At 64.7% G+C, this 55,733-nt stretch carries 53 protein-coding genes and 4 pseudogenes (1 of these 57 running past the window's edge); 27 read left to right on the plus strand and 30 right to left on the minus strand.

Translation table 11 applies throughout. The features are described 5' to 3' along the window. Positions 1–659 precede the first annotated feature (659 nt). From Q5701_RS15100 to denD, 4 genes are read right to left on the minus strand one after another with little or no spacing between them, the layout of a single operon-like run. Entirely contained in the window at positions 660–1,427 is a 768-nt protein-coding gene (locus Q5701_RS15100) for an SDR family oxidoreductase (protein WP_306751817.1), read from the minus strand. Between the two features lie 46 nt (positions 1,428–1,473). Next, on the minus strand, positions 1,474–3,258 hold the full coding sequence (locus tag Q5701_RS15105; protein WP_306751818.1) for an IlvD/Edd family dehydratase: 1,785 nt from the start codon (positions 3,256–3,258) through the stop codon (positions 1,474–1,476). Next, a complete protein-coding gene (locus Q5701_RS15110) occupies positions 3,245–4,147 on the minus strand; it encodes an NAD(P)-dependent oxidoreductase (protein ID WP_306751820.1) in 903 nt (300 codons plus the stop codon). Before Q5701_RS15110 ends, Q5701_RS15105 begins: the two co-directional genes overlap by 14 nt. Then, a complete protein-coding gene (gene denD, locus Q5701_RS15115; RefSeq protein WP_306751821.1) occupies positions 4,144–5,127 on the minus strand; it encodes a D-erythronate dehydrogenase in 984 nt (327 codons plus the stop codon). Before denD ends, Q5701_RS15110 begins: the two co-directional genes overlap by 4 nt. Before the next feature lie 98 nt (positions 5,128–5,225). On the opposite strand from denD, the gene Q5701_RS15120 reads away from it, so the two are divergent. The 7 genes from Q5701_RS15120 (at position 5,226) to Q5701_RS15150 (ending at position 12,609) form a co-directional block, all read left to right on the plus strand. Continuing rightward, positions 5,226–6,692 carry an FAD-binding oxidoreductase gene (locus tag Q5701_RS15120; RefSeq protein ID WP_306751822.1) on the plus strand — a complete coding sequence of 489 codons (1,467 nt, stop codon included), beginning with the start codon at positions 5,226–5,228 and terminating at the stop codon, positions 6,690–6,692. A 34-nt stretch (positions 6,693–6,726) separates the two neighbouring features. Next, positions 6,727–7,443, plus strand: coding sequence for a FadR/GntR family transcriptional regulator (locus Q5701_RS15125; protein ID WP_306751823.1), 717 nt, complete (start codon positions 6,727–6,729; stop codon positions 7,441–7,443). A gap of 158 nt (positions 7,444–7,601) precedes the next feature. Beyond that, the gene (locus tag Q5701_RS15130) at positions 7,602–8,738 is read left to right on the plus strand and encodes a fumarylacetoacetate hydrolase family protein (protein ID WP_306751825.1); all 1,137 of its coding nucleotides are present in this window, start codon (positions 7,602–7,604) and stop codon (positions 8,736–8,738) included. 1 nt (position 8,739) lies between these two features. Further along, complete coding sequence (locus Q5701_RS15135; protein WP_306751826.1) at positions 8,740–9,285, plus strand: TRAP transporter small permease; 546 nt, start codon at positions 8,740–8,742, stop codon at positions 9,283–9,285. Then, positions 9,282–10,559, plus strand: a complete 1,278-nt coding sequence (locus tag Q5701_RS15140) for a TRAP transporter large permease (RefSeq protein ID WP_306751828.1) — start codon at positions 9,282–9,284, stop codon at positions 10,557–10,559. The genes Q5701_RS15135 and Q5701_RS15140 overlap by 4 nt, the downstream gene beginning before the upstream one ends. A gap of 30 nt (positions 10,560–10,589) precedes the next feature. Beyond that, positions 10,590–11,603 (plus strand): TRAP transporter substrate-binding protein, encoded by a 1,014-nt coding sequence (locus Q5701_RS15145; protein ID WP_234853218.1) that lies wholly within the window; start codon positions 10,590–10,592, stop codon positions 11,601–11,603. 79 nt (positions 11,604–11,682) lie between these two features. Further along, complete coding sequence (locus Q5701_RS15150) at positions 11,683–12,609, plus strand: DMT family transporter (protein ID WP_306751829.1); 927 nt, start codon at positions 11,683–11,685, stop codon at positions 12,607–12,609. 51 nt (positions 12,610–12,660) lie between these two features. On the opposite strand, the gene Q5701_RS15155 is transcribed toward Q5701_RS15150, so the two are convergent. Then, on the minus strand, positions 12,661–13,407 hold the full coding sequence (locus Q5701_RS15155; protein ID WP_306751830.1) for a cell wall hydrolase: 747 nt from the start codon (positions 13,405–13,407) through the stop codon (positions 12,661–12,663). A 258-nt stretch (positions 13,408–13,665) separates the two neighbouring features. Between Q5701_RS15155 and Q5701_RS15160 the strand changes: the two genes are divergently transcribed. Both Q5701_RS15160 and Q5701_RS15165 read left to right on the plus strand, forming a co-directional pair. Further along, positions 13,666–13,977 carry an H-NS histone family protein gene (locus Q5701_RS15160; protein WP_306751831.1) on the plus strand — a complete coding sequence of 104 codons (312 nt, stop codon included), beginning with the start codon at positions 13,666–13,668 and terminating at the stop codon, positions 13,975–13,977. 197 nt (positions 13,978–14,174) lie between these two features. Next, positions 14,175–14,471, plus strand: a complete 297-nt coding sequence (locus Q5701_RS15165) for a hypothetical protein (RefSeq protein ID WP_306751832.1) — start codon at positions 14,175–14,177, stop codon at positions 14,469–14,471. A gap of 206 nt (positions 14,472–14,677) precedes the next feature. Here the strand turns inward: Q5701_RS15165 and Q5701_RS15170 are convergent, their stop codons facing one another. Next, entirely contained in the window at positions 14,678–15,748 is a 1,071-nt protein-coding gene (locus Q5701_RS15170; protein WP_306751834.1) for a DUF475 domain-containing protein, read from the minus strand. Positions 15,749–16,242: 494 nt separating this feature from the next. Here Q5701_RS15170 and Q5701_RS15175 point away from each other — a divergent pair, with 494 nt between their 5' ends. Next, a complete protein-coding gene (locus tag Q5701_RS15175; protein WP_306751835.1) occupies positions 16,243–17,082 on the plus strand; it encodes a chromate resistance protein ChrB domain-containing protein in 840 nt (279 codons plus the stop codon). Next, positions 17,079–18,506 (plus strand): chromate efflux transporter, encoded by a 1,428-nt coding sequence (gene chrA / locus Q5701_RS15180; RefSeq protein WP_306751836.1) that lies wholly within the window; start codon positions 17,079–17,081, stop codon positions 18,504–18,506. Before Q5701_RS15175 ends, chrA begins: the two co-directional genes overlap by 4 nt. Positions 18,507–18,553: 47 nt before the next feature. On the opposite strand, the gene Q5701_RS15185 is transcribed toward chrA, so the two are convergent. The 3 genes from Q5701_RS15185 to Q5701_RS15195 form a co-directional block, all read right to left on the minus strand. Then, positions 18,554–19,333 (minus strand): isocitrate lyase/PEP mutase family protein, encoded by a 780-nt coding sequence (locus tag Q5701_RS15185; RefSeq protein WP_306751837.1) that lies wholly within the window; start codon positions 19,331–19,333, stop codon positions 18,554–18,556. Then, positions 19,330–19,992: a GNAT family N-acetyltransferase gene (locus tag Q5701_RS15190; RefSeq protein WP_306751838.1), complete on the minus strand. Its 663-nt coding sequence runs from the start codon at positions 19,990–19,992 to the stop codon at positions 19,330–19,332. Before Q5701_RS15190 ends, Q5701_RS15185 begins: the two co-directional genes overlap by 4 nt. Positions 19,993–20,316: 324 nt before the next feature. Further along, positions 20,317–21,144, minus strand: coding sequence for a hypothetical protein (locus Q5701_RS15195; RefSeq protein WP_306751839.1), 828 nt, complete (start codon positions 21,142–21,144; stop codon positions 20,317–20,319). On the opposite strand from Q5701_RS15195, the gene Q5701_RS15200 reads away from it, so the two are divergent. After that, positions 21,109–22,332, plus strand: a complete 1,224-nt coding sequence (locus Q5701_RS15200) for an OmpA family protein (protein ID WP_306751840.1) — start codon at positions 21,109–21,111, stop codon at positions 22,330–22,332. The genes Q5701_RS15195 and Q5701_RS15200 overlap by 36 nt on opposite strands. 152 nt (positions 22,333–22,484) lie before the next feature. Here Q5701_RS15200 and Q5701_RS15205 read toward each other — a convergent pair whose 3' ends face one another. Together Q5701_RS15205 and Q5701_RS15210 are read right to left on the minus strand one after the other, a co-directional pair. Beyond that, positions 22,485–23,591, minus strand: a complete 1,107-nt coding sequence (locus tag Q5701_RS15205; RefSeq protein ID WP_306751841.1) for a calcium-binding protein — start codon at positions 23,589–23,591, stop codon at positions 22,485–22,487. A 218-nt stretch (positions 23,592–23,809) separates the two neighbouring features. Next, positions 23,810–24,727: a homocysteine S-methyltransferase family protein gene (locus tag Q5701_RS15210; RefSeq protein ID WP_306751843.1), complete on the minus strand. Its 918-nt coding sequence runs from the start codon at positions 24,725–24,727 to the stop codon at positions 23,810–23,812. Between the two features lie 186 nt (positions 24,728–24,913). Between Q5701_RS15210 and Q5701_RS15215 the strand changes: the two genes are divergently transcribed. Continuing rightward, entirely contained in the window at positions 24,914–25,609 is a 696-nt protein-coding gene (locus Q5701_RS15215; RefSeq protein WP_306751844.1) for a TetR/AcrR family transcriptional regulator, read from the plus strand. 21 nt (positions 25,610–25,630) lie between these two features. Here the strand turns inward: Q5701_RS15215 and Q5701_RS15220 are convergent, their stop codons facing one another. Beyond that, on the minus strand, positions 25,631–26,623 hold the full coding sequence (locus tag Q5701_RS15220) for a GlxA family transcriptional regulator (RefSeq protein WP_306751845.1): 993 nt from the start codon (positions 26,621–26,623) through the stop codon (positions 25,631–25,633). 134 nt (positions 26,624–26,757) lie between these two features. Here Q5701_RS15220 and Q5701_RS15225 point away from each other — a divergent pair, with 134 nt between their 5' ends. The 3 genes from Q5701_RS15225 to Q5701_RS15235 all read left to right on the plus strand — a co-directional run bounded on the left by Q5701_RS15225 (position 26,758) and on the right by Q5701_RS15235 (position 30,419). Further along, complete coding sequence (locus Q5701_RS15225) at positions 26,758–27,831, plus strand: class I SAM-dependent methyltransferase (protein WP_306751846.1); 1,074 nt, start codon at positions 26,758–26,760, stop codon at positions 27,829–27,831. Between the two features lie 248 nt (positions 27,832–28,079). Continuing rightward, positions 28,080–28,598, plus strand: a complete 519-nt coding sequence (locus tag Q5701_RS15230) for a calcium-binding protein (RefSeq protein WP_306751847.1) — start codon at positions 28,080–28,082, stop codon at positions 28,596–28,598. A gap of 87 nt (positions 28,599–28,685) precedes the next feature. After that, positions 28,686–30,419 carry a LuxR C-terminal-related transcriptional regulator gene (locus Q5701_RS15235; protein WP_306751849.1) on the plus strand — a complete coding sequence of 578 codons (1,734 nt, stop codon included), beginning with the start codon at positions 28,686–28,688 and terminating at the stop codon, positions 30,417–30,419. A gap of 518 nt (positions 30,420–30,937) precedes the next feature. On the opposite strand, the gene Q5701_RS15240 is transcribed toward Q5701_RS15235, so the two are convergent. Next, positions 30,938–32,302 carry an amidase gene (locus Q5701_RS15240; RefSeq protein ID WP_306751850.1) on the minus strand — a complete coding sequence of 455 codons (1,365 nt, stop codon included), beginning with the start codon at positions 32,300–32,302 and terminating at the stop codon, positions 30,938–30,940. A gap of 203 nt (positions 32,303–32,505) precedes the next feature. Between Q5701_RS15240 and Q5701_RS15245 the strand changes: the two genes are divergently transcribed. Further along, positions 32,506–32,700 (plus strand): hypothetical protein, encoded by a 195-nt coding sequence (locus Q5701_RS15245; protein ID WP_234855670.1) that lies wholly within the window; start codon positions 32,506–32,508, stop codon positions 32,698–32,700. A gap of 81 nt (positions 32,701–32,781) precedes the next feature. Here the strand turns inward: Q5701_RS15245 and Q5701_RS15250 are convergent, their stop codons facing one another. The 4 genes and pseudogenes from Q5701_RS15250 to Q5701_RS15265 form a co-directional block, all read right to left on the minus strand. Then, positions 32,782–33,114: a hypothetical protein gene (locus tag Q5701_RS15250; RefSeq protein ID WP_306751851.1), complete on the minus strand. Its 333-nt coding sequence runs from the start codon at positions 33,112–33,114 to the stop codon at positions 32,782–32,784. 408 nt (positions 33,115–33,522) lie between these two features. Continuing rightward, the gene (locus Q5701_RS15255) at positions 33,523–34,026 is read right to left on the minus strand and encodes a cell wall hydrolase (RefSeq protein ID WP_373568557.1); all 504 of its coding nucleotides are present in this window, start codon (positions 34,024–34,026) and stop codon (positions 33,523–33,525) included. A gap of 129 nt (positions 34,027–34,155) precedes the next feature. Further along, a complete protein-coding gene (locus Q5701_RS15260; RefSeq protein ID WP_306751853.1) occupies positions 34,156–34,386 on the minus strand; it encodes a hypothetical protein in 231 nt (76 codons plus the stop codon). A gap of 48 nt (positions 34,387–34,434) precedes the next feature. Continuing rightward, positions 34,435–35,406 (minus strand): annotated as a pseudogene (locus Q5701_RS15265) (IS5 family transposase). A gap of 128 nt (positions 35,407–35,534) precedes the next feature. Here Q5701_RS15265 and Q5701_RS15270 point away from each other — a divergent pair. The 3 genes and pseudogenes from Q5701_RS15270 (at position 35,535) to Q5701_RS15280 (ending at position 39,270) form a co-directional block, all read left to right on the plus strand. Then, a pseudogene (locus Q5701_RS15270) lies at positions 35,535–36,337 on the plus strand (IS5 family transposase). Between the two features lie 676 nt (positions 36,338–37,013). After that, a complete protein-coding gene (locus Q5701_RS15275; protein ID WP_306609868.1) occupies positions 37,014–37,208 on the plus strand; it encodes a hypothetical protein in 195 nt (64 codons plus the stop codon). Next, entirely contained in the window at positions 37,198–39,270 is a 2,073-nt protein-coding gene (locus tag Q5701_RS15280; RefSeq protein ID WP_306751855.1) for a recombinase family protein, read from the plus strand. The genes Q5701_RS15275 and Q5701_RS15280 overlap by 11 nt, the downstream gene beginning before the upstream one ends. A gap of 23 nt (positions 39,271–39,293) precedes the next feature. On the opposite strand, the pseudogene Q5701_RS15285 reads toward Q5701_RS15280, so the two are convergent. From Q5701_RS15285 to pqqA, 13 genes and pseudogenes are all read right to left on the minus strand, one after another. Next, positions 39,294–39,416, minus strand: a pseudogene (locus Q5701_RS15285) (integrase core domain-containing protein); the annotation flags it as partial. 117 nt (positions 39,417–39,533) lie between these two features. Then, a complete protein-coding gene (locus tag Q5701_RS15295; protein ID WP_306755426.1) occupies positions 39,534–39,872 on the minus strand; it encodes a hypothetical protein in 339 nt (112 codons plus the stop codon). After that, positions 39,872–40,492 carry a hypothetical protein gene (locus Q5701_RS15300; protein WP_306751856.1) on the minus strand — a complete coding sequence of 207 codons (621 nt, stop codon included), beginning with the start codon at positions 40,490–40,492 and terminating at the stop codon, positions 39,872–39,874. Before Q5701_RS15300 ends, Q5701_RS15295 begins: the two co-directional genes overlap by 1 nt. 85 nt (positions 40,493–40,577) lie before the next feature. After that, complete coding sequence (locus tag Q5701_RS15305) at positions 40,578–41,900, minus strand: ATP-binding response regulator (protein ID WP_306751857.1); 1,323 nt, start codon at positions 41,898–41,900, stop codon at positions 40,578–40,580. Continuing rightward, positions 41,890–43,059 carry an FIST N-terminal domain-containing protein gene (locus Q5701_RS15310; protein ID WP_306751858.1) on the minus strand — a complete coding sequence of 390 codons (1,170 nt, stop codon included), beginning with the start codon at positions 43,057–43,059 and terminating at the stop codon, positions 41,890–41,892. The genes Q5701_RS15305 and Q5701_RS15310 overlap by 11 nt, the downstream gene beginning before the upstream one ends. Next, the gene (locus Q5701_RS15315) at positions 43,056–43,763 is read right to left on the minus strand and encodes a response regulator transcription factor (protein WP_234854305.1); all 708 of its coding nucleotides are present in this window, start codon (positions 43,761–43,763) and stop codon (positions 43,056–43,058) included. Before Q5701_RS15315 ends, Q5701_RS15310 begins: the two co-directional genes overlap by 4 nt. 126 nt (positions 43,764–43,889) lie before the next feature. Then, positions 43,890–44,450 carry a cysteine hydrolase family protein gene (locus Q5701_RS15320; protein WP_306751859.1) on the minus strand — a complete coding sequence of 187 codons (561 nt, stop codon included), beginning with the start codon at positions 44,448–44,450 and terminating at the stop codon, positions 43,890–43,892. A gap of 10 nt (positions 44,451–44,460) precedes the next feature. Then, a complete protein-coding gene (locus Q5701_RS15325; protein ID WP_306751860.1) occupies positions 44,461–45,252 on the minus strand; it encodes a quinoprotein dehydrogenase-associated SoxYZ-like carrier in 792 nt (263 codons plus the stop codon). A 3-nt stretch (positions 45,253–45,255) separates the two neighbouring features. After that, positions 45,256–46,392 carry a pyrroloquinoline quinone biosynthesis protein PqqE gene (gene pqqE, locus Q5701_RS15330; protein WP_306751861.1) on the minus strand — a complete coding sequence of 379 codons (1,137 nt, stop codon included), beginning with the start codon at positions 46,390–46,392 and terminating at the stop codon, positions 45,256–45,258. Continuing rightward, the gene (gene pqqD, locus Q5701_RS15335; protein ID WP_306751862.1) at positions 46,389–46,724 is read right to left on the minus strand and encodes a pyrroloquinoline quinone biosynthesis peptide chaperone PqqD; all 336 of its coding nucleotides are present in this window, start codon (positions 46,722–46,724) and stop codon (positions 46,389–46,391) included. The genes pqqE and pqqD overlap by 4 nt, the downstream gene beginning before the upstream one ends. Beyond that, on the minus strand, positions 46,721–47,488 hold the full coding sequence (gene pqqC, locus Q5701_RS15340; RefSeq protein ID WP_306751863.1) for a pyrroloquinoline-quinone synthase PqqC: 768 nt from the start codon (positions 47,486–47,488) through the stop codon (positions 46,721–46,723). The genes pqqD and pqqC overlap by 4 nt, the downstream gene beginning before the upstream one ends. Beyond that, a complete protein-coding gene (gene pqqB / locus Q5701_RS15345; protein ID WP_306751865.1) occupies positions 47,485–48,366 on the minus strand; it encodes a pyrroloquinoline quinone biosynthesis protein PqqB in 882 nt (293 codons plus the stop codon). Before pqqB ends, pqqC begins: the two co-directional genes overlap by 4 nt. Before the next feature lie 71 nt (positions 48,367–48,437). Then, on the minus strand, positions 48,438–48,530 hold the full coding sequence (gene pqqA / locus Q5701_RS15350; protein ID WP_076522366.1) for a pyrroloquinoline quinone precursor peptide PqqA: 93 nt from the start codon (positions 48,528–48,530) through the stop codon (positions 48,438–48,440). A gap of 136 nt (positions 48,531–48,666) precedes the next feature. On the opposite strand from pqqA, the gene Q5701_RS15355 reads away from it, so the two are divergent. The 7 genes and pseudogenes from Q5701_RS15355 to Q5701_RS15385 all read left to right on the plus strand — a co-directional run. Further along, positions 48,667–49,719 (plus strand): quinoprotein relay system zinc metallohydrolase 2, encoded by a 1,053-nt coding sequence (locus Q5701_RS15355; protein ID WP_306751869.1) that lies wholly within the window; start codon positions 48,667–48,669, stop codon positions 49,717–49,719. A 93-nt stretch (positions 49,720–49,812) separates the two neighbouring features. Next, complete coding sequence (locus tag Q5701_RS15360; RefSeq protein ID WP_306755427.1) at positions 49,813–51,159, plus strand: ABC transporter substrate-binding protein; 1,347 nt, start codon at positions 49,813–49,815, stop codon at positions 51,157–51,159. 67 nt (positions 51,160–51,226) lie between these two features. Further along, a complete protein-coding gene (locus Q5701_RS15365; protein WP_306751870.1) occupies positions 51,227–52,222 on the plus strand; it encodes a carbohydrate ABC transporter permease in 996 nt (331 codons plus the stop codon). Then, positions 52,222–53,355 carry a carbohydrate ABC transporter permease gene (locus Q5701_RS15370; RefSeq protein WP_306751871.1) on the plus strand — a complete coding sequence of 378 codons (1,134 nt, stop codon included), beginning with the start codon at positions 52,222–52,224 and terminating at the stop codon, positions 53,353–53,355. The genes Q5701_RS15365 and Q5701_RS15370 overlap by 1 nt, the downstream gene beginning before the upstream one ends. A gap of 3 nt (positions 53,356–53,358) precedes the next feature. Continuing rightward, positions 53,359–54,205 (plus strand): annotated as a pseudogene (locus tag Q5701_RS15375) (alpha-amylase family glycosyl hydrolase); the annotation flags it as partial. 253 nt (positions 54,206–54,458) lie between these two features. After that, complete coding sequence (locus Q5701_RS15380; protein ID WP_306751872.1) at positions 54,459–55,601, plus strand: ABC transporter ATP-binding protein; 1,143 nt, start codon at positions 54,459–54,461, stop codon at positions 55,599–55,601. Between the two features lie 78 nt (positions 55,602–55,679). Next, positions 55,680–55,733, plus strand: the 5' end (the start) of a protein-coding gene (locus tag Q5701_RS15385) for a helix-turn-helix domain-containing protein (protein WP_306751874.1). It continues 891 nt past the right edge of the window; only the first 54 of its 945 coding nucleotides appear in the window; its start codon is at positions 55,680–55,682; its stop codon lies beyond the right edge, outside the window.

The following is a 55,733-nucleotide window of genomic DNA, read 5'->3' on the forward strand; positions in this document are numbered from 1 at the left end:
AAGAGTACGCCGCCAGCCAATTTCCACCGCTTCAAAGATACGACTATATCCCCGATAGCGGACATCTTTGGCAAACTACACGCATGCTGCAGCGGGGCATTTCGATTTGGCACCACTGGGTCCGCTGTCATGTCCAGTTCTCCACCACCGAGAATAGCGATGAAGTCCCGCATCACGGATCCGATTGTTGCTTCGGCATCCGACCGCGCCATGGACGACGAGTTGATCTCATGAAAGCAGAGCGTTTCAGGCTGGCCGTTTAAAGGAATCGCCAAGGATTAAGATCCGCACTTTCCGGTGCCAAGGCCAAAAACAATCCCTTTGCCCGTCTTTGCAGGCTCCGATGCTCGCGTTTGCATAGGTTGATCAGTTGTATCATGACAGTTTTAGTCCCCTCGCGCGCTCAAGATTCCTGCTAGACAGGAGGTCTGCCAGTGACGCGATTATCTTCTAGAGCCGCCTGTATTGGGCCTCTCGGGGTCTGTTGTTATCACTTCTGCACGCGTCAATGAGTTATGCGTTCCTGCGGAAGCGGAAAGCTCTGGCCCGATCCTACTGCAGATGTTTCGGACATCGTCGAGCAGGGGACTGCAGGTAAGTGACGCTGGCTCCGGTCAGACGGCGACGTCAAGGGACATCGGAGATGGACCGGGAGCCCGTCACAGCACCGAGGTCATGCCGCCATCGGCATAGATGATCTGGCCGGACACATAGCTTGAAGCATCTGACGCCAGATAGATCACCGTGCCGGCCAGTTCCCTGGGCAGACCCCAGCGGCGCATCGGCGTGCGTCCCTTGACCCAGGCATCGAAGTCGGGGTTGTCCAGCAAGGCCTTGTTCATCTCCGTGACCATATAGCCCGGTCCGATGGCATTGGCCTGGATGCCCTTTTCGCCCCATTCGGCGGCCATAGCCTTGGTCAGCATCACGATGCCGCCCTTTGCCGCCGTATAGGGGGCGATGGTGGCGCGGGCCATCTGCGAGTTGACCGAGCCGATATTGATGATCTTGCCCCGACCGCGCACGGCCATGCGTCGGGCGGCCTCTCGGCCGATGACAAAGGCCGAGGTCAGGTTGATGTCGATCACCCGCCGCCAGTCGGCGCTGTCCAGTTCCAGCATGGGGCGGCGGAACTGGATGCCCGCGTTGTTGACCAGAATGTCCATGTCAACGCCTTCGGTATCCAGCCGCTGGAAGGCCGCGACGACGGCGTCTTCGTCGGCCACGTCAAAGGCAAGCGTCAGCACGTCATGCCCTTGGGAACGCATTTCAGTGGCGGCTGCTTCCAGCCGGTCACCGTCCTGGCCGTTCAGGATGACGCGCGCGCCTGCCCCGGCCAATCCTTCCGCGAAGGCCCGGCCCAGCCCACGCGACGAGCCGGTGACAAGCGCCGTCCTGCCCGTCAGATCAAACAGGGAAATGGACATCTTCGGGTCTCCTTGGACGGCTGGTCGGACAGGGGCGCCTGCCGCATCAGTGGTTATGACGGGGCAGGGTCGCGCTGATGCGGCGGAAGTCGTCGGCGCCGCGGATGGTGGCACCGTCGGCAAGCTGCGTCACCGTTTCGCGGTAGATCTGCTGCCAGGGCGTCGCCGAGGGCGGGACGGGCGGCAGCCCCTCGACCTGGCGGCGGGCGATCTCGGCATCGTCCACCATCATGTCGCACCGCCCGTGGTTCAGGTCGATGCGGATGCGGTCGCCCGTGCGCAGGAAGGCCAGCCCGCCCCCCGCCGCGCTTTCCGGCGAGGCGTTCAGGATCGACGGGCTGTCCGCCGTCCCAGACTGCCGCCCATCGCCAAGGGTGGGCAGGCTGCGGATGCCGCGCCGGATCAGACGGTCGGGCGGCTGCATGTTGACCACCTCGGCCGCGCCGGGCCAGCCAAGCGGCCCCGCCCCCCGGATCACCAGGATCGAGTTCTCGTCGATGGGCAGGTCCGGGTCGTTGATGCGGGCGTGGTAATCGGCGGACCCATCGAAGACGAAGGCCGTGCCCTCGAACACGCCCTCGTGGCCCGCCTGGCACAGATATCGGGCGCGGAAGTCTTCCGAGATCACGCTGGTCTTCATGATCGCGAAGTCGAACAGGTTGCCCTTCAGCACCAGGAAGCCCGCGCGGTCCATCAGCGGCGCATCGAAGGGGCGGATCACCTCGCGGTCGGTGGCCTCGCGGCCCGCGAGGTTCTGGGCCATGGTCTTGCCGGTCACGGTCGGGCAGTCGCCATCCAGCAGCCCCGCCCCCATCAGTTCCCACATGATCGCGGGCACCCCGCCCGCGCGGTGGAAGCGTTCGCCCAGATAGGCGCCGGCGGGCTGGACATTGGCCAGCAGCGGCACGTCATAGCCATGCGTCTGCCAGTCGGACGGATCAAGCGCAACGCCCGCGTGCCTGGCCATCGCCATCAGGTGCGGCTGCGCGTTGGTGGACCCGCCGATGGCCGAATTGACGCGGATCGCGTTCAGGAAGGCCCCGCGCGTCAGGATGTCCGAGGGCCGGATATCCTCGTTCACCAGTTCAACCGCACGCAAGCCTGTGCGATAGGCGATCTGGCCCCGTTCGCGATAGGCGGCGGGGATGGCGGCGCAGCCGGTCAGCGACATGCCAAGCGCCTCGGCAATGGCGTTCATCGTGGAGGCCGTGCCCATCGTGTTGCAATGCCCGATGGAGGGCGCGCTGTCCAAGGCCGTCTGGAGGAACTCGTCGCGGGTGATCTCGCCCGCCGCGTATTTGCGGCGCGATTGCCAGATCACGGTTCCCGACCCGGCCAGCTTTCCCTCGTGCCACCCGTCCAGCATGGGCCCGCCCGACAGAACAATGGCCGGAATATCGACTGTTGCCGCCGCCATGATGGCGGACGGCGTGGTCTTGTCGCAGCCCGTGGTCAGCACGACCCCGTCGAAGGGATAGCCATAGAGCAGTTCCACCAGGCCCAGATAGGCCAGGTTGCGGTCCAGCGCCGCCGTGGGTCGCTTGCAATTCTCGAACAGCGGATGGCTGGGAAACTCGATCGGGATGCCGCCTGCGTCGCGGATGCCGTCGCGCACCCGGCGGGCCAGATCCAGGTGGTGCCGGTTGCAGGGGTTCAGGTCGCTGCCCGACTGGGCGATGCCGATGATGGGTCGGCCCGACCGCAATTCTTCGGGCGTAGTGCCATAGTTCATGAACCGTTCAAGATAAAGCGCGGTCATGTCGGCATGGTCGGGGTTGTCAAACCAGTCCTGCGAACGCAGGCGGCGGGGCGGGCTGTCAGGTGCGGTCATCGGTCGTCCTTGCTTCGGGATGCGCGGCGTTCATCGCTTCAAGATGAAGCAGCAGCCCGCTGTGATCTGTGTCGCCATGGCCCGAGGCCACGAAGTCGCTGAAACCCGCCCGCACTGTTTCGGTCAGCGGCAGGGTTAGCCCCGCGCTTGCCGCCAGATCCGCGACGGCGTTCAGATCCTTCAACTGGAACCGGGAAGACCCGCCGGGTTCAAAGTCGCGGGCGATCATCCGGGCGCCGTGCAGTTCCAGGATGCGGCTTTCGGCGAAACCGCCACGGATCGCCTCGCGGAACTTGGCGCGGTCCGCCCCGCCCGAGGAGACAAGCATCATCGCCTCGGCCACGGCGCCGATGGTGATTGCGACGATCTGCTGGTTTGCCAGCTTGCAGACCTGCCCTGCCCCGGCAGGCCCGACATGGGTCAACCGGCCCAGCACGGCCATGACCCCGGCGATCCGGGCGATCACCGCGGCCTCGCCCCCGGCCATCAGCGCAAGTGTGCCGTTCTCGGCCCCCGCGACGCCGCCGGAAACGGGACAGTCGATTGCATGAATACCCTTGAGGGCAAGGGTTTGTGCATGATCGCGGGCCAGTGCGGGCGTGATCGAGGAGGTGTCGATCAGCACCGTGTCCTCGCTCATGGCATCGGCGGCGCCGCGCGAAAACAGCACATCGGCCACCGCCGGTCCGTCCGCCAGCATGGTGAACACGATTTCTGCACCGGCCACGGCCCGCGCGGGATCAGGGGCAGGCACCGCGCCCGCTTCAGCCAGCGTCTGCGCCTTTTCAGGCGTGCGGTTCCAGACGGTGACATGATGGCCCGCCGCCAGCAGCCGCCGAACCATCGGGGCGCCCATCAGCCCGGTGCCCAGGAACGCGATCCGGGTCATGCCGTGCCGCCCAGCTCATCCTCGATATGCGCGCGGATGATGTCATCGAAGCTGTCTTCCGAAACAAAGCCCAGGTGGCGTGCGCGCGTTGCCTCGAAACCCGGGGCCCAGCCTTCGCACATCCGGGTGATGGCCGCATCGGGTTCCCGGCGGATCAGCCGGACCGCGCCTTCGCCCGCGACCCGGCGCAGGGCCTCGATCTGCTCGCCCACGGTCGCGCTGACGCCCGGCATGGACAGGTTGCGTCTTGGCCCGACGGCGGACAGATCCATGGTGGCCGCGTGGATCATGAAGCCCACCGCCGAACGCGGCGAGGTATGCCAGTGCCGGACGCTGTCGGGCACCGGCAGGACGGCCTCTTGCCCGACCAGGGGTTCGCGCAGGATGCTGGAAAAGAACCCCGATGCCGCCTTGTTCGGCTTGCCGGGGCGGATGCAGATCGTGGGCAGACGGATGCCGATCCCGTCAAAGAACCCGCGCCGGGTGTAATCGGCCAGCAGCAATTCGCTGATCGCCTTTTGCGTGCCATAGCTTGTCAGCGGCGTCGTGTGGAAGTCGTCCGGGATCGGATAGGGCAGCGGCGCCCCCATCACCGCAATAGACGAGGCGAATACCACGCGCGGGAAATAGCCGTCGGCGTCATGGGCAAGACGGATCGCCTCGAACAGGTCGCGGGTCGAATCAAGATTGATCCGATAGCCCTTTTCGAAATCCGCCTCGGCCTCGCCGGATACGATGGCGGCGAAATGGAAGATCACGTCGGGCCGTGACTGGATCAGTTGCGCGGCGGTGCCGGGTGCTGACAGGTCAGCGGCGACCAGCCGAAGCTGGCCCCCGAACCCTTGGGGGGCATCGGGCGTGACCACATCGACCAGGGTCATTGCCTCAAGCGGCCTTCCCCCCAATTCCCCCATTTGCACCAGCCGTTCGGTCAGCTTTCGCCCCAGCATCCCGGCGGCCCCAATGGTCAGGATATGCATTCGTGCGCTCCTCCCTAGATCCCGGTAGAAATTCGGATGATTTAGATTAGTATGATTGTCTGATGACCTGCAAACATAAATATCCCCAAGGCGCGGCGATGAACGACCCTCATGGACAGCCCGGCATGACAGCCGAAAGCCCCACCGATTTTCAAGGCCAGTCCCATGCGGACACGCTGACCCGGATGCTTGGCCCCGACATGGTCCTGTCCGGGGATGCCGTCCTGCCCTATTGCCGCGACTGGCATGGCGATGTGCAAAGCAGCGCGCTTGCGGTCCTGCGCCCACGCGACACGGCAGAGGTCCAGGCCTGCGTTCGCGCCGCCGTGGCCCTGGATCTGCAGATCGTTCCGCAGGGCGGCAATACCGGCCTGGTGCTGGGGGCCGTCCCCGACCGCCCCGCAAGGCAAGTGGTCATCACCCTTGAGCGCATGGACCGCATCCGCAGCCTGGACGCCGAGAACTTTTCGGCGGTAATCGAGGCGGGAACGGTTCTGGAGCAGGTCAAGGATGCCGTCGCGGCGGCGGGCCTGTATTTCCCGCTGACCCTGGGGGCGCAGGGCAGTTGCCAAATCGGCGGCAATGTCTCGACCAATGCGGGCGGGGTGAACGTCCTGCGCTATGGCATGACGCGCGACCTTGTTCTGGGGCTGGAGGTGGTGCTGCCCGACGGCCAGCTGTTCGAGGGTCTGTCGCAACTGCGCAAGGACAACAGCGGCCTCGACCTCAAGCAGCTGTTCATCGGCGCGGAAGGCACGCTGGGCATCATCACCGCCGTATCGGTCAAGCTGCTGCCCGCGCCCGACCAGGTGGCGACCGCCCTGGTGGCCCTGTCCCGGCTGGAGGACGCGATCGAGCTGTACCGCCGCGCGCGACGGGATTGCTGCGACCTGATGTCGGCCTTCGAGTTCATGCCGCCCTTGGCCATCGACTTGGCAAAGGAAGCGATGCCGGATCTGCCGATCCCGCTGGAGGCGACCTATCCCGCCTATGCCCTGATCGAGATCGCAGGCTCGGGTCTGGTCGATATCGACGACCTGATGCACCGCTTTCTGGAGGCCGCGTTCGAATCCGGCCTTGCCGTCGATGGGGTTGTTGCCCAATCGCAGGCGCAGGCCAGGAACCTTTGGGCGATCCGCGAGGGCATGAACCTGGGCCAGGCCCAGCGTGGCCGGCACCTGCGGACCGACGTGTCGGTGCCGCTGTCGCGTCTGGCCGATTTCGTGGCCGAGGCCGAAGCCGCGATCACGGCGCGGATGCCGGGCTGCATCTGCGTGTCCTATGGTCATGTGGGCGACGGCAATGTTCATCTGAACGTCCTGCCGGACTTTGCCCAAGACCCCACCGGCATCGACGCCCAGATCCTGACGGCAAAGAAGATCGTGAACGAGGTTCTGGATCGATACAACGGCTCGATCAGCGCGGAACACGGCATCGGTCGGTTGAAAAAGGCTGATTTCGACGACCGTTTGCCTGCGGTAAGGCGTCAGCTTCTTGCCCGGGTCAAGACTGCGCTGGACCCGAAGATGACGATGAACCCCGGCTGCCAGGTCGATCTGTCCTGACCCGGACAAGGGCAGACACCATAGGAGTTGGACAATGAACGGCGATTTTACCCAGATCATGCGCACGGAACATTTGCCGACCCGCATCGCGACTCAGTTCTCGCGGCAGATCCAGAAAGGCGCGCTGAAGCCGGGCGACAGGCTGCCCACGGAACTTGCGTTGTCGAAAAGCTTCGGCGTCAGCCGCACCGTCATCCGCGAAGCCATCGCGCAGCTGCGCAACGAAGGCATGATCGAGACGCGCCAGGGCGTAGGCGCCTTCGTGACCGAGCGTCCGACCCGCCACATCCGCCTGGACGACGGGGGCGAGATGGACAAGCACGCCTTCCGCGACCTGTTCCAGTTGCGGGTGCCGCTTGAAATCGAGGCGGCGGGCCTTGCCGCCAGCTATCACCGGACCGAACATCTGCAGCAGATGGACGAGGCCCTGGCCCGCATCACCGCCACGGGCGAACGTGCGAACGACGGCATCATCGCCGACCTGGATTTCCACCGGACCATCGCAGTGGCGACCGGCAACGATTATTTCGTCCAGTTCCTTGGCGCCATATCGGACCGGATCATGCAGACCATCGTCGCCTCGCGCGAACGGCTGCAACTTGATGAAATCGTGGCAATCGTCAGCCACGAACATCGCACTCTGCGCGATGCCATCGCCGCACGCGATCCCTTACGCGCGCGCGAGGCGATGAGGGAACATATGCGCAATTCTGCAGATCGCGTCGCCCTGAAGCTGGAGGTCTATGCCTGACGGCGTAGGCCGGCGCCGCGAAATTTCCGTGGACAAGACGGTTTCCTCCTCGTTATGGTCCGATCATACGGTTGTCTGACATCGACAGCCCGGTGCTGGAGGGCACCGACCGGAGGGGGAGAAAACAGGTGGCTTTGCAACAGGCCGTAAACGCATCCATGCTTTTGCCGGATGACACGGATCGTGCGATCTTGCTGGCGCGCGTCTGGTCCAACCGTCAGGGCGGCCCCTGCCCCGCCATTCTGCGGAACGGCCGGGTTTTCGATCTGTCGGGTGTATCGGCCACGATGTCGGGCCTTCTGGAACGGCCGGATCTGAAAGCGGGTATAGCCGCCGAAGATCTGCTCGATCTGGGTGCCTTGGACGACTTCCTGGACGGGACGGCGGGCCGCCTGCTGGCACCGGTCGACCTGCAGGCCGTCAAGGCCGCAGGCGTCACCTTTGCCGACAGCATGCTGGAACGCGTGATCGAGGAACAGGCCCGCGGCGACAGCGCCCGCGCCCAGGACGTGCGTGCCCGCCTGGCCCCCGTGATCGGGGACAGCCTGCGCGGCGTCAAGGCGGGGTCTGACAAGGCAGCGCAGGTCAAGTCGCTGCTGCAGGAAATGGAGCTGTGGTCCCAATACCTGGAGGTGGGCATTGGCCCGGATGCCGAGATCTTCACCAAGGCCCAGCCCATGTCGGCGGTCGGATGCGGCGACAAGGTCGGCATCCATCCCATCTCGGAATGGAACAACCCCGAACCCGAGGTCGTGCTGGTGGTGCGGTCGGACGGCGCGATCCTGGGCGCAACCCTGGGCAACGACGTCAACCTGCGCGATGTCGAGGGTCGTTCCGCCCTGCTGCTGGGCAAGGCCAAGGACAACAACGCCTCCTGCGCGATCGGCCCCTTCATCCGCCTGTTCGACGACGCGTTTACCCCCGATGACCTGGCCCGGATCCGTGTCTCGCTGCGGGTCGAGGGCGAGGACGGCTTCGTGATGACCGGCGAAAGCCCGATGGAGGCAATCAGCCGCAGCCCCGCCGATCTGGTGGGCCAGCTTCTGAACCGCTCGCACCAGTATCCCGACGGGGCGGTGCTGTTTCTGGGCACCATGTTCGCCCCGGTCAAGGACCGCCGCGGCGCGGGCCAGGGCTTCACCCACGAGGTAGGCGACCGGGTCGAGATTGCATCCCCCCGCCTGGGCCGGCTGATCAACTGGGTGGACCGCACCGACCGGTGCCCCCCATGGGATTTCGGCGTCGGCGCGCTGATGCGCAATCTGGTCGGGCGCGGCCTTGGCGAAAGGATCTGACATGGCGCGCGCGGTGCATCTGTTCTTCCGGTTCCTCGACATCCTTCTGGCGCTGCTGCTGGCCACGATGGCGATCATGGTCTTTGTCAACGTCGTGATGCGCTATACCATGAACTCGGGCATCGCCGTGTCGGACGAATTGTCGCGCTTTGCCTTTGTCTGGCTGACCTTTATCGGCGCGGTCGTGGCCCATTACCACCACCAGCACATGGGAATGGAAACCCTGGTGGCCCGCTTCGGCCGCCGGGGCCGGACCGTGCTGATGGGCCTGTCCGACCTGCTGATCCTGGCCTGCGCAGGCGTGCTGGCCGTGGGCACCTGGAAGCAGCTTCCCATCAATGCCAGCATGAGCGCGCCTGTCACGGGCCTGTCGATGGCCTGGGTTTATGGCATCGGCCTGTTCGCCGGCATCGGCATCATCGTCATCACGGCCGAGCGGCTGTTCCGCCTGCTGACCGGCAGGGTGACCGATGCCGAGATTGCCGCCTTTGGCGGCGACCATGACGATACCCTGCCGGAGGGCAGCACCCGGGGACACATGGAATGACGCTGCTGATCTTCATCGTCTCGCTGCTGGGGGCCATGGCCATCGGCGCGCCGGTCGCCTTCGCGCTGATCTTCTGCGGAGTCGTGCTCATGTCCTACATGGGCATGTTCAACACCCAGATCATCGCCCAGAACATGCTGATCGGGGCGGATACCTTTACGCTGCTGGCGATCCCGTTCTTCATCCTCGCGGGCGAGTTGATGAACGCGGGCGGGCTGTCCAAGCGGATCATCGACTTTGCCATCACCTGCGTGGGCCATATCCGCGGCGGCCTGGGCCTTGTGGCGATCATCGCGGCGGTCATCATGGCCTCGATCTCGGGCTCGGCTGCTGCGGACACGGCGGCCCTGGCGGCGATCCTGATCCCCATGATGGCGCGGGCGGGCTATAACGTGCCCAGGTCTGCCGGGCTGATCGCGGCAGGCGGCGTCATTGCGCCGGTGATCCCGCCCTCGATGGCCTTCATCATCTTTGGCGTGGCGGCCAACGTGTCCATCTCCAAGCTGTTCATGGCGGGCATCGTGCCGGGCGTCCTGATGGGTGTCTCGCTGGCCGTGACCTGGATGATCGTGGCCCGCAACGACCGCGTGGATACCCTGCCCCGCGCAAGCTGGGCCGACCGGGGGCGGGCCTCGGGCCGGGCGGCCTGGGCGCTCGGGATGCCGGTCATCATCCTGGGCGGCATCAAGCTGGGCGTCGTTACCCCGACCGAGGCCGCCGTGATCGCGGCCTTCTATGCCCTGTTCGTCGGCATGTTCGTCTATCGCGAACTGAAGCTGGCCGACCTGCCCGCCGTGCTGATCGCGGCCGGGCGAACCACGGCGGCGATCATGTTCCTGGTCTGCGCGGCCCTGGTGTCGGCCTGGCTGATCACCGCCGCCAACATTCCGGCCGAAATCACCGGCTATATCGAGCCGCTGATCGAGAACCCGAAGCTGCTGATGCTGGCCATCATGATCCTGATCCTGATCGTCGGCACGGCCCTGGACCTGACGCCTACGATCCTGATCCTGACCCCGGTGCTGATGCCCATCATCGCCAAGGCGGGCATCGACCCGATCTATTTCGGCGTCATGTTCATCATGAACTGCTGCATCGGGCTGCTGACGCCGCCGGTGGGCGTCGTGCTGAACGTCGTCAGCGGCGTCGGGCGGGTGCCGCTGGGCAAGGTGATCATCGGGGTCTGGCCGTTCCTGATCGCGCAGATCCTGGTTCTGCTGCTGCTGGTGGCATTCCCCAGCATCGTAATCGTTCCGGCAAACTGGTTCTACTGAACGCATACAAACGAAACGGGAGGAAATACCATGAAACACACCATCCTGACGGCCGCCCTTTGCGCGGCAACCGCACTGACCGCCGCCGGCCCTGCCCTGGCCCAGTTCCAGGAGCGCACGTTCCGGGTGTCCAACGGCATCAACGAAGACCACCCGGTCAACAACGGTATGCAGGCGATGCAGGCCTGCCTGGACGAAAAGACCGGCGGCAAGATGAAGATGCAGGGGTTCTGGGGGGGCGCGCTTGGCGGCGACCTGCAGGCCACGCAGGCACTGCGCAGCGGCCTGCAGGAAGCGGTCGTCACCTCGTCCTCGCCCCTGGTGGGGATGGTGCCCGCGCTTGGCGTCTTTGACCTGCCCTTCCTGTTCCGCACCCCGGAAGAAGCCTATGCCATCATGGACGGCGAGTTCGGCGATATGCTGAACCAGAAGCTGGACGAGGTGGGCTTGGTCAACCTCGCCTATTGGGAAAACGGCTTCCGCAACATGTCGAACTCTCAGCGGCCCATCACCAAATGGGAGGATTTCGAGGGGATGAAGGTTCGCGTGATGCAGAACAACATCTTCCTCGACACCTTCTCGAACTTCGGGGCCAACGCCACGCCCATGTCCTTTGGCGAGGTCTTCTCGGCGCTGGAAACCAAGGCGATCGATGCGCAGGAAAACCCCTACGTGACCATCGACACCTCGAAGTTCTACGAGGTGCAGGAATATATCAGCGAGACGAAGCACGCCTATACGCCGTTCCTGTTCCTGTTTTCGAAGGCGATCTTCAACACCTATTCGCCGGAAGAACAACAGGCGCTGCGCGATTGCGCGATTGTCGGGCGCGATGTCGAACGCGAGGCCATCCAGAAGCTGAACCAGGAATCGCTGGCGAAGATGCAAGAGGCCGGCCTGAAGTTCAACACCATCTCTCCCGAGGATCAGGAGGAGATGCTGGAGAAATCCCAGGTCGTCTATGAAAAGCACAAGGACGCCATCGGCGCCGATGTCGTGGACCAGGTGCAAAAGGCCTTGGCGGAACTGCGCGGGTCGAACTGATCGCACCGCTTGACCTTGGCTCGCGGCGACACGAGTGCGCCGCGAGCATTTCATCAAAAACTTTGACGCGGGATAGTTGATGTCTGGCAATCTGGCCGGCGCGCTTTTGATGCTGCTGGGCATGGCGGCATTCGCGCTGAACGACACGATCGGCAAATGGCTGGTGGCGGATTACGGGGTCGCGCAGGTCATCCTGCTCCGCTCGCTTGCGGCGGGACTGATGATGGCGCCCTTTTTCCTGCGTGGCCAAGGCATCGCGGCGCGGTTCAAGGCCGCGTCCCGCCCCCGTCTGCAAGCCGTGCGGGCGATCTGCGCCACGGCCGAGGTGTTCTGCTTCTATCTTGCCGTTTATTATATGCCCCTGGTCGATGTCATGGCCTTCTGGATGGCCGCGCCCATCTATGTGGTTGCGGTCTCGCCCCTGCTGTTGGGAGAGCGCGTTTCGGCAAAAACCTGGACTGCGGTTGCAATGGGATTTGCAGGCGTGCTGATCTTGCTGACCCCCTCGCTTCAGATTTCCGGCCTTGGGGTTCTGTTTGCGCTTTTGGGCACGGCAGCCTTCGCCGTAATGGTCATCCTTGGCCGGTCCCTGCGCGAAACGCCCGACCGCGATCTGGTGCTGTTCCAGCTTGCAGCCGCGACCGTGGCTGGCCTGCTGCTGGCGCCGTTCGACTGGCAGCGACTCAGGTCATATGGAGATCTGGGTTTGCTGTTCCTGCTGGGGGTCGTTGCCACGGGCGCCCATATGCTGGTCACACGATCGCTCAAGCTGGCCGATGCGTCGGTGGTTGCCCCCTTGCAATATTCCTTGCTGGTCTGGGGCGCGTTGCTTGGGTTCGTCGTGTTCAAGGATGTCCCCGCCCCCGGAATGATCGGGGGGGCAATATTGATCGTCGGTTCTGGCCTGATCGTGCTGCGCCGCGCTGACGAAAAACCCCAGCCTGCTGGATCCGCCGTGCAATCCCCTGCCTCCGGTCAGCCCGAGGCCAAGGACAAGGCTGCCTGAGGGGGCAATGCATCTTCCCGGGTCCACAAGCCCGGCACGTCGGCTGGATTGTCAAAGCGCAGACGACCGGGGATCGACATAGAAGATATGATCGTCGATCAGCCGCACCCGCTTCATCTCTGGCGCCCAGTCAGGGGTGACGGCCGTGGTGTGATAATGATCCGCGCCCTTCAGTTCCGGCATCGGCCCCTCGACAAGGGCGCGGGCCGCCAGCCGCACCGCCTTTCGCCAGGCCTCCATGTCGTCGATCGGTGCATAGTCATAGCGCGAGGTCAGAAAGCTGAACTGCGTCGGAACAAGATTGTCGCAAGCCGTGCCACCCCACCGTTGGGGCAAGGCTGCACGCTGAAGGATCACCGAGGCGACGGCACGCTGGCCAAAGTCATCCTGATCGCGCGCCTCGTGATAGATGGCGACGGCAATGCAGGACAGGTCGCTGGCATTGCGCAACGATGCGGGCGGCAGGGGAATGGGCGCACCCTTCAGGATCTGGACGGCCGTGGCGGGACGCGGATGCGGGCGTGCCGTCTCGACCTGGCTTGGGCGCGGCAAGGGAGCAGCGGCGGTCGTAAGTGCCAGTTGCGACGGCATGGATTTTACGGAACGGGGCCGCGAGTGGACCGGCTTTCCATCCGCGAGAGCGTGAGGATCGGTACGGGTCGGAACCGAGGGTGATTGCACTGCCGCAGGGGGCACCGGCTGCCGAACCCGGCTCTCGTCCAGACGCGCGAAGACCAGGCTGCTCGAGCTCCAGGCAGCGACAAGAGCAAGGGCCGTGACAAGGACCTCTCGGACCATCGGGCTACTCCTTCGATCATGTCGGAAACAGCGTCGGGGTCAAAAGCGTTCCGAAAGGAAACGCGGCATGGCGGGTTAACGCCGATTGTGGATCGGGAATACCAGTAAGCTATAACCGACAATCCTGTGCAGGCCTGAATGGTTCCTGAAATGGGATGCGCCCGGTTTCGGCGGCCAATTCCCAAAGCCATGCAATTTTTCGGGCTTCCCTGAATGGGATGCCCTTTGTATTGAAATGCATCGTTTCAGGAGCGCGCCATGGACATCAATTACAACGAGCTGTCACTCGAGCAGTTGAAAGAGATCAACAAGAAATCAGCAGCGGCCATTGCCGATTTCCAAAACCGCAAGAAGAAGGAAGCCATCGCGAAGGCCACCGAGATTGCAAAGGCCGCAGGGTTTTCCTCGCTGGAAGATATGCTGGCTGCTCAACCCGCTAGGCAGAAAGCCGAGGCGAAATACCGCCACCCGGAAAATCCCGATCTGACCTGGAGCGGCCGCGGGCGCAAGCCGAGTTGGATTGTCGAGGCTTTGGAAGCGGGCAAGTCGCTTGGTGATCTTGCGATCTGACAAACACCTGCAACCCCCGGAAACGGGGGTTATTTCTTCGACAGCCACGCAAATTTGTCTTTGTCACGCCTTTCGCTGCGGGAGCAGGACACTGAATAAGCGCCTGCCCTTGCATGAGATTTTCGGGCGCGGCTGAAATCCTGGAGGCGGTGACACACCCATCCTGGTGATGACGACGCGACGGTCTGGCGCAATGCGTGACCTTGTTGCAGAATGGTGCCGCGTTGCAGGAACTTGGCTATATGAGGGTGATCTGGCCGGGGTCGACCCGGCGGGTGGGGAACAAGGAGCAGAACGGCTTTATGCCGCGATACGCGATCACGACACAGCCGACCTTGGCCGGAATGCAGACAAGGACAGAGCTTTACGACACCATCGGTTATTCCGAGATCGAGAGCATCGACAGCTCGATCAGCGCCAGCGTTCTTCCCAGTCAGGAACCGATCCGCAAGGATAATTCTCGACATTCAAACAGAAGACTCTCAATGGCCTAAAGGCTCACGGCTGCGCGGCTTCTGAACCTGCGGGAATGTGATTTGATGGCTGCTGGGGCGGCCGGTGCCGCCCCTTTGGCAATGTCGGATGAAAGCCGGTCCGACCGGAGTCGTGAACGGTTTTTGCAGGACAAGTCCGTCGGAGTCCCTAAGCAGGAGACTCGTCCATGAACCCGGCCGCGGATCAATCCGCGGCCGGGTTTTTGTCACTCGCCTGCCTGGGCGGAGGACCTTCTGTTCCAGCGGATCGAGGACCACAGCGAGACGCCGATCAGCGCCGCGCCCCCCAGGCCGGTGATGACCTCGGGGATATGGACAAAGGATTGCAGGAACATGATCACCGACAGCGCGATGATGGCGTAGAAGGCGCCGTGTTCCAGATAGCGATACTGGGCCAGCGTCCCCTTCTCGACCAGCATGATGGTCATAGATCGCACATACATGGCCCCGATGCCCAGGCCGATGGCGATGATGAACAGGTTCTGGGTCAGCGCAAAGGCCCCGATCACGCCGTCAAAGCTGAAGGACGCGTCCAGAACCTCCAGATACAGAAAGGCTCCCAGACCGCCCTTGGCACCCGCGACCAGGGTTTCCTGGGTGCTGTCCAGAAGCCCGCCCAGCACCTCGACCAGCAGAAAGGTCAGCAGGCCCCAGATGGCGGACTTGAAGAAGACCTCGGATTCGACCGGGTCCAGAAAACTCGAGAAGACGAGAATGAGCGACAGCACCAGAGCGACCTCGATGCCGCGGATCGTGGCATATTTCTGCATCTTGGCTTCCAGCCAGCGAACCCAGTGAACGTCCTTCTCGTGGTCGAAGAAGAAGGACAGGCCCACCATCATCAGGAAGGTGCCGCCAAAGGCCGCGATGGGCAGATGGGCGTCATGCATGATGCGGGCGTATTCCTCGGGCTGTGCGGCGGCCAGCACAATGGCCTCCCACGGGCCGATCCGGGCGGCCACCACCACGATCAGCAGCGGAAAGACGATCCGCATCCCGAAGACGGCGATCAGGATGCCCCAGGTCAGGAAGCGGCGCTGCCAGACAGGCGTCATCTCCTTCAGCTTGTTGGCATTGACGATCGCGTTGTCGAAGGACAACGAGATCTCGAGCACCGCCAGGACGGTGCAGATGAAGAAGATCGTCAGCATTCCGCCAAAGGTGCCGGTCATCTGCCAGCCCAGATAGGCGCCAAGCATCAGGCCGATGGCCGTGACGATAAACGCCCAGGTGAAATAGCGAAGGAGCGGCCGCGCGGCCGCGCCATCAGAAGGCATTCCGTGTTCCATAAGAATAAAGGTCCAAGCGGCTGGTTCAGGGTCAGTGCCGACATCGCGAATGTGCCGCCACATCCGCCAGAGGGGCCCGGTCACCCAGTCTGCATCTGCGGTTCGCAGATGCAGACCCCTTACGTCACTTTCCCGGATTTCAGAAGTGGTTTTTGGGCTGGGACCACATTCCGTGCCCGATCAACGGCCACAGCGATCCCCTGTCCCATGCCGATGCACAGGGTGGGGCGCGTGCGGTTGCCCGACGCGATACGGATTGCGATCTGAACGGCGGCCGGTCCACGCGTTGCTGCCCTGCTCGTCTGGGGCAGTCCGCCCTCTCACGCGGTTTCCCTCCTGCCACGGCGCGGGCATGATCGGCGCGTGACGGCTTGACGTCAGGCGGCTTCCGATTTCTACTCATCGGCATGGGGCCTGCGCCGCCCCACGAGGCGACAGCCGAAGTGCGCGTTCCACCCATTCTCTCTGATCCCGGGGGACGCATGGCCGCGCCTGATGCCATAACTGCCGAGAAACTGTCAAAGCTGATCGGGACGCCCCGATGTCCCGTCATTCTCGATGTTCGGCGCGAGGCCCTGCGCGGCTCGGAACCGTGCCTGCTGCCGGGTGCCCGGCCGCTGAACGAAGCGGATCTGTGCTCTGGCGCGCTTGGACGTCTTGCCGGGGTGCTGGCCGGTCAGGCCGTGGTCGTGGTCTGCGCCGAAGGGCATGGGCGGAGCCAGGGCACGGCCGCGTGGCTGCGGCACCACGGGCTTTCGGCTAAGTATCTGGAGGGTGGGCAAGCCGCCTGGACCGCAGCCGGGCTGCCGCGTGTCGATCCCGGCAGGATCACGAAGCGGGACGATCAGGGCCGCACGGTCTGGGTCACCCGGGCGCGGCCCAAGATCGACCGGATTGCCTGTCCCTGGCTCATCCGCCGCTTTGTCGATCCGAGAGCGGTGTTTCTTTACGTCGCACCCTCGGAGGTCATGGCGGTGGCCGAGCAGTGGGGCGGCATGGCCTATGATATCGAAGACACCTTCTGGAGCCATCGCGGAGAGCTTTGCACCTTTGATGTCCTGCTGATGGAGTTGGGCCTGTCCCTTCCGGCCCTGGACAGGCTGGCCACCATCGTCCGGGGCGCGGATACCGCGCGCCTTGATCTTGCGCCCGAGGCAGCCGGTCTGCTTGCCGCCTCGCTGGGCCTGTCGCGGATGTATGCCGACGATCTTGAACAACTCGAGGCCGGAATGCTGGTCTATGACGCCTTCTATCGCTGGGCACGGGATGCCACGGGCGAGACCCACAACTGGCCCAATGCCAAGACCGGAGCCGCGCCATGACCGATGCCAGGACTGCCCCTGAACCGGGCGTGCCCGGCAAGCCCGCTGCCCATGCCTCTCGGCCCCCATTTCCCACCCTTGCCGAGGCCACCCGCACCTGGGCGCGGATCGCGCTTTTGTCCTTTGGCGGACCGGCCGGGCAGATCGCCGTGATGCACCGCATCCTTGTCGAGGAAAAGCGGTGGATCGGCGACGGGCGGTTCCTGCACGCGCTGAACTTCTGCATGCTTCTTCCGGGACCCGAGGCGCAGCAGCTTGCCACCTATATCGGCTGGCTCTTGCACGGGACGCGCGGGGGCTTGATCGCGGGCGGGCTGTTCGTGCTGCCCGGTATGGTCGCGATCATGGCGCTGAGCTGGCTTTACGCCCTTTATGGCGATGTGGGCCTGGTCGAGGCGCTGTTCTTCGGCCTCAAGGCAGCCATCCTGGCCATCGTGCTGCAAGCCGTGGTCCGCATCGGCCGGCGAGCCCTGAAAAACAACGCCATGCGCCTGATCGCGGCGCTGTCCTTTGTCGCCATCTTCGCCTTCGATGCGCCGTTTCCGCTGATCGTGCTGACCGCCGGGATGATCGGCTATCTGGGTGCCCGGACCGGCTTGCGCGCCTTTGCGCCGGCGGGCGGCCATGGGTCGGTCGGCGGGGTCCATGTCGATGACGCTGAAACGCTGCTTGGCGAGGAGATGGCCGAAATGCCGGCTGCGGCGCGGCGTGGTGCGCTGATGGCGGGTGCGGCGGCGCTGATCCTGTGGCTGCTGCCGGTGGCCGTTCTGGTCCTTGTCCTGGGGCAAGGCAATGTCTTTGCACAGATTGCGCTGTTCTTCTCGAAGATGGCGGTTGTGACCTTTGGCGGCGCCTATGCGGTCCTGGCCTATGTCGCGCAAGAGGCGGTCGGAACCTATGGCTGGCTCCGCCCCGGAGAGATGCTGGACGGCCTGGGCATGGCCGAAACCACGCCGGGGCCGCTGATCATGGTGCTGCAATTCGTGGGCTTTCTGGGCGCCTTCCGCGACGCCGGATGGGAAAGCGCGCTTCTGGCAGGGACACTGGGAGGGTTGCTGACCACCTGGGTCACCTTCGCGCCCTGCTTTGCCTTCATCTTCCTGGGCGCCCCCTATATGGAGCGGCTGCGGGCCAACCGGGCCTTGTCCGCGGCCCTGACGGCCGTCACCGCCTCGGTGGTGGGCGTGATCCTGAACCTGGCGATTTGGTTCGCGGTCCATGTGATCTGGCGCGAAGTGCAGCGGATCGAGGCCGGCCCCCTGTCCATGGAACTGCCGGTCCCAGGCTCCATCGACTGGATCGCAGCGGTGCTGTCCGTGCTCGCCCTCGTTGCCGTGTTCCGGCTGAAGCTTGGGATGACAACGGTTCTTGCCGGGGCGGCGGGCCTCGGTGTCTGCCTTCATGCAATGGGAGCAATCGCCTAGGCAAGGTTGCGCCATGCTGCGGAATGGACGCCCGGCGGCAGTCGCCGTCACCCCTCGCGGCTGACGGCTTCGCGTTCACATTGTCTAAGGACCGTCGCCGCGTCATCGAACGCCGCCCACGAGCGTTTGGCAAGGCTGCCGCCGAGGCTGCAACGCCGGACGCCAAGCGCCGCAAAGGCACGGATATTGTCGTCATAATCATGCACCACGACGTTGACCGGCTTTGGCGCGACCGCCGCGACCAATTCCGCCACGGCGCCGTGGTCCGCAATGAAGGGCACGAACAGGCAATCCGCCCCGGCCTCGGCATAGGCCACGGCGCGGGCGATGCTGGCGGCGGCTGTCATCCCAGGCAGGCGAAAGTTTTCGTTTCGTCCGATCAGCATGGCCGCCGGGTCGATGGCGTCGATTGCCGCGCGGGCAGCCTGCAGGCGTTCCACCGCCAACGCGGTTTCATACACGACGCTTCCAGACCAGTCCTCGATCGAGACGGCTGCGACACCCGTTCCCAAGCCAAGCGAGACATTCTGCGCCACGTCCTCGGGCCGATCCGCAAAGCCATTCTCGAAATCGGCATTCACCGGCAAGGATGTGGCCGATACCAGCATCCGCAGATGATCCAGCACTTCGGCAAGCCCAAGCTCTCCGTCTTCCTTGCCTGCGGCCCAGGCTGCACCGGCACTGGTCGAGGCGATCGCGCGAAACCCGGCCCTGGCAAGGCGGACGGCGCTGCCCGCATCCCAGGCATTCGGCAGCAGGAAAAACCCCCTGTCATGCATCTGCCGGAAAGCCACGCGCTTTTCCGATGCGGTAGGTTCGGTTGTCATATCTTGCATTCCTCCAGCCTGCGGCGTTGCCGCCCGCGCGTGTCAAAGTTGTCGGGTGAAAGCCATGCCTCGTAGCATGAGCGCAGGTGCAACCAGTCCCCGTCGGTCATGCCGAACCAGGCGGTGTCGCGACTGGCGCCCTTGACGACCATGTGCTGACGGAACACGCCCTCAGGCCGAAAACCGAAGCGGATGGCTGCGCGTTTGGAGGGGGTGTTCAGGTCGTTGCACTTCCATTCGAACCGCCGATAGCCAAGGGCAAAGACATGGTCGGCAAACAGGTAAAGCGCCTCGGTCGCGGCCCGCGTCCGCCGAAGCGCAGGCCCCCACATGATGTTGCCGATCTCGATCACCCCATGGGCCTGGTCGATCCGCATCAAGGCCTGGCGGCCTTCGGCACGACCCGTGGCCTTGTCGATCACGGCAAAGAAAAGCGGATCGGTCGAGGCTGCTGCGGTCCTGATCCAGGCGTCGAATTCGGCGCGGTCCTTGGGCGGGGTCTCGAACAGCCATCGGAAACGATCTTCCGCGCCATCCGCCGATGCCGCCTGATAGAGCGTGTCGGCGTGCCTCTGTTCCAACGGTTCCAGCCGCACATAACGCCCCTCCATTGGCGCCTGCGCCGGACGCGTCCGTGCCGACCAATCTGCCAGATCCATGGTTTGCTGTCCTTTCATCGCGCAAGGGTGCCAGTTTGTCGCCTTCTGCATCCGACCCGGCACACGGTCCTTCGTGCCAAGGTTTCTTTTGCAGCCGTTCAAATCTGCGCCGCAACGGCAGCCTTGTCGATAACCGACCAGACCTTCCGAACTCTGCCCGTCTAGATCTCGTAGAAGACGTTCTCGCTGAACTGCACACGCTTGCCGTTGACGGGCAGGTCGGCCAGGGTCCCTACCGGCGTGCAGACGAACCAAAGCCTGCTGGCGATCATCGGCGGCCTGTGACGCCGCGACCTGCACGGAACTTCGACCTGTGCCAAACGGTTATTTCTGCCAGGTGATGACCCCGCTTGAAGGAAGGAAGACGCCATGCGTCGGATCGTTCGCAACACAACTGCTATCGCAGCCTGCCTGTCGCTCTTGCTGCCGCAAGTTTCGCAAGCCTTTGTGATCGCCCCTGCATCTACGGGCAGAAGCGCGGATGGTCATGGCGACGCGCCGCTGCGCCTGGCCCAGGCCGAGCGGGAGGAGCCGCCTGTCCGCCGCGGTCAGGCGCAGCGGGCGGAGCGTCAAAACCAGCCCAAGGACGAGCGGAAGCCGCAGCGGGCCAGAGAGCAGGCGCAAGATGCGGATCGGGGCCAGGATCGCCGCCAATCGAAGGAAGCACCTGCAAGGCAGGCCGAGGAACGACCCGAGCAAGCCCGCAAGCCTGCCGCCCAGCACGGGGACGAGCGCCCGCAACGCGAACGCCAGCGACGCGAGGCTGCACAGGACAAGCAAGAGGCAGCCTCTCAGCGGAAAGACCGTGCGCAGGAACGCGTGCAACAGGAACGGCAATCTGTCCGAACGCAGGAGCGTGCCGAGCAGGATCAGAAGGATAAAAACCCCCGGCGGGCCGAGGAACGCCAGAGGTCTCAACAAGGCGGGGAAGCCGCCCCGCGCCGCGAGCAGGCCGAGCGCCGCGAACGCGACCAGAACCGGGAACGCCCCGCCGCACGCGCGCAGGAGTCCGAACGCCCGGCCCGGCGACAGTCCGAAAGGCAATCCCCGGACGCTAGGCCCGATGACAATGGCGGCCGCCAGCCAGCCAAGGCGAATGCCCCGGCCGAGCAGGCCGTGCGGGACGCCCGTCAGCAGGAAGAACAGCAGCAACGCAACATAACGACCCGTGGCGAAGGCACGCCGCAAAGGGCTGCCCAACCTGCGCCGAAGCAGGCACGCGCAGCGGACGCGGATGCCCGTCAGACCGAAGCTGCCCGGCAGGCTGCGCGGGAAAGGCGGGCCGCCCGTGCCGCTGCATTGAACGAAGACCAACGGGGAAAGATTGTCGAACAGCGGATCACCCGAGAGAACAGCCGATCATCGGACGAGGATTTCGAGACAAGCCTGCGAGATGCCTTGCGGGGGCGCGATCAGCAGCGCGCGGAGGCGCGAGACGACAACGATGACGACGACGACAACGACCTGGCCAAAGCCCTGCTGCTGGGCCTGGGCGCGGTTGCGGTCGGCAGCTATCTGAACAACAACCGCCAGGTCGCGCTGAGTGCCCCCGACCGGGTCGTGGTGACCCGCGCCGACGGCAGCCAGGAGGTGATCAAGGACGAGGTCGCCCTGCTGCGCCAGCCCGGATCCACCGTGGCGACCGAGAACTTCGATGACGGATCGTCGCGCACGGTCGTGACCCGTGCCGATGGCAGCCGCGTCGTGACCATCCGCGACGCGGATCTGCGCGTGCTGCGCCGCACGCTGGTTTCCCCCGACGGCACCCAGACCCGCCTGATCGACGACACGGCCGAGGTCGAGTCGGTGGATATAGCGACGCTGCCGGCCCCCGCGCCGGTCTATAACCCCGGCACCTATGACGACGAGGCCGCCCTGCGAGAGGCGTTTCGCCGCGAGATCGATATCGACCGCCGCTTTACCCTTGGTCAGGTCCGCAACATCCCCGAAGTCCGGTCCCTGGTCGCGCCTGTCAATATCGATGCGATCACCTTTGACAGCGGCTCGGCCGCGATCTCTCCCGACCAGGCCCGGCAGCTTTCCACCCTGGGCGGCGTCATCCAGGATGCCATTGCTGAAAATCCGCGCGAGGTGTTCCTGATCGAGGGGCATACCGACCTTGTGGGACCGGATGCGGCAAACCTGGCGCTTTCCGACCGCCGCGCAGAATCGGTGGCCCTGGCCTTGTCCGAGTATTTCCAGGTACCGCCCGAGAACCTCGTCGTGCAAGGTTATGGAGAGCAATTCCCGCAGGTGCGCCAGGAAGGCGACATCCGCGAGAACCGCCGCGCCTCCGTCCGCCGGATCACCGATCTGCTGCAAACCGCAGATGCGCAGTAAGAAACGCAGCAACTGCAACAGGGCGTTGCCTGGATAGCAGGGCTTCCCGCAGGGCATCAACGAACGATGCTGCGGGAACGCAGGCTGGCGATCACATTCGGTCCAGAGGCTTGGCGGCCTCTGAACCATGGCTTTTTGCTGGATGGGAAGGCTCAGAACAGGAACATCGACGGGATAAGTTCAGCCGCTTGGAAGTTGTCCAAGGTGATCGTGTCCTCCCCCAATGGGATGACCGCATCCTCGCCCACCTGCCGCGCCCCTGCCCTGAGTGCCGCAAAGGTCGTGGCATCCACATGGCCCGACAGGTCGATCTTGTCGGCCAGCGAGAAATCCAGGATCAGGTCATCGCCTGAATCGAACGGCCGCTGCCCCTTTCCGAAGATATCGGAGGCCTTGAAGATGAAGCGATCGTTGCCGCTGCCGCCCGCCAGCACGTCATTGCCGGTCCCGCCGTCGATCCGGTCGTCGCCGCCGCCACCCTCGATCCGGTTCGCGACCTTGTCGCCGATGATGGTGTCCGACGCCTTGGTGGCCCTGACGTTCTCGATGCCGGCCAATTTATCGGCCCGGTCGGCCGATACGGCCTGCCCGATATTCAGCCTGATGTCGGCCGCTGTTGTCAGCATCGAATAATCCGCCGTGTCGATGCCGGTGCCACCCTCAAGCCGGTTGATGCCCGCGCCGCCGTCAAGCGTGTCATTGCCCGCACCACCCTCCAGCAGGTCGTCCCCGGCTTGGCCGTAAACATTGTCGTTGCCATCCTGGCCGTAAACCCGGTCGTTGCCGCCCAGGCCGCTCAGGTTGTCATTGCCGCGGCCACCGTAAAGGTCGTTGGCGCCGGCATTGCCCGACAATGCATCGTCGAAATCGCCGCCCAGCAGGTTTTCGATCTGCACCAGCGAATCGATGCTGTCACCGTGAAAGCCCCTGCCGATGGTCAGGTCCAGCACGACCCGGCCACTGGCCTGTTCATAGCTGGCAAGGTCGATGCCGCTGCCGCCGTTGAGCAGGTCGGATCCGGTGCCCGACACAAGGATATCCGAACCCTCGCCGCCGAACAGAGAGCTTGGGCCGATATCGGCGAAAAGCCGGTCGTTGCCCGATCCGCCCTCGAGGATATCGAGGCCGGATCCTGCACGGATCACGTCGTTGCCGCCGCCACCCCGAAGCGTGTCGTGGCCCCCTTGGCCGAAGATGAAATCATCCAGCGTCGTGCCGTCGATGAGGTCGTGCAGGTTGGAGCCGTTGAAGGTCGCCATTGTTCATTCCTTTGCAAAAAATACCCTGCCATCATTGCGATCGCTGCTGTGGCGCACGAGTGCGGGACTGGCCACAATGGGTCCGCATCCGTCAGCAAATGTGGATGGACAGGGGGTCAAGCCGGCTTGGGCAGGAGCTTTGTCCTCCCGCAGCGGGCCTAGTTAAGTTGCCAGCACGCGGCCGCATTGGCGCGAGCCGGCAACGCCTGGGTTCGGGTTCAAGCGACGGCGTGCAGGCAGGCGTCGCGGATCGCCTCGACATGGCGGTGGTCTGTCCCGCAGCACCCACCGACCACGCGCAGGCCGGGATGGCTGCGTTGAAGCGCCCGATAGCGGCGGCCCAGGTCGGCCGGATCGCCTTCGTCCAATGTCTCGGCCTCGTCCAGTTCAGCATGGCTGAGCGTCGAGGCATTGGCCCGCAATCCGCCCAACCGCGCAGTCCAGGCTTCGCCCGTGCCGACCGCGCCTTCGAGATGAAGGGGATGGGCGCAGTTGATCATGTAATAAGCGGGCGATCCGCCGGTCGCCTCGTCCACGGACTCGATCGCCTCGCGCAGGCTGGCGCCGCCCACCAGATGGCCGTCGGTTTCCAGCGTAAACGAAATCACATGGGGCAGCCCAAGGGCTGCTGCCGCACGGGCAATGCCGGTCGCCTCGCCGATGGTGTTCATGGTCATGGCCGAAACCATGTCCACGCCGGCGGCGGCCAGGGCTTCAGCCTGGAAGGCGTGATAATCCTCGGCCGCGGACGGATCCATGGTGCCTGCGACATAGCCGTCGCCGCGCGGGCCGATCACCCCGTTGATGACGCAGGGCGACAGGGTCGATGACCATTCGTCGCGCAGATCCTGCACAAAGCGTACCCCGTCGATATTGACGCGCCTCAGCGCCGCCAGATCATAGCCCAGGCGGGGCGCCCAGTCCGGGCTGGCCCGCCAGGTCGGCGTATCGAGGATGAAGCCGAGGCGGCTTTCCCGCGCAAGGCCTAGGTATCTTTCATAATAGCGCGTCAGCGCGGCCCGTCCCTCCCCGCTGGCGATCAGCGAAAAGGCCGCGAAATGGGGCAGGTCCAGGCCCTCGTGAAAGATCAGGGTCGTTTCCATGCCGCCATCGGTCAGCACAAGGCCGCCGTTCATATGGGCAAGGGTCTTGCGATTTTGCGTCATCATTAACCTCGGAAATGGTATAAGGGAAACACTGCGGGTTGCGGTCCTGGATCGGACAACGGGGTTATCCCACGTCCCGTCATGCCCGAGCTAGAACACTTGCAGTCCGGTAAGACATGAATTTCTATTTTTGCTTTCAATAACAAAGGGTTGGTCATGTCACCCGCTCCCGAACACCCTTCCGGCGCCAAGGAACCCAAGGCGAAAACCATACTGCCGGTACGGTTCGACGGCATCCAGCCACGAAAGGGCGAGGCCACGCGCGAACGGATCCTTGCCATCGCCGAGGCCTCGGTCCTGGCCAAGGGATTTGGCGCCACCTCCATCGACGAGGTCATCGCCGAGGCCGGGCTGACCAAGTCGGGCTTCTTCTACCATTTCCGGGACAAGAACGAGTTGGCCCGCGAGATGCTGCGCCGCTATGTCGCCAGCGACGAGGCCGTGTTCGACGCCGCCTTCAACCGCGGCCGCGACCTTGCCGACGATCCGCTGCAAGCCTTCCTGATCGGGCTGAAGCTTTTGGCGGATGTGATGCACGACCTGCCCAGCGGCCATCCCGGCTGCCTGGTGGCAAGCGTCTGTTATCAGGAACGCCTGTTCGACCGCGAGGTTTGCGAGATCAACCGCCAGGCCGTGGAACGCTGGAACACCCGTTTCCTGGGATACCTCCAGGACATCGCCGCCACCACTCCGCCCCGAGAACCGGTCGATCTGGAGGATTTGGCGCATATGCTGTCGGGCGTGCTGGAAGGTGGCATCATCCTGGGCAAGGTGCTGGGCAAGCCCGATGAACTGGAACGCCAGATCCTGACCTTCCGCTTGCTGGTCCGTGCCCTTTTCAGCCGGATCTGAGGCGTTTGCTGGAATGCGGCGTCAGGCCCGGTACTGCTCGACAGGCTGCGCGAACTGGCGTCGGTACTGGCCGGGAGTGATCCCCGCGATCCGCTGGAACAGGCGGCGGAAGGCCGAGGGATCCTCATAGCCGACGGCCCAGGCCACCTGTTCGATCGGTTCGCTCGTGCGCTCCAGCCGGCGCTTGGCCTGCTCTATCCGCAGATGCTGGACATAAGCCTGAGGCGCATAGCCCGTCGCCGCCTGGAAGCGGCGCGAGAAGCCGCGTTCCGACAGGCCCGAGCGGCTGACCATCTCGCGGACGGAAAACGCGACCGAGGCATGGGTGTCGAGCCAGGCTTGCGATGCCTCGACCACCGCGTCGCCATGGTTGCGCGGCGGATCGAAGACCATGAAGGGCGCCAACCCGTCCACATGGCGTTGAAGGGCAAAGACCTTGCAGACGGCTTGCGCCGCAGCCGGCCCGGCCTCGCGACCGATCAGGTACAGAACCAGATCGTGCCAACTGGTCGAGGCGCCGGAACTGACCAGCTCGCCTCTGGATCCGGACACGATCAGGGCGCGGTCGGGATGCACGCGCACGGCTGGATACTGGTCGCTGAACCTGCGCGCGTAAGGCCAGTGGACCGTCGCGTCCACCCCGTCGAAAAGCCCCGTCTCGGCGATCAGGAACAGGCCCGAACAGGCCGAACAGATCGTCGCCCCTGCCCCGTGCCGTTCCGTGATCCATCCGGCAAGGCTGGGATAGCGTCCGCGGATCCAGCCGCTGTCGCGCACGAACAGCGAGGGCACGATGATCAGGTCGCAGGGCCGTTCCTGGGCCGCCCCGTGCAGCGGCAGGGTGATGCCGCTGGCAAGCCGCACCGGGCCGTCCGCCTCTCCCAGCAACTCGACCTGAAAGGGGGTATTGGCGGGGATGCCCTCGTTTCCCGAAAGCCAGGCGAGGCTGTTCAGAACGTCGAAGATGCCGCTGAGCGTGGCAAGGCCTGCCTCGGGGATGGCGACAATGCCCACGCGAACCGGCCTTGATCCACCCCCGCCCATCCGCCGCTCCTGACCGATGCGGACCCTTTGTGGCCAGTCTCGCACTCGTTCGCCAACCCGGCAACCGCAATGATGCGGGGGTGTTTTCTGGAAAGGAATGAACCATGGCACTGGACAAGCAGACGATCGACATGGCCCGGCTGGATGATCTGGTCGGCAAGGCTGTCTCGGAACTTGGCGCGGGATATGGTGGCGTGATGATCGCCATCGGCAACAGGCTGGGCCTGTACCGGGCCATGGCGGGCGTGGGGCCGATGACCAGCCACGAGGTCGCGCAGGTTGCCGGCTGCGCGGAACGCTATGTGCGCGAATGGCTGAACGGACAGGCGGCAGGGGGATACGTTGCCTATCATCCCGCCAGCCAGACCTATGAACTGACGCCCGAGCAGGCAGCGATCCTGGCCGACGATACCAGCCCGGTCTTCATGCCCGCTATCTGGGACGTCGTCGCCGCCGCCTGGGCCGATGCGGCACAGACGGCCCAGGCGATCAGGACCGGCAAGGGCGTGGCCTGGGGCGATCACGATGGCAGACTGCATTGCGGCGTCGCGGCTTTTTTCCGCAACGGCTATCGCGCCAGCCTGGTGCCGGAATGGCTGCCATCGCTGGAAGGCGTGGTGCCAAGGCTGCAGGCGGGCGCGCGGGTCGCGGATATCGGCTGCGGGCATGGGCATTCGACCCTTCTGATGGCCGAGGCTTTCCCGAACAGCCGCTTTCTGGGCATCGACACCCATCCCGCCTCGATCACTGCCGCGCGCGCCAATGCGCAGCAGGCGGGGCTGTCGGACCGGGTAGAGTTCCTGCTGGCCGATGCAAGGGCGCCGCTGCCAGGGGTCTTCGACCTGATCTGCTTCTTCGACTGCCTGCACGACTTGGGCTTTCCGGTCGAGGCGGCACGGCGCGCGCGCGAGGCACTGGCCCCCGACGGCACGCTGATGCTGGTCGAACCGGCAGCATCGGACCGGGTAGAGGAGAACCTGAACCCGATCGGGCGGATCTATTACACCGGATCGACCTGGCTGTGCTGCGCTCATGCCATTTCCGAGGAAGGCACGCATGTCCTGGGTGCGCAGGCGGGCGAGGCGCGGCTGGCGCAGGTTTGCCGCGAAGCAGGCTTCTCGCGCATCCGCAAGGCGACCCAGACGCCCTTCAACCTGATCCTGGAGGCGCGGCCCTGACCCCCGCCTGACCGGGGTCCGCCACCTTGCCGCAGCGCCGTGGGACGGTTGTGCGCAAGGGGCAGACAGACGTTGCAGGGCTTGGTTTGCAGACCAGGCCCTGCGACGTTTGAGGTTACTCTGGCGGCAGCCATAAATTCCCCAGGAATCCTGGCACGGCGTCTATCACCTGATAGATGCGCCGTCCGACACACAGACCCATGATCGCCGAGTCGATCTCGACTGCTTGTGCCTTAAGGGAGGACATCATGGCGATCAGATTTGCGGACAACGACGGCGGCGGGCTGACCGGATCAAGCAGCAAGGATCTGCTGTGGGGCGGCGACGGCGATGATATCATCCTCGGCCTGAACGGGGCCGACAACCTTTATGGCGGATATGGCGACGACAGCCTCGACGGAGGTTCGGGCTCCGATTATCTGCGGGGTGAGGCGGGGATAGACAGGCTGCGAGGGGGATCGGGCGCCGATGTGCTGGCGGGCGGATCGAACACCGACTATTTCATCTTCCGCGCCGCAGACGGCACCGCCACCGATACCATCCGGGATTTCAGGGTGGGAGAGGACCAACTGGTGCTTGGCGACGGGCTGCGGGTCAACGCGAATGCAAGCTTTCGGGCGGATGTCGATTTCGACGGCAGGACCGATACGGTGCTGACCCTGAGCAACGACGCGACCATCGTCCTGCTGGGTGTCAGAGGCAGCCAGAACTGGAGCCTTTCGGGTCCGAACGTCATGACCTTTGGCGAACTTGATCTTCTGGCCTGAGCGGCCCCCGCGGCCTGACTGCCGATCCCCGCGATTGGTGGTTGAGCGGACCGCCCTGGGGTGTGACACTGTTTTCCGGGAGGGGCCATGGAAAGCAAGGTTCAATCCTGGCAACTGGTCGAGCATCTCTTTGATGCCTCGGTCGGTCCCGAGCGCGTCGATGAACTGATCGCGTCCTGGGATGCGCAGATGGAACAGGTCGGGTTGAACCAGCCCAGCCTTGCGGACTTCGCCGGTCCTGGCTTTGCCCGCCAGATTGCCGGGGTTCTGCAGATCCTCGAGCAACTGCAGGCGGCCGAGATGCGCCAGGCCAACGACCTGCTGTCGTCGATCCTGGGGGCCGCGATGGTGCTGATGGCGGATGGTTCGGTCCTGGCGGCCAACGATGCGGCCCGGCGCCTTTTCTGCCTGGGACCGGGCTGTTCCGTCCGCCTGATGCCGGTTGACCGGGACGACCTCGACGCCTTGGAAACCCGTCTGACCGAGATCGCGGCCGGCACCTTGTCCGAGGATATCCTGCGGCTTCGCCCTGCCGGGTTCGACCATCCGGTCCTGGTGCATCTCAAGGCAATGAAGGGAGAGGGCAGCCGTCGGCGCGTGCTGGCGGTGACAAGCGAACTTGACTGGCCGCAGACCGTTCCGGAGTTTCTGGCCCGCGTCTTCAAGCTGACCCCTGCCGAGACCGAGGTGATGCGCCTGCTGGTCGGCGGCGGCACCGTTGCGGGCATTGCCGCCGCAACCGGCCGGGGCACGGGCACGGTGCGTTCGCAACTTCACGCGGTGCTGCAAAAGACCGGCACCCGCAATCAGGCCGAGTTGATGCGCCTGGCAGTCCTGCTGGTGCAGTCGGTGCCGGCAGGTGCAGAACCGGACCAAGCCCCTGCGATGCCCCAGCCCCATCAGCGATTCTTCAGGATGCCGGACGGTCGGCGCATCGAGGTGATGAGCTTTGGCGACCAGGCGGGACGGCCGGTGATATGGATGCAATCCACCTATGGGCTGTGGCGGCTGCCGCGTGCCGCCGAGGCGGATCTTGCCCGACGCCGCTTGAGGGTGCTGGTGCCCTTCCGCGCAGGCTATTGCGGCAGCGATCCCGCCCCGCCCGGCAGCCACCCCTTGGAGCTTGCGGTTGCCGACCTGCAGGACGTGATGCGCCAGCTTCGCCTTCCGCCCGCGGTCGTGGTCGCCCCTGGCGACGACATCCGCGTTGCGCTGATGCTGGCCAAGGCTGCGCCGGACCGGGTGCGCGCCATCTTTGCCATCGGTGCAGGCTTTCCGATCCTGAATGATGCCCAGCATCGCCGCCTGATCCCGGTGGCCCGGTTCACGCGGACCTGTTCCCGCTACAGCCCGAAGGTGCTGCCTTTCCTGATGCGCAGCATGCGCGGCGTGATCGCCTGCCATGGTCTCGACCGTTATCTGCATGGAATTGTGGCGCGCATCCCGGCCGATGCTCGGGCCATGGCTGATCCCGAGGTCGCGGCAGCCTTTCACGCCGGTGTCGAGAAGCTGTTCTTCACCGAGCCCTGGTCCGAGACCGCCTTTTGCGCCGAGGTGCCGCTGTTCCACGAGGACTGGCCCGACGGCCTGGGCCATGTCGCCTGCCCCGTCACCCTGATCCATGGCCATCAGGACGGCAACGCGCCCTTTGAAACCGCGCTTGAATACTGCGCCATGTATCCCGAATGGCGCTGCGTCGCCTGGCCGGACGAAGGCGAACTTGTGGCCCATGTCCACTGGCCCCAGGTGCTTGATATGGTCGGGCAGGCCTGGGCACCGACGGTGCCGCCCGACCCACGGTCCTGCTTGCCGCCCGGCTGAATTGCGGCCCCATGATGCGGCATCCATCACCTGATAGATGATCGAGGCACGGGAATATCCGATCCTGAACGCGTGGCTGGATGATGCCAGCCATGCCGGATCGGCCTTCGGGCCGGTTGCGGCTTTCCAAGCAATGTCGTTTCAGGCCGGCCCGGTCACGTCATCCGGGCGGTCGCTTTCAAGGATTGTGGTGATGATTGAACTTTTGATCTCTGCCTGCCTGACCACCGGGCCGGTTTGCAGGGACTTCTCCCTTCTTTTCGATAACCGAGAGGTCTCTCTGATGACCTGCATGATCAGCGGGCAGGCCGTTATCGCCCCCCGGGCAGCAGGGCAATCCCGAATGGCAGGTGCAGCGCTGGCTGTGCCGCCACGCCGAGAGGCGCGAAGTGTCGCTCTGACTGGGGCGTCATGGCAGCAGCTTCGGCCTTGGGAAAGGGCGTCAGGACATAGCAGGTGGCACGGACCACCAAGTCAGATTGCCCCGGTCCCCAAAACAGGATCGCCAAGTCCCGGTTTTAGGGGCTTGGCGCGCGCTTGATCCAGGTGGTGGCCGTCTCGTATTCGCGTCCCAGATTCAGGATCGCAGCATCCTGGCCGCGATGGCCGATCAGTTGCAGGCCCATCGGCGTGCCCGCCGGGCCAAATCCGGCCGGTACGCAAAGGGCGGGAAGCCCCGTCAGCGATGCGGGCACCACGACCTCCATCCAGCGGTGATAACTGTCCATGACGGTTCCGGCGATCTCGCGCGGCCAGGACCAGTCGGCGTCAAAGGCGAAAAGCTGCGCCGATGGCAGGGCCAGGACATCGACCTCCAACCCGGCGGTGCGGCGGAACCAGTCGGACCGGATGGTGTTGGCCCGGCGGATATCTGCGGGGGACAAGGCAAGGCCACGTTCGATTTCCCACCGCAGTTCGGGCTTGACCATGTCGGGCGACGTGCGCAGCAGGGCTTCCAGGTTGCCGGCGATGGTCCAGCTGCGCAGGGTGGTCCAGGCCTCCCACAGCGCCTCGGCCGGTAAGGGGGGCTGGATGGCGGTGACCTGGTGGCCCATCCCCTCGAACACGCGCATTGCCGCCTCGCAAAGATCAAGGACGCCCGGCTCGGTCGAATAGGCACCGCCCCAGTCAGCCGCCCAGCCGATGCGCAGCTTTCGGCCCGGTGCCTGGGGACGATAGGGACCGCTGGAATGCGGATGGCGCGGATCATGTTCGGACTGGATCGCCAGAAGCAGTTCAAGGTCGCGGATCGACCGCGCCATCGGTCCTTCCGTGGACAGTTGCGCCAGGAACATATCCCCCGGCCCACCGTTCGCCACTAGGCCATAGCTGGGGCGAAATCCAAAGACGTTGTTCCACCCCGCAGGATTGCGCAGCGATCCCATCATGTCGGACCCGTCGGCAAGCGCCACCATGCGGCTGGCCAAGGCCGCACCGGCGCCCCCGCTGGATCCGCCTGCGGAACGCGTGGGGTCATAGGGATTGCGCGTCACGCCATAAACCGGGTTATAGCTGTGCGAGCCAAGCCCGAATTCCGGCGTGTTGGTCTTGCCGATGATCACCGCCCCTGCCCTGCGCAGCCGCGCCACCATCGGACTGTCGGCGGCCGGAACATGGTCGCGGAAGGCGGGCGAGCCATAGGTGGTGACGATCCCCGCCGTTTCGGCCAGATCCTTGATCGCCATGGGCAGACCCTGCAGCGGACCCGGCGGCGCCCCCTCGGCCTCGGCCAGCAGCGTGTCGCGGTCGCGCAGCGCCACGATGGCGTTGATCGCCGGATTGGCCTTGTCGATCCGGTCCAGCGTTTCTGCCATCAGTTCTCGGGCGGTAAGTGTTCCGGCACGCAGGGCCGCCAGTTGGTGGGTCGCGTCATGATCAATCATGCCGCCATTCATGCGCAGCAGCAGGACGGGGTCAATACGGTGCCGTCCACGGCGCTTTGGGCCGTGTTCATAACGGCGCGCTCGGAGGAATCACGCGCTGCATTGCCCAGGGTTTGGAGCCGGCGGCAGCCCAGACGCGTTGCTGGTCGCGGGGGCCAGGTGATTGCCTTCCTCTGCAACAGGAACCGCCAAGGAGAGATCGGATGGGTCTGTTTGTCATTGCCATGGGCGCTGCGCCGCACATGAAGCTGTCACGAGGGGGGCGAGAGTTCAGTTCCGTCGAGGCCCCCATGCCCTTCGACAGCCACGATGCGGCCTATGATTATCTGCTGCGACACAATGATGAGGATCCGCTGAAAGGCGTCCGCGCGGAAATCCTCGAGGACTTGTCCTTGTAGGATCCGGGGCTGCGTGGGCTGGGCAGTGCGGGCACATCGGCAGCCGGGGGTTCAACACCCCGAGCCTCGGTCGTGCAGCGTTCACGGCAGCCAGATCTCGATAGTGCCCCGGCGCGGCGACGGCCGAAAGAACGTGAAGTCGGACGGGGTTTCCCCCCCTCCTCCGCTCAGGGCCAGGCTGATCTGGGCGGATGCTTCTCGGTCGGCGGCGTGGAAATAGCGGATGCTTTGCCGTTCCACTGCATACCTGACCGGGCGCGTTTCCACCTCGGCGGTGCCCAATGCCCGCAAAAGGCGGACGATTTCCTCGGCACGCTCAAATCCCCCTCGCTCGGGATAGTGGATCACGACGCGGGCCTGGGCCAGGGTCCGGGATGGCTCGGCTTCGGCAACCGCAGCACGGGGCCGGTCCACAGGAGGGCGCTCGACCCGCGAGGCAGGGCGAGGTTCGGGTGCTGGTTCGGGTACCGGTGCTGGTGCTGGTGCGGTTTCGATGGTTCTTCCCGGCAGATGCCGCCAGATCTCCTGTGCCGTTGGAAAACTTCCTTCGCTCTGCTGCGCATCTGCCTGTGCTGCCACAAGGCAGACCATCGCGGTCATAGCCACCAGCCGAGCATTCAGACATCTTCTCCGTTGCGCCATTCTCCAGCCTCGATCTCGTTAAACACACACCTGGCAACAGTCATCAGACAAGCGGGCGACGCTTTCTGGTCACGCCCCGGCGTTGCAGGGCACGATGATACGCCGATTTTCCTGTGCTTCCACCCGCCAGACCGCCATGCGCGACATTCCGCGCCGGCCTGATCTGTCAAGGCCGTGGCGTCACCGCCCCGTGATCCCCTCGATCGGGGGCAGCGGAAAAGGCTGGCGCACCAGTTCCGGTTTGCGCCGCTCGTAAAAGGCGTTGCCGCCCGTTGTCAGCACATAGTGCATATTGTCGTAATTGGCGCGATAGCTGGCCGTGTGGAAGAACTGGGCATCCCCGATCATAGGATGGCGTTCGCCGCGCAACACCGAAACGGCCGCGCTGCGGATCATCGGGGCCGAACGCGCGTCCATGCGGCGCTTCATCACGCCGCGGGCAAACTGGTTCTTCTGCCCGACGACGCCGCAGACGGACCGGGGATAGCGGCCTGATTCGACGCGGTTCATCACCACGCTGCCCACCGCCACCATCCCGTCCCGGCTGGAGCGGTTGGATTCAAAATACATCGCCCGCTCCATGCATTCGAGTTCCGACGGCCCTCCGAACATCCCGCAGCCCGATAGCGCCGCCACGGCGGCAATTGCGGTCACCAAGCTTGCCGCAGCACGGCCAGATCTCATCGGCACGGTCCCCAAGTTTGTTTTGCGGCACCTTGGCGCAGGCAAAGGCGGACGGCAAGCCGCGCGGGTTAGAGGAAAGCAGAGTTGCCGTGAAGGAAACTTGGTGGAACGAGGGCTGGCTCCGCAGGTTCATGCCAGCGTGAAAATCTGTATCACGATTGTGCGGCCCCGGTCATTGGCATTGCCCAGCAGGCGCAGGCCCCCTTGCAGACCAAGCGCCGCTGCGGTCCCCTCGCCCGCGATCAGGGGGACGCCTATCTCTTTTGTCATACCTTCCAGCCGCGTGGCCAGGTTTACCGCTTCGCCGATCGCAGAACAGTCGAAGCGGGCGCCCGAACCCATGTTGCGCGGAACAAGCATTGTTGCAGACCTCACCTTTGGAGGTGAGTTCCCCTTACCCCACTGATCTTATGCCACGCGCTTGATCTCGGCGATGCCGAGTGCGTTGAGGCGGTTCGTGAGTGCAACACGGAGGTAAACTTCGGCGGTTTGTCTGTCCGGGTCTCGTGAGGCAATCCGCTCGCCGAAGGATTTGAAGCAGCGCATTCTTACTTCGATCCAACTTCAGACGCGATAGCCGTACCAATGTTTCCATTTGGCCCGAGCGAAGCGTCTGCTCGCCCGCAGGATGTCGTTGCGGGCAGGCTGGAAGCAGTCTTCCGTCCACAGGCGTCCGTTCTTGCGGATGGGGATGACGGCGGTACCGCCGCGATCCAGGATGGCCGTATGGCAACGCCGGGTGTCAAAGGCACCTTCGCCAGTCACGGTGCCGATCTGTTCGTCGGGTGGGATCTTATCCAGCAGGTCGGGCAGCAACGCGCTGTCATCCTCACGGCTCGAGGTAACTCCACCGCCCGGATGTCACCGGTGCCTGTATCCATCGCCAGATGAACCTTGCGGTATTGACGCCTGCGGTGCGTGCCGTGTTTGCGCGCCAGCCATTCTCGTTCATCGGTCTTACGCGGCCCCACTGCGGCCACGGTGCCTCTTGACCCCAAAAGCTTGATCCCGGTGCTGTCCACCAGAAGGTCCAGCGGTCCTGACGTGCGGCGTCTTGATCTCTGAACGGCAAGCGTCTTCTGTCTGCGGCTTGAGCCGTAGAGAAGTCCGAACCGGCCAGTCGAGCCCGGCCATCTTGAGGATGCTGGCCACCGTGGCTGTTGTTTGCCGCAGCGGCATGCCAAAGAGCACCTTTACCATCTGGCAGAACTGGATCACCGCATTGGAGAACACAGGCGGGCGGCCGGGACGCCCCGCCCTGTTCTCCAGCCACATCATGTCCTTGTCCAGCCAGATCAGCAGCGATCCGAGCCGCCTCAAAGCATCATTGCAGGACGTCCAGTTCGTCGTGCGGTAGCGGACAGGTTCAGGCTTCGTCATGCCAGGATGCTTACCCTACAGCAGCACCCGCGTGATCCTCATTCGGGCGAGTTCTGCAGCAACGCCATAGATATCTCCCATTGCTTTTAGAGCGTCTCACAAACCTGCTGTTCATGCGTTGAGAGGCCATGAGCAAACCCCTTGTATCTGATAATCTGTGGGAGGCCATTGCGCCGCTTCTGCCAAGGAAGCGGCCGAAGCCAAAGGCCGGCTGCCCTTGATGCAATGGCCGACTGGCCCTGACCGGCATCATCTTCATTCTGCGTTCCGGTATTCCCCGGGAGATGCTGCCACGTGAGTTTGGCTCCGGCATGACCTGTGGGCCGCAGGCTGCGTGGCTGGCAGGCAGCCGGGGTCGGGACTAGGCTTCACCGCGTTCTTCTGAAGCGCCTTTCTGATGCGGGACAACTGGACTGGAGTCGCGCATTCCTCGACAGCGCTGCCGTTGAGGCGAAAAAGGGGGGTGCTGAAACAGGCCCGAACCCCAAGGATCGTCGGCCAAACCGGGTTTGAGGCGCCATCTTGTGGTCGATGGGCGGGTCACACCGCTCGGGGTGCGGCTGAGCCCGGCCAACCGGCGCGACAGCATGATGCTGGCACCCACTCTGGATGCCGTGCCGGGAGTGCGCCACGGTCGTGGACGTCCGCGTAGTCGGCCCTGACACGCTCCACCCCGACAAGGCCTAGGATCATCACCGTTGCCGGAGCGAATGCCGAAAACGCGCCTTCACGCCCCGCATTGCCAGACGGCGCGCCGACAGCAGCGAAAGACTGAGCCGGCATTGCTGGGTCGTCGAGCGGACACTGGCATGGCTCAACTGCTTTTGCCGCCTCGCCATCCGTTATGAGCGGCGCACCGACATCCACGAGGGCCTTCGTGCTCCTTGGCTGCGCCCTCATCTGCCTCAACCAGATCCGAAGGTTTCGTTAGGTGCTCTTAAGCAACATTCTTTACTCCATATCGTCTGCATTCTTGAAACCGATGACCTTTTTGCGTGTCGCCCCTGCTCTGCCCCCTGGAAACTGGACCGCCGGATGCTGGAGTTTTCCGGCTTGGTCAGGACGAAGCGCTGGCTGCGTCGCCGGGATAATGCAGCGTGAACGGGACCTTGTACCCGATCGCACTATGGGGCCGGTCTTCGTTGTACAACTCGATCACAGAACGCCCACAGGACTGATGAGTGTGAGCTTCTCTATCCGTGGCATCCGTGGGCCGGCCGACAGGTTTATGTCCACGCGGTCGTTGAGAACAACTCGATCACAGAACGCCCACAGGACTGATGAGTGTGAGCTTCTCTATCCGTGGCATCCGTGGGCCGGCCGACAGGTTTATGTCCACGCGGTCGTTGAGAAGGCCAGCCAGCCGGCATTCCGTTGTAGCCTGACCGGCATTGCGTCTGATCGCTGGCTGGAGATCCCCGCGTGGATGTTTGATCGGGCCACCAGCCAATCCTGGCACCTCAGGTCTGCTCCGGTTGCGTCGATTGCGACCCTGGCGGGCTTGGCGGCAGTGCTGAACGACGCGGTGGCGGCCCGCGACAGGCCATCGGAATTGCGAGATTCGGGCGCAACATCGAACTCCCTATCGGTAATTCCGGGAGATGCTCATGCCGCGCCGAACGCCACCGCAGCAACTCGACCTCTTCGATCCGCCCTGCGCCGCGGGATCGCTTCCAACGCCGCAATGGCAGAGCCTGCCCGACGAGGCGCGGCTGACGCTGACCACGTTGATGACCCGCCTGATCCTCGACCACGCCGACGGCGCGGACAGGCAGCGGAAGGAGGCGGGACATGATGCATGAGAAGATTGGCCCGCATCATCTGGAACGCAAGGCGATCCTCTACGTGCGGCAATCCTCGACGCACCAGGTGCTGCACAACCGTGAGAGCAGCACCCTGCAATATGCGATGCGCGACCGGCTGACGGCGTTCGGCTGGTCCTCCATCGAGACCATTGACGACGATCTTGGTCGCTCGGCTGCGGGTGGTGTGACACGGGCCGGTTTCGACAGGATGGTGGCCGAGGTTTGCCTGGGCAAGGTCGGTGCGGTTGCGGCACGCGAGGTGTCCCGCTTCGCGCGCAACAGCCGTGACTGGCAGCAGCTGATCGAGATGTGCCGGGTCGTGGACACTGTCCTGGTTGACCAGGAGGCCGTTTATGCGCCACGCCAGAGCAACGACCGTCTGCTTCTCGGCCTGAAGGGCAGCCTCAACGAGTATGAGCTCGACCTGCTGCGGCAACGCTCACTGGCCGCCCGATACGAGAAGGCCCGACGCGGTGAGTTGGTCGTCGCGGCCCCGATCGGTTTTGTGAAGGCCGGCGACAGACTGGAGAAGGATCCCGATCGGCGCGTGCAAGAGGCCATCGTCCTTGTCTTTGACAAGGTGGCCGAGCTCGGCAGCGCACGGCAGGCTCTGCTCTGGTTCCTGGAGCATGGTCTGGATCTGCCGGCCCGACGCGCCAATGGTGATGTCGTCTGGCGCCGGCCAACCTATGCCACCATCCATCGGATGGTCGAGAATCCGGTCTACGGCGGCGCCTATGCTTATGGTAAGACTTGCGTGATGCCGAAGCACGATGCGACCGTTCCACGAACAGGCAGCCGCCGAAAGCCACGCAGCGATTGGCTGGCGCTGAAGCCCGGAGCGCATGAAGGCTATGTCAGTTGGGAACGGGCAGAAGCGATCCGCACGATGGTCAGCAATAACGTCCCCTCAAGCCGCCATCATGGAGCGCCCAAGCACGGCGAGGCACTGCTGGCCGGCCTGTTGCGCTGTCGGCGCTGCGGCCGCAAGCTGACGCTCCGCTACACTGGCGTCAATCACACCATCCCGCGCTATTCCTGCTGGCGGGGTCTGCTCGACAACGGCGAGCCGCGTTGCATTGCCTTCGGCGGCTTGCGGGTCGACGATGCCATTGAGCAGGCATTGCTGCGGGTGGTCGAACCCGGAGCAATCGCTGCCGCCATGGAGGCCGAGACGCAGGCTGCCAGCCGCCGGGATCAGGTTCGCGAAGCTCTGGTGCGCGATCTCGAGGCTGCCCGCTACCACGCCGATCGGGCATTCCGGCAATACGATGCCGCCGATCCTGCGAACCGGCTGGTGGCCGGAGAGTTGGAGACGCGGTGGAACCGTGCCCTCACGCAAGTCGCAACGGTCGAGGCCAGGATTGCGGAGCACGATGCCGCCGCCCCAGGATCATCTTCCCTGGCGGCACTCGACACCAGCAAAATTGGGACGAACCTTCGGGCGGTCTGGGCGGCACCGACAACGGAAGCCCGGCTCAAGAAGCGGATTGTCCGCACCGTCATCCAGGAGGTGGTTGCCGATCTCGACGATACAGCCTCCGAGATCGTTCTGCTGGTCCACTGGATCGGCGGTGCGCATACAGAGCTGCGCCTGCCGAAGCGGCGCCGGGGTCAGCGCAACAGCACCGCTTCCGAGACCATCGCCGCGGTGCGCCAGCTGGTGCTCATTGCCTCCGACGATCTGATTGCCGGCATCCTCAACCGAAACGGCCTACTGACAGGCCATGGCAACCGCTGGACACGCGAGCGGGTCACGTCCCTCCGCTCGCATCACAAGATCCCGGTCTTCCGCCCAGCTCCCGATGGTATCGAACCGTGGCTCAATCTAACCGATGCTGCGCGCCTGCTCGGCATATCGGCGAAGACATTGAGGATCGCGGCCGAGACCGGAGTGGTCAAAGGCGATCATCCCCTTCCCGACGGACCGTGGCTCTTCAGCCGGTCCGAACTTGCCACACCACAGGCACAACACGTCGCTTTCGAGGCCAAGCAAAGGGCAAAACACCCCGCAGGACCGCATCCCGACCAGAAGAACCTATTCCCCTCAACAACATAGAGAGATGGGTGTTATGCAGCAGCGTTGTAGTGGTATCGCCAGAGGGCCAGCTTGCGGCGGGCATCGGCCAGGCTATCGAAGATTTCCTCGTTGAGGCATTCGTCGCGCAGGCTGCCGTTGAAGGACTCGATGTAGCCGTTCTGCTGCGAACCTACGATCAACTATGGGCTGCGGTCGGCCAGGTCTGCGATCTGTTCTCCGACGAGGAATGCTACAACTACTTCAAAGCCGCAGGGTACGAGGTCGATTGAATGCAACAGGCTCTAGAAGCAGAGGATCTCGGCCTCGGCCTCGGCACGTTTCAGATCTGCGACCACATTGGTCAGTTGCGGCATGCTTTTGAACATGCCGGCACGCTCGCCCGTCGTCTGCTGCATCCGCAGAACCGTTTCGGCCTCGACATAGCCGTCATAGGGCAGCACCTCGGCGATCTGGTCGATGGCGCAGGAACAGCGGTCCAGCATATCGCGGGTCTGGCCGTTCGTGGCCATGCAGGCAAAGACATATTCGGCCCGCGCATTGGTCGGATAATCGTTGACCGCCTGGGCATGAACGGGGGCAGCCGTGCCCATCGCCAGGGCAAGCGCGATAAGCCGCACCATCATTGCAGCGCCATCCGGTTGAGATAGCCCGGCTGCGTGCCCGGGGCTTCGGCGCGCAATTCGCGAATCGGCTGCTTGGGATCATCCAGCACGAAGGTCAGGGTCAGCGTCTCGAAACCGCCCATCCGGGCGGCATTCGGATCCCCGGCAAAGGGCGCAAAGGTCGCCACGGATCCGTCGCCGGACTGCGTGATCTTACCGCCCTGGAACAGCGCCTCCTTGATGCGGTTGCGGATATAATAGGGGCTGCCGCCGGTCAGCCGCGCCATGTGGCTGGAGGTTTGTTCCAGAAAGAAGGTCAGCACCGGATCCCCGCCCGAAACCGGGAAAGGCCCGATCTGGCGCGTCCGCGCGTCCGTCTTCTGGGTCAGTTGCAGGATCGGCTGCTGGTCCGACGGATCGATGGCCTGAGCCAGGGTCACGCTGCCGTCGTCGATGCGCTGAAAGCCCTCGGCCTCGGGGCCTTCGACTTCGACGGTCCAGCGAAGTTCCTGCCCGTCCAGCGACCAGGGGCCGCGCTCGGCAAAGACGGCATCCCCGGCCTCGCCCGCAAGGACATGGCCCGCAGACAGCGCGGACAGGCCCAGCCACAGGGCCGCGGCAATGGCTATTCTCATCATATCCCTCCCAATTCCGGGGTCAGAGTTGCGCCACCGGGGGCCAAGGACAAGCCCACCCCCCGGCGCTTCGGCCTTTGGTCGCAGTTCATGCCAGGATCTCGCCCAGAATCTCGGCCAGCTCCCCGGGGCGAACGGGCTTTTCCATCAGATGCACCTGCATGGCCGCGCAGCTGCGGGCGATCTGGGGATCGCGATGCGCGGTAACCATCACCGCCGGGATCGCCTGCCCTGCCGATTGTCGCAAAGCCGCGATGGCATGAACGCCCGTGTCGCCGTTTTCCAGGGCGTAATCGGCCAGGATCACATCGGGCGGATCGTCGCCCATGGTCGCGAGGGCCTCGGCCGTGCCGCTGGTGACGCGGGCCACCATGCCCAGCCGGTCACGCAGGATCATCTCGTACCCGCGCTGCATCCCCTGGTCGTTTTCCACCACCAAGGCCACGCGCCCGCGCAGGGGCAGGGTGGCGCGGGCAGGCCTGTCGGGGCAGGCCGGGCCGTCGCGCTGCACAAGGGGCAGGCCCACGCGGAACACCGTGCCGCGCATCGCCTCGGAATCGAGGCGGATCGGGTGATCCAGCTTTGCGCAGGCGCGGCGCACGATAGACAGGCCCAGGCCCATGCCGGGGATGCGGGCGTCGTTTCCAAGGCGCTGGAACTCGTCGAATATCCGGTTGCGGTCCACGGCCGGAATGCCCACGCCCGTATCATAGACGCAGAGCCAGCACAGCAAACCGCGTTTGCGCGCCCCCACCACCACGCCGCCGCGATGGGTGTACTTGATGGCGTTCGACACCAGGTTCTGCGCAATCCGGCGCAGGAACACCGGGTCGCTTTCGACAACGGCATCGGTCGGCACAAAGGACATCCGCAGCCCCTTGGCCTCGGCCAGGGGGGCGTATTCGATGGCCAGCTTGCGGAACAATTCGCCCAAGGGGACAGGCTGGCGGTGGAACTCGATCCGCTGGCTGTCCAGGCGAGAGATGTCCAGAACCGCGTGCATCAACTGTTCCACCGATTCAAAGGCGCCCCCCAGCCGACCGGTCAGTTCGGACTGAAGTTCGGTCATTGGCGTGTCGGTCAGCATCGACAGGAACAGCCGCGCGGCCGACAAGGGTTGCAGCAGGTCATGGCTGGCCGCGCGCAGGAAGCGCGTCTTGGAGCGGTTCGCCTCTTCCGCACTGGCGCGGGCCACGGCCAGTTCGCGGTTGCGCTGCGACAGGTCGGCAAGCGCGCGTTCCAGGTCGCGGGTGCGGGCCATTACCTCTTGTTCCAGGGCCACGGCGGCCTGGAACATCGACCAGGCGGATCCGCGGGATTCCTCCAGTCGATCAATGCGGTCGATCAGAACCTGGTTGATGCGCACCAGCTTGTCGATCCGGCGTTCGTTGCTGTCGTCGTCACGCAGCACGGGGGGCCGTCGGATCGGTGCCGGGCATGAAGGCCAGGCCCACGAAGGTCTGGTTCACGTGCATCCCGCTGTGCTGTTCGCCATAGGTATTGAAGCCCGCCACCCGATAGCGGATCAGCAGGTCGGACATCTGGTCGCCCAGGCCTTCGCGTTCCAGGGCCAAGCGGCGCAGGATGCAGTCGAAGCCCAGCACCATCAGCGGCGGACGGGGCAGGGATGCCAGCGCCTCGGCAAAGCCCTGGGTCATGTCCTCGGCCCGGCCAAGGGTCAGAACGGTCCCGGTGTCGATGGCCGACATCAGCGACAGCCCGCCATCCTCGGTCTGCGCGCTGATGGCGCGGACATGATGATGGCGGCCCATGCGCAGCAGCAATGGATGGCGGGCGAATTCGCTAGGCGTCAGCGCATCGGGGGCAATGCCGGTCAGACGGGCATATTCGGCCGCCGCCGGTTCGGCGTTCAGTTCCAGGATGCGGCGCTTTTCGGGGATGGCGGCGGTGACGACCACGCGGGTGGCGGTCGGGCTGAAATGGGCGAAGGTGACTTCGCTGACGGCAAGATCCGTTTCGACCAGCAGGAAGACGGCGGCATTGGTGATGACCTGGCCCTGGGCCAGCAGCCAGGTCTGGCGGAAGGACAAGCCGTCGCCTGCCGACCCGCCCAGGGTGGGCACGGACGGCAGGGCCGCGTCGATGGTAGCGACAAGCACGTCTTCCTGACCGGCCAGTCCATCGACCAGCAGCAACCCGAACAGCGACCGCTGCGGGTCGGGACCAAATCCCGCGTGCAGGCGTCGCAGCGCCGCCATCCAGTCCGATACCGGCAGGGCATCCAGCCGCGGCAGGACCAGGGCCGTGGCGCGAAAGTGGGCCGAAGGAAAGCCGATGGCCACGATGCTGTCCGTGGCATAGCCCGCAGGCCCGATTTCGCCGGCGGACGAACAGCCCGCGATCACGCAGCCGTCGGGCAGGCCCGCCCGCAGCACGGCGTCAAGCGCAGTCAGATCCGAACCGTCGGCGCCAAAGACCAGGACCAGGCCCGGATCGGCTCCGCGCAGGCCGTCCAGCAGGACACGGCCGGGGTCGGCCCCCTTGCGGTCGGCCTGCACGGCCACCGGCCCGGTGGCGCCCTCCTTCGCAGCCGGGCCGGTATCCATCATCCCGCCTCGAACAGACGGACCGTGTTGGCAAGCAGCACCGCCTGGGTGCGGCGGCGAGCGTTGATCTTGGACATGATGGCGGTGATGTGGGTCTTTACCGTCGCCTCGGCGATGGACAGGTCATAGCTGATTTCCTTGTTCGCCTTGCCCTGGCAGATCAGCCGCAGGATCTTCATCTGCTGCGGCGTCAGGGTGGCAAAGCGCCGGGCCAGTTCCGCCTTGGCCCCGTCATCCGCATCCGCCTGGTCGGGGGCATAGCCTTCGGGGGTGACGCGTTCGCCCTCCCACATCCGGCGCAGGCTGTCCACCAGGGCCTCTCGGCCCAGGGACTTGCTGATATAGCCCTGCGCCCCCGCCGCCATCGCGGCCCCGATCATGGCACCGTCCATGTCGGCGGAAATCATCGTGATGGGCACGTCGGGCAATTGGCGGCGCAGCGTCACGATGCCTTCGGATCCGCGCGCGTCGGGCAGGTTCAGATCCAGGATCACCGCGTCCGGGGCACCCTGCGCCTTGATCCCGTCCAGGGCCGCGCCCAGGCTGCGCGCGGTGCGCACGTTCTTCAGGCCGAAGCTGATCTTCAGGGTCAGCGCAAGCGCGTCGCACATCAGCGGGTGGTCGTCCACGATCAGGATTTCACGCACCTGATCGGCGCTTTGCCGTGGCGTCTGCGGCGAACGGGCCTGCATGGCTGCGGCTGTCATGAGATATCCTCCTCGGATGGTGCCGCAGTCTCCCCCCTGCGGCATTCCTGTTCAAGTGTAGGGTACTGCTTGCGCAAAGCAAGCCTGCTTCTGCGACAAAGGTCGTGGTCCGCCGACAGGCGCCGTTCAGCCCGCGGACTGGCCCGCAATCCAGTCTTTCGCATCCGTTACAGTGGCATAGCCAAAGGCAAGCCCGCTCATCATGGCGGCATGGACCTGGGCTGCGGGTACGGTGGTTCCCTGGAATTCCAGATCCCGGGTCGCGCAGGCGTCCGAGATCACCGTGGTTTGATAACCTAGGTCGGACGCCGCGCGGGTGGCTGCGTCGATGCACATATGGCTCATGGCGCCGACGATCACGACCTGCTCGATGCCGTTGTCGTCCAGGATGCGCTTCAGATCGGTATCCTTGAAGGCGTTGACCTGGTTCTTGGTCACGATGATCTCGTTTCCCTGCGGGGCCGCGGCGGGATTGATGTTTGCCCCTTCGCTGCCGGGGTGGAAGAACGGCGCCGAGGCATCGGGAAACTCGTGGCGCACATGAACGATCAGATCGCCACGGTCCCGTGCGGCATCCAGCACGGCGCGCGCCCTTTCGGCGGCCTGTTCCATCCCCTCCAACGGGAATTTCCCGCCGGGGAAATAGTCGTTCTGGATATCGACGGCGATGGTGGCGCGTTTGGTCATGGCGGCTTCCTTATCCATTGACGGCTTCAAAGGTCTGGTCCCAGGTGTTGCCGTCGGTATCCTCGGCATGGACATGGATCGGCTGCCCGTTGGGATCATAGGCAAAGCGGAACACCGGATCCTCGCTGATGGAAATCCCGGCGTGCAGGGTGAACAGCAGGTCGTCGCCCTGGCGCACCTCCAGCCGGTCGATGAAGTGGGCGGGAATGTTCAGCAGCGTCAGCTGATCGCGTTGCAGGCCCGAAAAGTTCGGATGCCGGATCATCAGCGTGCCGATCTGGCGCCCGTCCTGGCTGTCCGTGCGCCAGCGCATCTGGCCCATGGTGGCTTCCACCGCCGCCATGTCCTTGCCGGCAGGTGCCGAACAGCCGCCCGATGCCTTGACGAAACGGCCCGCCATCACCCGATTGCCGTTGCCGGTATCGGCAATGGCGCGCACGTCGGAATAGCTGTCCACCCGGACCCGGAATTCGAAATCCAGCGGCGCCATGGCGGGACCAAAGGTGTATTCGGCGGCCACGGGGGCGGGGTTCTCGTCGATGACCAATGTCACCGCCTGCACCGTCGGGGCGCCAGGGGGCTGGGTCAGGCGGATCGGGACAATGGCGGCTTCGTGCGCACGCACGGGGGCATCCAGATCCAGGACGGCCAGATCCAGCGGCACATCCGCCGCCAAGCCCAGGACGGAATCGCGCAGATCCTCCCAGGCGGCCGAGTTTTGCAGCGGGTTGTCCTGCGCCGCAGCGGGTCCGCCCAAGACGGGCGTGGCCAGAAGCAGTGCGGCAAGGATATGGGCCTTCATCGCTTACTCTCCCTTCTTCATGCGGCGATAGATCAGGTCGGCGGTGTCCGCGCCCGCATCGGCCTCGGCCCGGGCCACGACCTGACCATGCAGGGGCGACAGCGAGCAGACGGGATCGGTCGCTCGCGCATCCCCCGCAAGAGCCATGGCTTGGCAGCGGCAACCGCCGAAGTCGATCGTCTTGCGGTCGCAGCTTTGGCAGGGTTCCGGCATCCAGCCGGTGCCGCGAAAGGCGTTGAAGCTGTCGGACTCATGCCAGATTTCGCCCAAGTCCCGGTCGCGGACGTTTTCAAAGCGCATCCACTTGATCGTCTGCGCGGCATGGCAAGGCAGGACCGTGCCGTCGGGCGCGACGTTCAGGCCCGTGGATCCCCACCCGCCCATGCAGGCCTTGGGATAAATGGAATGGTGATCGGCGGGGACATAGTCGATGACCATCCGCCCGCGCAGACGGATGCGCGCATCATTCACCACCGTCCGCGCAAAGACCGCCTGGTCGCGGGTGGGCATCAAGACCTTGCGGTTCAAATCCGCCCAGCCGTGGAATTGCACGGTCGCGACCTCGATCCGGCGCGCGCCAAGGGTTTCGGCCAGCTCGATCATGTCGGGCAGGCGTTCCAGGTTCTGGCGGTGGACCACGGCGTTGATGGTCAGGGGAAAGCCGATGTCCTTGACCCATTGGGCAAAGCCCATCTTCTTGTCCCAGGATCCGGGATGGCCGCTGATCCGGTCGGCCATGTCGGGGCGTATGCCCTGCAAGGACAGTTGCACGTGATCGACACCCGCGCGGTCCAGTTCGTCCAGCCGCTCGCGCGTGATGCCGATGCCCGAGGTGATCAGGTTCACATACAGTCCCGCATCGCGTGCGTGCGCCACGATCTGCGCCAGGTCGCGCCGCGCGCCCGGTTCCCCGCCCGAGATATGGACCTGCAGGACGCCCAGGTCGGCGGCCTGGCGGAACACGCGGCCCCAGTCGTCGGCCGACAGTTCCTGGGCTGCCCGAGTCAGTTCCACGGGGTTCGAGCAATAAGGGCAGGCCAGCGGGCAGCGATGCGTCACCTCGGCCAGCATGGCCATGGGCAGGCCGGGGGTGACGGGATTTCCGTCCAGGTCGCGAGGTTGGCTTTGCTGGTCCTTCATGGATCCCCCCTGAGGAAAACCATCCGCCGTTCGATCAGACCGGTCAGAAAGTCGCGCACATCGCCCGCGATCTGGTCTTCGGGCGCATGATAGCGCGCGGCAAGGCCGCTGACGATGGCCTTCATGGAACGAGTGCCGTCCAGTTCCGACAGGATCGCATCGCCGATGGCATCCAGTTGCATCGCCCGTTCGGGGGCCTGCAACACGCGGATGCCGCGCACCCTGTCATAAGCCAGCCGCACCCCGCGCGGCAGATAGGGAATGTCGTCCGGGCCGATCAGCGGCGCAGGGGGGGTTGGGGCTGGCCGGATGCTGGCTGGCTGGGCGGTCATGGGGCCATCCCCTCGCCCGGCCGCCAGGCGCCCGGCGGGACATTGCCCTCGACATAGCCGTGCCACAACGCGTCAAGCTGCGCCCACAGCACGTCGGTCTTGAAGGTCAGCGCCGCCGCCGCCGCATCCTGCTTTTCCTTGGTGTCGGCGTTGGTCAGGACATAATCCAGGCCGAACTTCACATCCTCGGGCGCCTCGGTCAGGCGCTTCTTGAAATAGGACAGGCTGCTGTCATCGGCGAAATCGTAATGAGCCAGCAGCCCCTCGATCCGCTGGGCGTGGATCCTGGGCGCGAACAGTTCCGTCAGGCTGGCGGCCACCGCGTCCAGCAGCGGCATATCCCGCACGAAACGGACATAGGCGTCCACCGCGAACCGCGTGGCGGGCATGATCCCCACGCCGCTTGCGACGTAATCCGGATCCAGCCCCACCGCCTGTGCAAGCGCCAGCCAGCGGCGGATGCCGCCGCCTTCGGAAACGCCGCCGTCGTGATCCTCGATCCGCTTGCGCCAGGCGCGGCGCAGGTCGGGATCCTCGACCCGCGACATGAAGGCCGCGTCCTTCATAGGGATGCGCGACTGGTACATCCAGCGGTTGATGACCCAGGCCCGAACCTCGTCCGGGGTGCAATGGCCGCCATGCAGGCGTTCGTGGAACGGATGGCGGTCATGATAGCGTTGGGCGCCGATGGCGCGCAGCCGGGCCTCGAAATCCTCGCGCGATTGCGCCTGATCTTGCCCCGATACTGAAAAGGCGTCCTTCACAGCGTGATCTCCATTCCGTCGCGGCCGACCTGCCAGCCGCTGGCTTCTGCTTCGCGCGTCTGAACGCTGGCCGGATCGGTCAGCGGATTGGAATTGTTCATGTGGACGAAGACCCGGCGTCCCACCGGCAGGTCGCGCATGGCGGCGATGGTTTCCACCACCGGCATATGGCCCATGCGGCGCCCGGTCTTTTGCCCCAGGCCCATGCGGATCATCTCGTCATCGTCCCACAAGGTGCCGTCGAACATCAAGAGATCCGCCCCCCCGATGCGGTCCACCAGCCAGCCGGGCAATTCCGCGCAGCCCGGAATATACAGGGCACGGCACCCGTTCGCCGCCAGCTCGACCCCCACCGTCGTTTCGCCCACCAGGCCCGTTTCGACCACGGCGCCTTCCTGGTACAGGGGCACCTTGCCCGGCACGGCGAACAGCGTGGCGTCCAGCCCCGGCGCGATGGTGACGGTCTGGTCCAAGGCCACGGGCTCGCGCGCCACCAGATCGCCCCGCAAGGCCCCCAGCATGGGGTTGTCCGCCAGCACGCCATGGATCGCGGGCGTCGCATACAGCACGAAGGGCTGGGATTCGCGCAGCGTCAGCAGCCCCGCCACATGGTCGATATCGCCGTTTGTCACCAGGACCGAATGCAGCGGCATATCCCGCAGCCCCGTCGGATGCAGCGCGGGCGTGGCCGCAAGCTGGACCCGGATGTCGGGCGAGGCGTTCAGGATTGCCCAGTTGCGCCCGTCCGCGCTGACCGCGACCGAGCTTTGCGTCATCGCCGGAATCCGTCCGGCCCGCGCGGCATTGCAATTGTAGCAGCCGCAGTTCCATTGCGGCAGCCCGCCGCCGGCCCCGGCCCCCAGCAGAATGATCTTCATGATGTCCCTGACGAAAAGACCCCGCCCGAGAGTATCGGACGGGGCCGTTCATGATGCCTGAAGCGGATGCCTCAGAACAGGACCGGTTCGTCCTCTGCCGGTGCGTACATGTTGATTTCCATGCCGCAGGCAATTTCCTTCAGGGTGGGTTTCGTCCAAGCCATGCATTTCCTCCAAATCCACGGCCGCCATGATGGCGACTGCCTATCATGTTAGACCAGCGACAACGCGTTTCAACACGACTAAGGTCGCAGGTCACGAAAAGTTGGACATTCGGCCCAAATCTGGGAAAATATGGAAATGATCCTTGCCGTTTTATCCGCCTGCCTTGCCGCCGATCCGCAGGTCTGCGCCCCGGTAACATTGGTCGGCCAGCCATATGCCACCTTGGCCGAGTGCAACAATGATGCTTTGCGAATCGCCCGCGACTGGCTGGTGGACCGGTCCGACCTGCAAGACGGCGGCCTGACCTGCACGGATCTGGACGACCTGCCTGCCCTGGCGGTGGACCAGGTGGCCGATGGCGTCCATGTTCACATCGGCCAGGTGGCCCAGTTCGAGGACAGCCCGGACGGCTGGATTGCCAACCTGGGCTTTGTGGTCGGGGATAACAGCATCGCGGTGATCGACGCGGGTGCATCCCGCGCGCAGGGGCAGGCCTTGTTCGCGGCGATCCGGGCCGTCAGCGACAAGCCGATCAGCCACCTGATCGTTACCCATATGCATCCCGACCACGCCTTCGGGGCCGAGGTTCTTGCCGAGGCAGGCGCCGTCATCGTCGGCCATGCCCGGCTGGGCGACGCGCTGGAAAGCCGCGGGCCGGTTTATCTGGATAACCTTCTCGGGCTTTACGGGCCGGGACCGATGATCGGCACGCGGGTCGTCCTGCCCGATGTCGCGGTCGCGGACAGGCAGGAGATCGACCTGGGCGGACGCGTCCTGACCCTGACCGCCACCGGTCCCGCGCACAGCGACAACGACCTGACGGTGCGCGACAGCGCGACGGGCACCTTGTTCGCGGGCGACCTGGTGTTTCGCGGGCTGACGCCCATCGTGGACGGATCCCTGCCGGGCTGGCTGGACTGGATGGCCGTCCCTCGGGCCGCCGGTCCCGTCGTGCCAGGTCACGGGCCCGTCGCTGCGGACTGGCCGCAGGCCGTGGGAGCGCAGCAGGATTTCCTGGCCGCCTTGGCCCGGCAGACGCGCCAGGCGATCCGGGCGGGGCTGCCCATGTCCCAGGCAGTGCCCGCCATTGTCACCGGTCTGCAGCCCTTTGCCGCCGACTGGGCGTCCTTTCCGCAATCCGCCGCGCGCGATGCGACCGCAGCCTTCAAGGAACTTGAATGGGAGTAAGGGTTTGACAGGGCGGGTCTTGTCAAGCGACCATCGCGCAAAAGGCTCGCACGCAGGTTGCGAACCCTGGGGAGGGGAAAAGACGTGAAGACAATGTTTTACACGACCGTGGCCTTGGCTGCGCTGGTGGCCGGGGGGGCGCAGGCGCAACTGGTGATCGAAAAGGGCAGCGATGATCGCATTCACTGGAAAAGCCTGGAGGATTTTGGCGCGGCCCATGCCGATATCAGTGGCCAGAGCGTGACGATCCTGGCGCCCTGGCTGGGCGCGGACCAGGCGCTGTTCACCTCGATCATGGCCTATTTCGAGGATGCGACGGGTGCGACCGTCAATTATTCCGGGTCGAACAGCTTCGAACAGCAGATCGTCATCGACAGCGAGGCCGGATCGCCCCCCGACATCGCGGTGCTGCCGCAGCCGGGGCTGGCGGCCGAGCTGGCGGCCAAGGGTTACCTGCGCGACCTGGGTGAGGACACCGCGCAATGGGTGCGCGACAATTACGCGGCGGGCGACAGCTGGGCCGCGCTTGGCACCTATGCCGGCGAGGACGGGGCGGAAAAGATGTTCGCCTTTCCCTACAAGGCCGACGTGAAATCGCTGGTCTGGTATGTCCCCGAGAATTTCGAGGATGCGGGATACGAGATTCCCGAAACCTACGAGGATCTGAAGGCGCTGACCGAACAGATCGCCGCCGATGGGGAAACCCCCTGGTGCATCGGCCTGGCATCCGGGGGCGCGACAGGCTGGCCCGCGACCGACTGGGTCGAGGATCTGATGCTGCGCCTGAACACGCCCGAAGATTACGACGCCTGGACCACCAACGCCCTTCCCTTCAACGATCCCAAGGTCATCGCCGCCATTGATGAATTCGGCTGGTTCGCCAAGAACGAGGATTATGTCGCGGGCGGCGCGGCTTCGGTCGCGTCGAACGATTTCCGCGAAAGCCCGAAGGGTTTGTTCGAAAGCCCGCCCGGCTGCTATATGCACCGGCAGGCAAGCTTCATCCCGTCCTTCTTTCCCGACGACACCGTCGAGGGCGAGGATTACGACTTCTTCTATTTCCCCGCCCCCGCCGATGGCAGCCTGGGCCAGCCGGTGCTGGGCGGCGGCACGCTGTTCGGGGTGTTTTCGGACAACCCGGTCGCCATGGCCTTTGTCGAGTTCCTGAAAACCCCCGCCGCGCATGAATTATGGATGGCGCAGTCAGGGTTCACCACGCCCCATACGGGCGTGAACATGGACGCCTATGCCAGCGAGACACAGCGCAAGATGGGCCAGATCCTGCTGGATGCGACCACCTTCCGGTTCGACGGATCCGACCTGATGCCCGGCTCGGTCGGCGCGGGGGCCTTCTGGACCGGCATGGTCGATTTCGTGGGCGGCGCATCCGCGCAGGATGTCGCGGACCGCATCCAGCAGACCTGGGCCACGCTGAAGTGACGCCTTGAAAGGTGACGTTCTGGCGCGGCGGATCGACGCCGCGCTTGTTTGACCGGGGGGCATCGGCATGGAACTGTTCTGGCTGGCCATCAGCACGATCCTGATCGGCGTCTTCGGCTGCGTCGCGTGGTTCTGGGGATCGAACCTGATCTTGGACCGCATCTATCCTCCGCGCGGCCCGAATGCGGGGGACAATATCCGCAAGGCGGGCCAGATCCGGCCCTGGCTGTTTCTGGGACCGGCGATCCTGTTTTTGGGCGTTTACCTGGTTTATCCGATCTTCGACAGCCTGTGGCGGTCCGTCCACAATGCGCGGGGCACCGATTTCGTGGGCGGGTCCAATTACGCCTGGCTGCTGAACGACGGCAAGTTCCGCGAATCCATGCGCAACAACCTGGTCTGGCTGCTGGTGGTGCCGGCGCTGTCCACCCTGTTCGGGCTGATCGCGGCGCAGCTGACCGACCGGCTGAAATGGGGCAGCATCGGCAAGTCGCTGATCTTCATGCCCATGGCGATCAGCTTTGTCGGCGCGGGCGTGATCTGGAAGTTCATCTATGAATACCGCGCCCCGGAGGAAAACCAGATCGGGCTGCTGAACGCCATCGTGCAAGCCCTGGGGGGCGATCCGCAATTGTGGCTGACGCTGATCCCCTGGAACAACTTCTTCCTGATGATCGTGCTGGTCTGGATCCAGACAGGCTTCGCCATGGTGATCCTGTCCGCCGCCCTGCGCGGCATCCCCGAGGAAACCATCGAGGCCGCGATCCTGGACGGCGCGTCCCCCTGGCAGGTGTTCTTCAAGATCAAGGTGCCGCAGATCATGGGCACCATCGCGGTCGTCTGGACCACCATCACCATCGTGGTTCTCAAGGTCTTCGACATCGTCTTCGTGATGACCAACGGGCAATGGGGCACGCAGGTGCTGGCGAACCTGATGTATGACTGGATGTTCCGCGGCACGCCCGATTACGGGCGCGGATCGGCCATCGCCATCATCCTGATGGCCCTGGTGACCCCCATCATGATCTGGAACATCGTCAACGCCCGCCGGGAGGTCCGCTGATGGAAGGCATGGCCGGACAGAAATCCTCGCTGGTCTGGGCGGTCAATATCGCCGCCTTCCTGCTGGTGCTGTTGTGGACGATCCCGACGCTGGGGCTTCTGGTGTCGTCCTTTCGCGACCGCGACCAGATCCTGACCTCGGGCTGGTGGCAGTCCTTTTCGGCGCAAGAGGCCACGGGCTTCGTGCGCACCGGCACGGGCGACGACGCGGTCCAGCAGGACGGGCAATATGTCATCGAGGGCAGCGTCCTTGAGGAAGGCCAGAACCTGATCGGCTGGGGCACCCGCGCCCGCGAGCCGGCAGCCTTTGCGCCCGGCGACACGGCCGAGATCGGCGACGGCTGGCAGGTCACCGTGGCCGAGGACGGCAGCTATCGCATGACCTCGGACACGCCCTTCGAGATGCGCAGGGGCGAGCGGATCTTTGTCACCACCGGCGCGCCCGCCCGGCTGACCACCGAGAATTATAATCGCGTGCTGACCGCCGAGGGCCTGGGCCGGGCCTTCATGAACACGCTGACCGTGACCATCCCCGCGACCGTGATCCCGATCCTGATCGCGGCCTTTGCCGCCTATGCCCTGGCCTGGATGGAGTTTCCGGGCCGCGCCCTGCTGACCGCCGCCGTGGTGGGCCTCTTGGTCGTGCCCTTGCAGGTGGCGCTGATCCCGCTTTTGCGGCTGCACAACGAACTGGGCATCGGCAAGGGATACCTGGGCATCTGGCTTGCCCATACCGGCTTCGGCCTGCCCTTGGCGATATACCTGCTGCGCAACTACATGGTCGGCCTGCCCCGAGAGGTCATTGAATCCGCCCGCGTGGACGGCGCGACCGAGTTCCAGATTTTCCGCAAGATCATCCTGCCGCTGTCGTTCCCGGCATTGGCGTCCTTTGCCATCTTTCAGTTCCTGTGGGTCTGGAACGACCTGCTGGTCGCCACTGTGTTCCTTGGCAATACGCGCGAACAACTGGTCATGACCGGCGTGCTGCGCGAGCTGATGGGGTCCAAGGGCGGGGAATGGGAAATCCTTGCAACCTCGGCCTTCATTTCCATCGCGGTGCCGCTGATCGTGTTCTTCGCGATGCAGAAATATCTGGTCCGCGGCCTTCTGGCCGGGTCCGTGAAAGGTGGATGAAACTTGACAGACGTGAAAATCGACTGTTGGAAGGGTGGGGTCATCTATCAGATCTATCCGCGCAGTTTGCAGCACACGACGGGCGATGGCATCGGCGATCTGCCGGGCATCACCCAGCGCCTGCCCTATGTCGCGTCGCTGGGCGGGGATGCGGTCTGGATCTCGCCCTTCTTCACGTCGCCGATGAAGGATTTCGGCTATGACGTGTCCGATTACCGCGGCATCGCCCCCCTGTTCGGCGACATGGAGGATTTCGACGCCCTGATCGCCCGCGCCCATGAACTGGGCTTGAAGGTGATGATCGACCTGGTGGTGTCGCATTCCTCGGACCAGCATCCCTGGTTCGCGGAAAGCCGCGCCAGCCGCAACAATCCGAAGGCGGACTGGTATGTCTGGGCCGATCCCAAGCCCGACGGCACGCCGCCCACCAACTGGCTGTCGATCTTTGGCGGTCCCGCCTGGCAGTGGGAGGCCCGGCGCGAGCAGTATTACCTGCACAACTTCCTGGCCTCGCAGCCCGACCTCAACTTCCACAACCCGGCCGTCCAGGACAAACTGCTGGCTATGGCGCGGTTCTGGCTGGACCGGGGGGTGGACGGCTTCCGGCTGGACACCGTCAACTTCTATTTCCACGACGCACAGTTGCGTGACAACCAGCCCCTGCCCAGGGAACTGCGCAAGGCCGACACCGCGCCTGCCGTGAAGCCCTACAACCACCAAAGCCACAAATACGACAAGTCGCAGCCCGAGAACATCGCTTTCCTCGAACGCTTCGCGGCGCTGCTGCGCCAATATGGCGCGGCCGTCATCGGCGAGATCGGCGACAGCGAACGATCGCTGGAACTGCTCGAGGGCCAGGAAGCCGACGCCCAATCCATGCTGCATCATTACCGTTGGGCCATCGGGCTGCGGCGCAAGCATTCGGCGCTGCGGGGAGGGCGACATGACCGACATTCATGCCGAAGGGCCGGTCCTGACCTTCAACCGCGCCGACAGCCAGCAATCCTTGCAAATCCGCGCCAACCTGTCGGCCAAGGAAGCGGGGGGCCTGCGGCCATGGCAGGTCTAGATCATCGAGGGATAAGGTTCAAAGGGGGAAGACGATGGCCGACCTGAAACTGACCGATATTGCCAAGTCCTATGGCGAGGTGCAGGTGTTGCGACACATCGACCTGGACATCCGGTCGGGCGAATTCATCGTTTTCGTCGGCCCCTCGGGCTGCGGGAAATCCACGCTGCTGCGAATGATCGCGGGGCTGGAACGGATCAGCGGCGGCACGCTGGAGATCGACGGGCAGCGGATGAACGACATCCCGCCCAGCCAGCGGGGCATCGCCATGGTGTTCCAGTCCTATGCGCTGTATCCGCACATGACGGTGCGCGACAACATGGCCTTCGCGCTGAAGATCGCCGGCAAGTCCAGGGCCGAGGTGCAGGAGGCCACCGACCGCGCCGGCCGGATGCTGCAACTGACCCCCTATCTGGACCGCCTGCCCAAGGCGCTGTCGGGCGGTCAACGCCAGCGGGTGGCCATCGGCCGGGCCATCGTGCGCGATCCCAAGGTCTATCTGTTCGACGAGCCCCTGTCGAACCTGGACGCCGCGCTGCGCGTCGCCACCCGGATCGAGATCGCGCAACTGAAGGCCTCCATGCCCGACCGCACGATGATCTATGTGACCCATGACCAGACCGAGGCGATGACCCTGGCCGACCGCATCGTGGTGCTGGCGGGCGGCGGCATCGCCCAGGTGGGCGCGCCGCTGGAGTTGTATGAACGCCCGGTCAATGAATTCGTGGCCCAGTTCATTGGCAGCCCGGCCATGAACCTGCTGCCGGGCCGCGTCACCGCCACCGGTGCCACCACCACCGTGCAGCTTGAAGGCGGCGGCATCGCGCTTGTGGCGATCGCGACCCGAGCGGGCGACGAGGGTATGGCCGTCAACATCGGCGTCCGCCCCGAGGATATGCGCGAAACGGCCGGACCCGCGATCTTCCAAGGCACCGTCGATCTGACCGAGGCCCTGGGCGAGGTGACCTTGCTTTATTTCGGCACGCAGGGCGACACCGCCCCGATCATCGCCAAGCTGCCGGGCATCCATCCCGGCCTGAACGGCAAGACGGTTCGCCTGACGGCCGATCCGGCGGCGCTGCATCTGTTCCACGACGGCAAGTCGCTGCTGTATCGCGACGGGACGGATTTGCCCCCATACCGTCCCCGGACGACGGCTGCGCCCGTTTCTGCCTGAGCCGCAATTAGCCCTTGGTCGAATTGCACCCCTGCGTGCTATGATAACCGCTACCGACCGAGGAGGAGCCGGCCCGGTATGCGTCACGCCGATTACGTTGCCCAGAAATCCCAGTCCAATTCCGCGACCTCG

This window comes from Paracoccus actinidiae (genome assembly GCF_030863885.1).
In the GTDB taxonomy this organism is placed as follows: Bacteria; Pseudomonadota; Alphaproteobacteria; order Rhodobacterales; family Rhodobacteraceae; genus Paracoccus; species Paracoccus everestensis.

What these genes read in the sequence shown, in the direction of transcription:
- Q5701_RS15100 (WP_306751817.1), bottom strand. Translation starts at nt 1,427, where the DNA reads ATGTCCATTTCCCTGTTTGATCTGACGGGCAGGACGGCGCTTGTCACC.
- Q5701_RS15105 (WP_306751818.1), bottom strand. Translation starts at nt 3,258, where the DNA reads ATGACCGCACCTGACAGCCCGCCCCGCCGCCTGCGTTCGCAGGACTGG.
- Q5701_RS15110 (WP_306751820.1), bottom strand. Translation starts at nt 4,147, where the DNA reads ATGACCCGGATCGCGTTCCTGGGCACCGGGCTGATGGGCGCCCCGATG.
- denD (WP_306751821.1), bottom strand. Translation starts at nt 5,127, where the DNA reads ATGCATATCCTGACCATTGGGGCCGCCGGGATGCTGGGGCGAAAGCTG.
- Q5701_RS15120 (WP_306751822.1), top strand. Translation starts at nt 5,226, where the DNA reads ATGAACGACCCTCATGGACAGCCCGGCATGACAGCCGAAAGCCCCACC.
- Q5701_RS15125 (WP_306751823.1), top strand. Translation starts at nt 6,727, where the DNA reads ATGAACGGCGATTTTACCCAGATCATGCGCACGGAACATTTGCCGACC.
- Q5701_RS15130 (WP_306751825.1), top strand. Translation starts at nt 7,602, where the DNA reads ATGCTTTTGCCGGATGACACGGATCGTGCGATCTTGCTGGCGCGCGTC.
- Q5701_RS15135 (WP_306751826.1), top strand. Translation starts at nt 8,740, where the DNA reads ATGGCGCGCGCGGTGCATCTGTTCTTCCGGTTCCTCGACATCCTTCTG.
- Q5701_RS15140 (WP_306751828.1), top strand. Translation starts at nt 9,282, where the DNA reads ATGACGCTGCTGATCTTCATCGTCTCGCTGCTGGGGGCCATGGCCATC.
- Q5701_RS15145 (WP_234853218.1), top strand. Translation starts at nt 10,590, where the DNA reads ATGAAACACACCATCCTGACGGCCGCCCTTTGCGCGGCAACCGCACTG.
- Q5701_RS15150 (WP_306751829.1), top strand. Translation starts at nt 11,683, where the DNA reads ATGTCTGGCAATCTGGCCGGCGCGCTTTTGATGCTGCTGGGCATGGCG.
- Q5701_RS15155 (WP_306751830.1), bottom strand. Translation starts at nt 13,407, where the DNA reads ATGGTCCGAGAGGTCCTTGTCACGGCCCTTGCTCTTGTCGCTGCCTGG.
- Q5701_RS15160 (WP_306751831.1), top strand. Translation starts at nt 13,666, where the DNA reads ATGGACATCAATTACAACGAGCTGTCACTCGAGCAGTTGAAAGAGATC.
- Q5701_RS15170 (WP_306751834.1), bottom strand. Translation starts at nt 15,748, where the DNA reads ATGCCTTCTGATGGCGCGGCCGCGCGGCCGCTCCTTCGCTATTTCACC.
- Q5701_RS15175 (WP_306751835.1), top strand. Translation starts at nt 16,243, where the DNA reads ATGGCCGCGCCTGATGCCATAACTGCCGAGAAACTGTCAAAGCTGATC.
- chrA (WP_306751836.1), top strand. Translation starts at nt 17,079, where the DNA reads ATGACCGATGCCAGGACTGCCCCTGAACCGGGCGTGCCCGGCAAGCCC.
- Q5701_RS15185 (WP_306751837.1), bottom strand. Translation starts at nt 19,333, where the DNA reads ATGACAACCGAACCTACCGCATCGGAAAAGCGCGTGGCTTTCCGGCAG.
- Q5701_RS15190 (WP_306751838.1), bottom strand. Translation starts at nt 19,992, where the DNA reads ATGGATCTGGCAGATTGGTCGGCACGGACGCGTCCGGCGCAGGCGCCA.
- Q5701_RS15205 (WP_306751841.1), bottom strand. Translation starts at nt 23,591, where the DNA reads ATGGCGACCTTCAACGGCTCCAACCTGCACGACCTCATCGACGGCACG.
- Q5701_RS15210 (WP_306751843.1), bottom strand. Translation starts at nt 24,727, where the DNA reads ATGAACGGCGGCCTTGTGCTGACCGATGGCGGCATGGAAACGACCCTG.
- Q5701_RS15215 (WP_306751844.1), top strand. Translation starts at nt 24,914, where the DNA reads ATGTCACCCGCTCCCGAACACCCTTCCGGCGCCAAGGAACCCAAGGCG.
- Q5701_RS15225 (WP_306751846.1), top strand. Translation starts at nt 26,758, where the DNA reads ATGGCACTGGACAAGCAGACGATCGACATGGCCCGGCTGGATGATCTG.
- Q5701_RS15230 (WP_306751847.1), top strand. Translation starts at nt 28,080, where the DNA reads ATGGCGATCAGATTTGCGGACAACGACGGCGGCGGGCTGACCGGATCA.
- Q5701_RS15235 (WP_306751849.1), top strand. Translation starts at nt 28,686, where the DNA reads ATGGAAAGCAAGGTTCAATCCTGGCAACTGGTCGAGCATCTCTTTGAT.
- Q5701_RS15240 (WP_306751850.1), bottom strand. Translation starts at nt 32,302, where the DNA reads ATGATTGATCATGACGCGACCCACCAACTGGCGGCCCTGCGTGCCGGA.
- Q5701_RS15245 (WP_234855670.1), top strand. Translation starts at nt 32,506, where the DNA reads ATGGGTCTGTTTGTCATTGCCATGGGCGCTGCGCCGCACATGAAGCTG.
- Q5701_RS15255 (WP_373568557.1), bottom strand. Translation starts at nt 34,026, where the DNA reads ATGAGATCTGGCCGTGCTGCGGCAAGCTTGGTGACCGCAATTGCCGCC.
- Q5701_RS15260 (WP_306751853.1), bottom strand. Translation starts at nt 34,386, where the DNA reads ATGCTTGTTCCGCGCAACATGGGTTCGGGCGCCCGCTTCGACTGTTCT.
- Q5701_RS15275 (WP_306609868.1), top strand. Translation starts at nt 37,014, where the DNA reads ATGCCGCGCCGAACGCCACCGCAGCAACTCGACCTCTTCGATCCGCCC.
- Q5701_RS15280 (WP_306751855.1), top strand. Translation starts at nt 37,198, where the DNA reads ATGATGCATGAGAAGATTGGCCCGCATCATCTGGAACGCAAGGCGATC.
- Q5701_RS15295 (WP_306755426.1), bottom strand. Translation starts at nt 39,872, where the DNA reads ATGGTGCGGCTTATCGCGCTTGCCCTGGCGATGGGCACGGCTGCCCCC.
- Q5701_RS15300 (WP_306751856.1), bottom strand. Translation starts at nt 40,492, where the DNA reads ATGATGAGAATAGCCATTGCCGCGGCCCTGTGGCTGGGCCTGTCCGCG.
- Q5701_RS15310 (WP_306751858.1), bottom strand. Translation starts at nt 43,059, where the DNA reads ATGATGGATACCGGCCCGGCTGCGAAGGAGGGCGCCACCGGGCCGGTG.
- Q5701_RS15315 (WP_234854305.1), bottom strand. Translation starts at nt 43,763, where the DNA reads ATGACAGCCGCAGCCATGCAGGCCCGTTCGCCGCAGACGCCACGGCAA.
- Q5701_RS15320 (WP_306751859.1), bottom strand. Translation starts at nt 44,450, where the DNA reads ATGACCAAACGCGCCACCATCGCCGTCGATATCCAGAACGACTATTTC.
- Q5701_RS15325 (WP_306751860.1), bottom strand. Translation starts at nt 45,252, where the DNA reads ATGAAGGCCCATATCCTTGCCGCACTGCTTCTGGCCACGCCCGTCTTG.
- pqqE (WP_306751861.1), bottom strand. Translation starts at nt 46,392, where the DNA reads ATGAAGGACCAGCAAAGCCAACCTCGCGACCTGGACGGAAATCCCGTC.
- pqqD (WP_306751862.1), bottom strand. Translation starts at nt 46,724, where the DNA reads ATGACCGCCCAGCCAGCCAGCATCCGGCCAGCCCCAACCCCCCCTGCG.
- pqqB (WP_306751865.1), bottom strand. Translation starts at nt 48,366, where the DNA reads ATGAAGATCATTCTGCTGGGGGCCGGGGCCGGCGGCGGGCTGCCGCAA.
- pqqA (WP_076522366.1), bottom strand. Translation starts at nt 48,530, where the DNA reads ATGGCTTGGACGAAACCCACCCTGAAGGAAATTGCCTGCGGCATGGAA.
- Q5701_RS15355 (WP_306751869.1), top strand. Translation starts at nt 48,667, where the DNA reads ATGATCCTTGCCGTTTTATCCGCCTGCCTTGCCGCCGATCCGCAGGTC.
- Q5701_RS15360 (WP_306755427.1), top strand. Translation starts at nt 49,813, where the DNA reads ATGTTTTACACGACCGTGGCCTTGGCTGCGCTGGTGGCCGGGGGGGCG.
- Q5701_RS15365 (WP_306751870.1), top strand. Translation starts at nt 51,227, where the DNA reads ATGGAACTGTTCTGGCTGGCCATCAGCACGATCCTGATCGGCGTCTTC.
- Q5701_RS15370 (WP_306751871.1), top strand. Translation starts at nt 52,222, where the DNA reads ATGGAAGGCATGGCCGGACAGAAATCCTCGCTGGTCTGGGCGGTCAAT.
- Q5701_RS15380 (WP_306751872.1), top strand. Translation starts at nt 54,459, where the DNA reads ATGGCCGACCTGAAACTGACCGATATTGCCAAGTCCTATGGCGAGGTG.